Below are 56716 nucleotides of genomic sequence, written 5' to 3'. Positions count from 1 at the left end.
CACCGGCGACGGCGGCAGGATGCTCAAGGGCCAGATCGCCCTCACCGCGACCCGCCCCACCCCTCCGACAGTTGACCATGCGGACAGAACTGCTCCCTCCGCCCCAGCCAATATGAGGAGCGTCGGCGTCACCGGGACCACTGTCGATCTGGCCTGGTCCCCGGCAACCGACAACGTCGGAGTGACCAGCTACCGAATCCGCCGCGTCATCGGGGACTCGGCTACCCCGGTCGGCACGGCCGGCGGCAACGCGACCAACTTCACCGTCAACGGCCTCACTCCCTCGACCGACTACACCTTCGATGTGCAAGCTCTCGACGCCGCGGGCAACGTCTCCGCCCCCTCCAATCGGGTCAACGCCACCACATCAACCTCGACCACCGACAATCTGGCTCTGAACCGGCCGACCACGGAAAGCACTCACACCCAGACCTACGGCTGCGCCAATGCCGTGGACGGCAATGTGAACACGTACTGGGAAAGCGCAAACAACGCGTTCCCTCAGTGGATTCAGGTTGACCTGGGAGCTGCCCGCGGCATCGCCCGCATCGTGTGCACACTGCCGCCGGCCGCGGCCTGGGCCACCCGGAGCCAGACCATCGCTGTGCAAGGCAGCGCCGACGGCGTCACGTTCAGCACCGTGCGCGCCGCGGCAGCATGCACGTTCGATCCGTCCAGTGGGAACACCGCCACGCTGACCATCCCCGCGTCCACGACCGCCCGTCATCTGCGGCTCGTCTTCACAGCCAACAGCGGCTGGCCGGCCGCGCAGCTCTCCGAACTGCGCGTCTATGGCGCCTGACGACTCATTCGCCGGCCGGCCGACACAGTCTGGTGAATCCCAGCCAACACGCTGACCGCCGCGCGTCGCGCCAAAGGCGACCTATAGCCGGCGCCCCACTGATCCTGTGCCAGACACTGTCTCGGCGCTGCTGGGGTTCACTCGCGGACGAAGGCCATGAGCTGATCGGCGCTGCGGGTGAAGCGGACCACCTTCTCGCCCGGCTGGAAGTCGGAACCGGCCGCGATGCACAGCAGGAGCAGCGTCCGGTGCATCTGCGTGAGCAGTTCGGGTGACAGCGGTACCGCGGGGCAGCCCTGGAAGCCATCGCTCTGCCGACGCAGGTCGGCGAGTGCGGTAGCGGCCTCGTTGCAGTCCTTGGTGAGGCCGTACTGCAGCAGGTCCTGTACCTCAGTGAGCATGCGCGTCGGCACGGCGATCAGTTGTGTCATGGCTCATCAGTACTTCCGGAGTCGAGTGGCGGCAATTCCGGAGCGACCACCGTGCCCTGGCCCGCGTGGCCTGCGGCCCGGGCCACCGTCGCCGTGATGCCACCGGCACCATGTCTCGTTCGCCGGCTGAGGGCCCGCCCACCGGGCGGGCCCCGCGCCACCTACCGCGTGGATTTCGGCCCGCGGTCAGGCGAAGTAGTGGATCGTGCCGCGCAGGGCCGGGTCCGCCCCCTCACAGTGCTGTTCGAAGGTGAGGGCGAGGGCGGTGATCTGTCCCGAGGCGTCAGCAGTCAGCTTGTTCACCGTGAACTCGCCGTTGCTGTGGTTGCATCCCCCGCCGCCGACGCAGAGCATCCCGTGTTCGTCGTCACCCAGCTCGCTCGCCTGCTAGGTGCTGCCCACCTGGCAGGACTGGCCGGGGAGGTACGACGAGCGCGTTCCAGGTCTCGCGCAGACCGGAGGCGCCGAACTCGATGCGTCCGTCGACGGTGCCGTCCAGGGCGAACGTGGCGGTGCCGTTGGTGAAGGTACGGCTGCGGCCCCCGCCCGCGTAGCCGCCGGGCTCGCTCGCGCGGCGGGCTGACCCGATCCCCATAGGCGGCGGGCGCGGCCCGCACGGCACAGGCCAGGAAGCAGGCGCTACCAGGACTTCAGCCTCGCCTCGCGGCGCTGGACGTCCTGGCCGGGTGGCTCACCGCGGAGAATCACCGGGGCGGGTGGTGTCATCTGGCGAAACATGGTTACCGAAGGGCGAAAGATCCGCTTTGGCTCGATCATGGGAAGCACCGACCGGCCACGCACGGGCTGGTGAAGGAGGGGCCGACCATGAGGCTGCGTACCAGTCGTCCCGACCGGGCCGGATGGGTCCGACAGGGGGCCGGGAACCGGTTCCGTTACCGCGACGCACGCGGGCAGACCCTCCCGGCCGCCGACCGGACGAGGATCAAGGAACTGGTGATCCCGCCGGCCTGGGAGGACGTCTGGATCTGTCCGTACGCCAACGGTCACATCCAGGCGATGGGGACGGACGCGGCGGGCCGTCGGCAGTACCTCTACCACCCGGATTTTCGCGCGCAGCGCGATCTCGCGAAGCACGCACACGTCCGCCAGGTGTCGGTGACGCTGAAGGAGCTCCGGGAGCAGGTCGGCGCGGATCTGGCCGGTCGTGGTCTCAGCCGGGACCGGGTGCTCGCCTGCCTGGTGAGACTGCTCGACCTCGGATACTTCCGCATCGGCTCGGCCGCCTACGCCCGCGAACACCAGGCATACGGACTGACCACGCTCCTGCGTACGCACGTGGACCTGAGCAAGGGAGCGATGCACTTCGCGTACCCGGCGAAGAGCGGTGTGGACCGCGAGTGGGACCTGGTCGACGCCGCCGCGTTTCCGGTGGTGCGCCGCCTCCAGCGCAGACCGGGCGAGGACCCGCAGCTCTTCGCGTACTTCAAGAGCCGGTTGTGGCAGCCGGTGCAGCCGGGTGAGCTGAACGAACGCCTGCGGGAGTTGTCCGGAGCCGAACTCACGGCCAAGGACTTCCGCACCTGGCACGCCACCGTGCTCGCCGCCGTCGGACTGGCCGTTTCCGAGCGGGCCACCGCGCAGAGCGAGACGGCGCGGCGGCGCGCGGAGTCCCAGGTCGTCAGGGAAGTGGCCCGCTACCTGGGCAACACCCCCGCCGTGTGCCGCGCCTCCTACATCGACCCGAGGCTGTTCGAGCTTTTCGCGGACGGTCGCACCATCGCGCCCGCACTCTCCGAGCTGGGCGCGGTCGACCCCGGACAGCCCGCGACCCATGGCCCCATCGAGGACGCCGTACGGGAGTTCCTGGCGTGATGCCGTCAGACCCGACCACATACCGAGCGTAGGAGCAGACAGTGACGAAGAAGAAAGACCTCGCCCAGGGCGACAAAGTCACCTGGCGCAGTCACGGGCAGAGCGTGACCGGCAAGGTGAAACGGAAGATCACCGAGCGGACCGAGGCGGCCGGACGGACGGTCGAAGCGTCCAAGGACGAGCCGCAGTACGAGGTCGAGAGCGACGAGACCGGCAACACGGCCGTCCACAAGCCGAGCGCCCTGCGCAGAAGAAAGTCACGATGAGGCGGAGCGCCATCACATCAAGGCAGCTGACTTCCTGAGGATGTGCCAGACCTTGACTGGCCGCGCGCGGGCCCCGATCCGGCCTCCCCCGCGCGTCGCAGTCGGTTCATCAGAGCTGGTGGCGCACTCCTGCCTCCTGCTGGGCGGCGGTCAACTGCTCACGAAGGTCGCCCTCAATGGACCTGCGGGCGGCGCCGCGGCGGAAGAGCGGCAGGACGGTGCGCTGCTCGCCGTCCTCCACCAGCAGAGCCAGCCCGCCGTAGAGCGCGAACGCCCCGATCACCAGGCCCGTCCAGCCCGCGGTGGACTGCCACGCCTGACCCGCGCCCGCTTCGTACAGGCCGGTCATGCAGAACCGCACCGCGGTGAGGGTGAGCAGCACGGCGAAGAGCGGTTTCGACTTGAGCGCGGCCCCCGCGAGCGCCAGCACGAAGGGCACCAGCGCGAGGAGGAAGACCGCATGCGCGGCGACCGGTGCACCGACCGGGGAGTCGAGCGAAGTGACGCTGGTTCCCGCCCAGGACGCGCCGAGCAGGAGCAGCGCCGTTCCCGCCCCGGCGTCCCGGGCGAGGAACGCGAAGACCCCGGCGACCAGTTGGAGGGGGACCACGAAGATCAGGATGAGGAGGAGCAGTACCTCGCTCTGTTCGGCGGGCACCCAGCCAAGTTGGAGGGTTGCCAAGACGGTGCTGCCCATACCGAGAGCGAAGAACCCCAAGGGCAACGGGCTTGCGACAGGTCGCAGCACGATGCGGGTGATGGCGTCGGTGGCGGGCGGGCGGCCGGTACTGGAGGTATCGGAGGCTTCAGATTCAGACACGTCCGCAGCGTACGGGGCGTGCGGCATGTAGCTGCTCACCGGCACCGGCAGCAGGGCTCTCACGGAAGGGGGGGGCTGGTGGACGGCGAACATCACTGCCCGGGTCCGGTCCGCTTCGATGAACTCCGGGTCCCGGCCGAACAACTGCCGGTACTTCTCGTAGGCGGACAGGCTGGAAAAGCTGAAAAGGGCCGGCGCTTCGTCGCTCGCCCCCGCCGGAGTCATTTCGCACCAGACCCTCGTGAGGCCCGGCTGCCCACCGTCGGCGAGGCCGTCAGGAGACCCATGTCCCGGTCAGCGCCTGCAAGGCCGAACCGTCGAGGTCCTTGAGCTTCACCGCCACGAACGCGCGCGCCCGTTCCGAGGTCTGCACACGGAAGGCGGGCCGCTCGCAGGTCAGCAGGTCCACCAGGTGCCCGGCGACGTCATGCGGGCTCTGCGCGTCGGCGAAGGCGCCCCGGGTCCGTTCGAGGTAGGCCGCCAGAGCCGTGCTGTAGGGCCCTGCCGCGTCCGCCGCGCTGTCGTCGATCCCCACGTTCTTCACGAACTCGCTGGCCACGGCTCCGGGCTCGACGACGCTCACGGACACACCGGTGGCGGCCGCGACGGGTGCCAGGGACTCCATGAAGCCCTCGACGGCGAACTTGGCCGCGCAGTACGCCTCGTTGAAGGGCTGCCCGACCACTCCGCCGACACTGGTCACCGTCACCACGCGTCCGCCGCTCGCCCGCAGCAGCGGCAGGGCCGCCCGGGTGACGTGCAGCACGCCGAAGAAGTTGACCTCCATCACCGTGCGAACACTCTCGACGCTCTCCAGTTCCAGGGTTCCGACGTGCCCGGACCCCGCGTTGTTGATCAGAGCGTCGAGCCGGTCGCATCCCGCCAGGCACTCCTCCACGGAGGCGGGGTCCGTCACGTCCAGAGCACGCACGTCCAGGTCGACCCCCGCCTCGCGGGCGGCCGTCCGCACAGGGCCCGCCTTGGTGGTGTCGCGCATCGTGGCGATCACCCGCCATCCGGCGCGCGCGGCGGCGACCGCGGTGGCCAGACCGATGCCCGAGGACGTTCCGGTGATCAGAACTGTTTTGACGCTCATCGCGGTGACACCCGTTCTCAGAAGTACTGGATCCTGGTCGTCAGTATGCCGTCGGCGCAGGTCAGGGGACGCATGCTGATCGACCGACGGTACCTCCGTGTCCGGCCGACATGGGCGCACCCCCATCGGGCCGCTCCGCGGACAGCGTCCCGATGAGGGTGACTTCAGGTGGGGCCGGCCGGTCTACGGCTCGGTGCCCCACACGAGGGTGCCTGCGACGTAGACGGTCACCTTCGGTGCGTCGGCGTACGAGGTGCCGGTGCCGCGGCTGTAGTCGTCGGTCTCGTTGAAATTGGACCAGTCGGACTTGGCCAGCCTCAGCTGGATATCACCGGTGTCCGCGCCCACCGCCAGCGATCCGCTGCCGAAGCCGACCTCCATATAGCGGTCGGCGCCCGTCCTGGCCGGCGAGACCGCGCGCGTCGACAGATTCACCGTGGAGCAGCCGACCTGTGCCCAGTCGCAGAACGTCTGGTAACCGGCCGACGAGGACTCGCCGGTGAACCAGTAACGGACCGTGACCTTGGACAGGTCGACAGCCGCCGTACCGCCGTTGACCAGGCGCAGTCCCGGCTTGATCTGATTGTCCGCCGCCGAGGAATCGTTGTTCTTGTACTGCGCCCTGAGGCCCGAGGAGCCACCGCCTCCACCCGACGGCTTGGTCACCGCGGTCACCGCCGCGGACGCCGCCGAAACGTTCCCCGCAGCGTCCTTCGCCCGGACCGTGTACGCGTAACCGGTCGACGCGGAAAGCCCCTTGTCGGTGTACGACGTACCGGAGACGCTGCCCACCCTGGTGCCGTCCCGGTAGACGTCGTAGCCGGTGACGGCCGTGTTGTCCGTCGATGCGCTCCACGAAAGGGCCACGCTGTCGCTGGTCGTCGTACCCACCGTGAGACCGCCCGGCACGGTCGGCGCCTGCGTGTCGCCACCACCGCCTCCGGACAGCGGCGGGTAAGCGTTGGCGACCAGTTGGCGGAACCCGGCGGAGAACCAGTGGCCGGCCAGCGGAGAGTCGGGCAGCGCGCCCGTCAGGCTGTTTCCGTTACGGGCGTTGCCGGTGTACGTGGGATCGCACATCCGGTCGAAGCCCTTGCCCTCGTCGTTGTCGAGGGGCTTGCTGGCACCGTCGGACTCGCCCGGCGGCTTCGCCCACACGTACGCGTCGATCCCGGTGTCCGGAGCGGTGGCCGGGCGCTCGCCGATGCCGGCGCCGCTCTGGTTGCACCAGTTGCCCGCGTGGATGCGCCGGTCGACCCGGCCGCCGTCCACGTAGGCGTCGACGCTCGTCGTCGGGCCGGGAGCGGTCGGCCGCGCGGCGCCGCCCCAGCCGTTGCGCGAGGTGTCGATGAGCATGCCGATCCCGCTGTCGAAGCCCTGTGCCACCAGGGCCGAGCGCAGCCCCTGCGCGTACGAGGTCTCGTCGTCGTACTGGTTCCAGTCGATCCACTTGGACTGGCGCACCGTCTGGCCGTTCACGGTGTCCGTGACCTTGACGTACGGCTCTTTGGTCGCGGAGTAGTTGGCGGTGTTGACGATGAACCCCGTCACGTCGCTCAGGCTCGCGCCGTTGGTGGTGGCGGCCTTCTTGAACTCCTGCGCGGTCGGGACGAGGTTGCTGTCCCAGCCGAGCCACGCGTGGTGGCCCGCGTCGATGTAGTTGTAGGCGTTGGGCAGGCCACCCAGTTTGTGCAGGGCGTAGCCCACGCCCTTCTCGTAGTTGCCGTTCGCCTTCATCGTGGCGCACTGGGGCGTGGAGCCCGCTGTGCCGCCGGCGTTGGTGACGAGGTTCGGCAGCGAATCCGGCTCGATGAGGTTGACGATGCGCAGGCTCGCGTACGCGGGATCGGCGAGGATCTCGGCGATCGGGTCGATGTAGTCGGACTGGTATCTGGCCAGTTCGTCGGCGCCCAGTTCACCGTTCGAGGCCAGCGCGGCGCAGTCGCGTCCCGGCAGGTCGTAGATGACCAACTGGACGAGGTTGGCGCCCTGCGCCTTGGCCGTGTCGAGGTGGGCCTTGAGGCCACGGGCCTCGGCGTTGCCCTGGATCGCGGCGATCCGGTCGAGCCACACGAAGGTCGGCTGCTTCGCGACGGTCGCACCGCCGGGCTCGGCCGCCGCCTTGGCGGACCAGTCGGGGTTCACGTAGGCCTTCGCCCCGACGTACGGGTTGTCGAGCTTCGCCGCGGCGGACGCGCTGTGCGTCATGGCGGTCAGTGACAGGGCGCCGATGAGCGCCCCCGACGCGAGAGCGGCGGTCCGTCTTCTCGCAGCGCGGGGACGTGCGGTGGGGGTGGGTCTGCGTAAGCGCATGGTTCTCTCCCGTGGGTGATGGAGAACGACTGGCGAAGCGCGTGCGGTGAACGGCGGTACCGGGAGGTGCCCGGGCCCGAGCGGCAGCCCGGTCGCCCGCAGAGACCGGACGGCATGGCAGCCCGACCTGCGCGGCACGTTCCGCGGTTCCGTGCCATGCAGGAAGGCAGGTCGATGAGGCGGTGGAGCGCGTGGCGTCACGGCAGTCCGGTCATGACTGCCGTGGACGCACGGGCGATGCCGGCCGCGCTGGGGAGGCGGAGGACAGGGCATCCAGTTGGGAGCGCTCCCAAAGAGTGCTGCGCCGGATCGACGCTGTCAACACCCCTGCCGCGGAGGGAAATGTGCGGCGGTCCACGCAGGCCAGACGGACGGACGGTCGGACAGGCCGCGCCCGTAGGCGATTCGGGACCGCGCCCGGGAGAGGAAAGCGCGCCGCGCACGACCCGATCGGTGCGCAAAGTATTGACGCATCCATGCCCAGTGGCTTCCATGAATCCGGTCCCGGCTACGACGGCGGGCCGTACGGGGCGGGACACTCCGGGCGGCCTGAGGAACCCGGTCGCCGCCGGACACCTCCAGCTCTCCGCCATCCGATCCGCATGCACGCGTGCCGCCATTTGGGAGCGCTCCCAATTCGCGCTTTCCCTGCGAGAGGATCCCCCACCATGAGCCCCCCACTCGTTCACCGGCTCAGAAAAACCCTGGTCACCCTGGTCGCCTCCGCCGCGATCGCCCTCGTCCCGTTCGCTGCCCTGCCCGCCCGGGCAGCGCCCGTCAAGGCCGCGGCGGCGCCTGCCGCGGGCGCCGGTTACTGGCACACCAACGGCCGCCAGATCCTGGACGCGGAGAACCGGCCGGTCCGGATGGCCGGCGTCAACTGGTTCGGGTTCGAGACCGCCAACTACGTCACCCACGGCCTCTGGTCCCGCGACTACAAGTCGATGATGGACCAGATGAAGTCGCTCGGGTACAACACGATCCGCATGCCCTACAGCGACGACATCTTCAAGAACACCGTCCCCAACGGCATCACCTACGCGAGTGGCCTCAACACCGACCTCAAGGACCTCACGTCCTTGCAGGTCATGGACAAGATCGTGGACTACGCCGGCTCGATCGGACTCAAGATCGTCCTCGACCGGCACCGGCCCGACTCCTCGTCCCAGTCCGCCCTCTGGTACACCGCGTCGGTCCCCGAATCCACCTGGATCACAAACCTCAAAGCGCTGGCGGCTCGCTACCAGGGCAACACGGCCGTGGTCGGCATCGACCTGCACAACGAGCCGCACGACCCGGCCTGTTGGGGATGCGGGGACACGAGCATCGACTGGCGGCTCGCCGCCGAGCGGGCCGGCAACGCCGTCCTCTCGGTCAACCCGCAGCTGCTCATCCTCGTCGAGGGCGTACAGACGGTCGACGGCCAGTCGAACTGGTGGGGCGGCAACCTGTCCGGGGCGGCCAAGGCGCCCGTCCGGCTCAGCGTGGCGAACCGTCTCGTGTACTCGGCCCACGACTACGCCACCAGCGTCGCGCAGCAACCGTGGTTCAGCGACCCGTCGTTCCCCGCGAACATGCCCGCCATCTGGGACAAGAACTGGGGCTACCTCTTCAAGCAGAACATCGCGCCCGTGTGGCTCGGCGAGTTCGGAACCACCCTCCAGTCGTCCGTGGACCAGAAGTGGCTCGCGGCCCTCGTGGACTATCTGCGGCCCACCGGCGTCCACGGCGCGGACAGCTTCCAGTGGACCTTCTGGTCGTGGAATCCCGACTCCGGTGACACCGGCGGCATTCTCAAGGACGACTGGCAGACCGTGGACACCGCGAAGGACGGCTACCTGGCCTCCATCAAGGCACCGGCCTTCGGAGGAGGAGGCGGCGGAGGCGACACCACCGCGCCGTCCACCCCCTCCGGTCTCAAGGTCACGGGCACGACATCGTCCAGCGTCTCCCTGTCCTGGTCGGCATCCACCGACGACACCGCTGTCACCGGCTACGACATCTACCGGGGTACCGCCAAGGTCGGTACGTCGACCGGTCCTTCCTTCACCGACACAGGCCTCACCGCCGGGACGCGCTACGACTACACCGTCCGGGCGCGCGACGCCGCGGGCAACGTCTCACCGGCCTCGGCATCGGTCGCCGCGACCACGTCGGGTTCGGGCGGCGGGTCCTCCGGGTGCTCCGCCTCGTACAAGGTCAGCAGCGACTGGGGCAGCGGATTCAACGCCGATGTCACCGTCACCAACACCGGTTCCACGGCGACCAAGTCGTGGGAGGTGACCTGGTCCTGGCCCGGCGACCAGGCCGTCAACGGCATGTGGAACGCCTCCTTCACTCAGGTGGGCAAGGCGGTCACGGCACGCAACGCCGATCACAACGGCGCGATCGCGGCCGGGAGTTCCACCTCGTTCGGCTTCGGCGCGGCACCCGGCGGGGCGGGCACGCCCGCGCTGGTCTGCCGTACCAGCTGAACCCCGCGACGCCCATGCCCGCCTCCGTCCCCGAAAGGAGACGTCCCTCATGACGCCTTCTTCCTTTCCCACCTCGCCACCAGCCGCGTTACGCCGACCGACACTGATCGGCGCGCTCTGCGCCCTGCTGCTCGCCGCCTTCGTGTCGCTGGCTCCCGCGCCCCGGGCGCACGCCGACTCGCAGCTGTGCGACAAGTTCGGCAGTACATCCATCGCCGGCGGAAAGTACATCGTCCAGAACAACGAATGGGGCGACGACACCCCCCAGTGCCTCACAGTGACCAACAGCGGTTTCACCATCAGCACGGCGAGCCACAACGTCCCCACGAACGGTGCCCCTGCCGCCTACCCGTCCGTCTACGCGGGCTGCCACTACGGGAACTGCTCCGCCAACAGTGGCCTTCCGCTCCAGGTCAGCGCGTTCCGCGACCCGCGCAGCACCGTCACCTACCGCACCGCGGGAGGCTCCTGGGACGCGGCGTACGACATCTGGCTCGACTCGTCGCCGAACCCCGTGGGGCAGAACAACGGCGCCGAGATCATGATCTGGGGCGCACACGCCGGGCCGCCGCAGCCTGCCGGGTCCAAGGTCGCCACGGCCCAGATCGGCGGCGCGGGCTATGACGTGTGGCAGGGGCGCCTCTCCAACGGCGGGATCTCCTGGAACGTCGTGTCCTACGTCCGTCAGCAGAACACCACCTCACTCGATGTCCATATCAAGGACTTCACCGACGACGCGGGCAGCCGCGGTCTCGTCGACCGGTCCTGGTATCTCACCAGCGTCCAGTTCGGGTTCGAACCGTGGGTCGGCGGACAGGGGCTCGCGGTGGACACCTTCTCCTTCACCACCGACGGGGGCGGCAGCACGCCGCCCCCCGCCGGCGGCACAATCGTCGGCCAGGCCAGCAGCCGCTGCCTCGACGTGAAGAACGGGGACTCCGCCGACGGCACGATCGTGCAACTGTGGGACTGCAACGGCGCAGGAGCACAGCGCTGGGTACGCCAGGGCGAGGCGCTGGTCAATCCCGCGACGGGAAAGTGCCTCGACGTGTCCGGAGGCCGCACCGCGAACGGCACTGTCGTACAACTCTGGTCCTGCAACGGCCTGGGCGCCCAGAAGTGGCAGTTCAACGCCGACGGCACGATCGTCAACACCAACTCCGGAGCCTGCCTGGATGCCGTGGAACGCGGCACCGCCGCGGGCACCAGGATCCAGATCTGGAGCTGTTACGGCGGTGGCGGCACCCAGCCCAACCAGGTGTGGCATCTGACCTGATCGGGATACCGCACCACGACGCGCCGTGGTCGCGCCCGCCCGAAGGGGGTGTGGCCACGGTGCACTGCGGGTTTCCGCGGCCCCGCTCTCAGCCTCGCCAAAGGCGAGCGTTCTCATCAGCGACCGCACTGCACTCCCCTGTCCGGTGCGGACTGCGTCGTGTGCCGCTGGCGCCCGGCCGGAAGACCTGGGTCGCGTCCCGCGTCCCGGCCCTCGACGGGGCTCCGGCACAACTCCGCGCACATCCTTGACACCCTCTCGGCGCCGCGGAGCCGGGCGTCAAGGTCCCGTCAGATTCCCGTGGTTCCGCGCGAAGAAGGCGCAAGGGCAGGGCGGTGGCGCCCGGAAACGGACAGACCCTGGGCGGAGTCCCGGGCCACCGCCCGGACCGTACCGAGGAGCCCCGTATGACCACGTCACTGATAGCCGAACCCGGGGCGAATCCTGGTGACGAAGAACCTCCGGACCTCCGAGACACGGCAGGCGAGAAGCACCGCCTCACCGCAGTGACGGGCCTGGCCGCCCTCTCGCTCGACGCGATGGCGTCCGTCGCGTACGGCCCGGAAGCGATCGTCCTGGTGCTGGCGGCGGCAGGTGCGCACGGCCTGGGCTTCACCCTCCCGGTCACGCTCGCGATCGCCGGCCTGCTGGCCGTACTCGTCGCTTCCTACCGGCAGGTCATCGCCGCGTTCCCGGACGGTGGCGGCTCGTACGCGGTGGCCAAGACGCACCTCGGCCCCTGCATCAGCCTGGTCGCGGCCGCGTCCCTCGTCCTGGACTACGTCCTGAACGTCGCCGTTGCCGTCACCGCGGGCGTCGCCGCTCTCACCTCCGCCTTCCCGGGGCTCTACGGCGACCGGCTCTGGATCTGCCTCGCCGTCCTGGTCCTGATCACGGCCGTGAACCTGCGCGGCATCGTCGACTCGGCCCGCGCCTTCATCGTCCCGACGGTCATCTTCGTCGGCTCGATCATGGTCCTGATCGCGGTCGGCCTCTTCCGCTCGGCGCCCGTCTCGACCGAGGCCGCCACGGGCCATGCCTCCGTCCTCGCGGACAACGCCACCGCGGTCGGCGCGCTGCTCCTGTTGAAGGCGTTCGCCTCCGGCTGCTCCGCCCTCACCGGTGTGGAGGCCATCGCCAACGCGGTGCCCTCCTTCCGCGCTCCGCGCGCTCGCCGTGCCCAGCACGCCGAGATCGCCCTCGGTGCCGTACTCGGCGTCATGCTCATCGGCCTGAGCGTGCTGATCGCCCGCTTCCACCTCCAGCCCGTCGAAGGCGTCACCGTCCTCGCACAGCTCGCGGACGCCTCACTCGGCCACAACTGGTCCTTCTACGTGGTGCAGTGCGCGACGACGATCCTGCTGGCCCTGTCCGCGAACACCTCGTTCGGCGGGCTGCCCGTCCTGCTGAAGCTGCTGGCCCGGGACAACTACCTGCCGCATGTCTTCGCCCTCAAGGCCGACCGCCAGGTTCACCGGCACGGTGTGCTCACCCTCGCCGCCGTCTCCGCGGCCCTGCTGGTCTTCTCCGGCGGCGACACCAACACCCTGGTGCCGCTCTTCGCGATCGGTGTCTTCGTCGGCTTCACGATCGCCCAGGTCGGCATGGTGATCCACTGGCGCGGAGTGCCCGGGTCACTGGGCAAGACACTGCTGAACGGACTCGGTACCCTGCTCACCGGTGTGTCCGCGATCGTCGTCACCGCGACCAAGTTCTCCGACGGGGCGTGGCTCATCGTCGTGGCACTGCCCCTGCTCGTCCTCGCGTTCCAGGCCGTGCACCGCACCTACACCCGGATCGGCGAGCGCCTCGGGCTCGGCCGCATTCCGCAGTGCCCGGCCCACGCCCGGTCCCTCGTCATCGTCCCCGTGTCCGGCATCTCGCGGCTCACCAGCGAGGCGCTGACCGCCGCGAACTCCCTCGGAGACGAGGTGCGCGCCGTCACCGTCTGCCATACCGACCCGGAGGACCGCGCCGCCACCGAGGCACTGACCCGCGACTGGGCGCTGTGGAACCCGGGTGTCGCTCTGATCCGCATCCCTTCCGAGCGCCGCACCCTGGGCAAGCCCGTCGCCGACTACGTCCGCGAGGTCTCCGCCGTGGACCCGAGCACCCGCGTCACGGTTCTGGTTCCGGAGGCCGAGCCGGAGCACGTCTGGCAGCGGATCCTGCAGAACCAGCGAGGCGCGATCGTCGCGCACGCGGTACGCAGGGACACCGACGCTGTCATCTGCCGGCTCCGCTTCCGGCTGTCCTGAAAGGACGGTCGCGGCGCGCGGCACACCGCCCGACGCGTAAGGGCCCTGTGCCCGCCGTTGCGCTTCACGCTCGGCGCATCGCGCTGCGGGCGACTGAGGACAGCAGGGTCCCGATGGCTACGCCGATGAGCAGATAGACCGCCGCGGTACCGCACTTCGCCGAAAGTGAGGCGGTAGTCGTGAACGGCAGCAGCACCATCACCGCGGTGGCGAGCGTCAGAATCCAGCTGAAGAACCGGTCCGGCCGTGGCGTGGCCGCCATGAGCAGGTGCAGCAGGCCCGTAGCAGCGAGCGCAGCGAGTGCGGCACTGCCTGCCAGGGCCCCTGTCGTGGCGTTGCCCATGGCGCCGTCACCCTCGGGTGCGAAGACCGCGATCCCGAGCACTCCTCGTACGAGGAGCAGCGCGACGATCGCGGTGAGCGCGGCCACGACTGCCGTCATCACGCCGCCCGCCCACAGGCGGCCTGCGTCCAGGCGAGGCTGGGTGGGCGGAACCTGCTCTGTAGCGGGCTGCGGGACTCGGTACGACGAGTTCGAGGGTCCGTAGGGGCCGTAGGGGCCGTTCGGGGAATCCACGTGGGGCTGCCCTTCGGAGATCAGGTGAGCAATTTGGTCTTGGCCTGGGCGAACTCTTCGTCGGTGAGCTTGCCTGAGTCGTGCAGCTCGGCGAGGCGGGCGAGGTCGCCGGTGCCGCCGGACGATCTGCCCGATCCGGTGGTGGTCTCATCCTCGGCGGCCGTCTTGCGGATGTAGTCCTTGAACGCGGCTTCGGCGTCCCTGGCCTGCTTGACGTCCCGCTGCCCCATGCCGCGTCCACGGGCGATGACATAGACGAGTACGCCGATGTAGGGCAGCACGATGCAGAAGATCAGCCAGCCGGCTTTCCCCCAGCCGCTGAGGTCGCCGTCCCGGAAGATGTCCATGACGACGCGGAAGAGCAGGAACAGCCACATGACCCAGAGGAAGAAGAACAGCATCGTCAGGAAGAGGTCGAGCAACGGGTAGTCGTCCATGTCGCGTTTCTCCTCCGCAGAGTCCGGTGGTCCGGCGAGTATCACCCCTTTAGTGCTGTATGCGCATTTCGGAGGCAGGGCAGGTGCCTGGTTGAGGAATGACGTGGAAGGTCCCAGCACGCCTACAGTCCGGGCGGTGATCGAGGCGAGGGCGTTGACAGCCCAGCAAGAAGGGCGTCGAGCAGGTGTGCCTCAGGGTACGACGGCGAGGATTTCTGCCGCGTTCCACATCAGCGCACCCAGCGGAGACCGGACGGTCCGCTGAGGCAGGTCGTGCCGATTCGAGGCCGACTGCGGTGGGGTCGACTTCGCCTGCGCTTCGGCTCACGGGAACCTCTCGCCTGGGTTCGCGCTCCAAATGTTCAAGACCTTATGCTCGCAATTGTCCATATTCGCTTGTCAGGGAAGGTGGCCCCGCTCGTGCCTGCTGGCCTGAACGCTGATCGTGTCGGACCCGTCGACGTCGCCGTGATCACCTTTGAGGGCAATCGCTTCAACGGCGACGTCGCCCCCGCTCTGCGGCAACTACAGCAGGACGGCGCCGTACGCATTCTCGATCTGAGCTTCATCCGCAAGGCCGAGGACGGCTCCGTCGCCATCGTGGAGCTGGGCGACGCGGAAGTGGCGCAGGAGTTCGACCAGGTCACCGATGTGCAGTTCGATCTGCTCAGCGACGAGGACCTGCGCTCGGTCGCGACCAGCCTGCCGGCAGCCTCCTCGGCTCTGGTCGTGGCCTGGGAGAACAGTTGGGCTGCGCGGCTCGCGGCGGCAATTGACGCTTCCAACGGTGAACTGGTGGCCCTGGAGCACATTCCGCGAGACGTCGTCATGCGGGCCGTGGCGGCGCTCGACGCCCCATGATGCCCAGCCGATCAACAGACATCCGAGTTCAGGGAGAATCGACATGCCCCAGCGCTTCGGCCGGCCCGGCCTCTTGGGCACGATCGCCCGCACGGCGGTGATCTCCGGCACCGCTTCGGCCGTGTCCAATCGCGTCAACCGCGGCATGGCCGAGCGCGATTACCGCCACGCCGCGGACGCACAGGCCCAGCAACAGGCGTGGATGGACCAAGGGGCGGCGCAGGCCCAGGCGGCCGGGCCCGCACCTGCACCGGACGCAGCCGCCCCCGCCGTGGACCGGGTTTCCCAGCTCACCGCGCTGGCGGACCTGAAGGCGCAAGGACTTTTGACGGACGAGGAGTTCACTGCCGAAAAGCGCCGAATTCTCGGCAGCTGACGCGCGACGCACCGTCAGTTCACGGTGGAGTCGCGCACGGTGCAGGTGTCCGTGTCCGCCGGGCACCAGTGCGTGCGGCCGCCCACGAGGTGGAGTTCGAGGTCGGCGTCGCGCATGCCGTTCGTGTCGAGCGCGGCGCGCAGCGCGGTCGGGGCGGGCTGGGGCGGCAGGCCGAGTACGCCGATGACGACGACGCCGCTGCGGGCCTCGACCGAGGCGATCTGCCACTTGCCGGCCGAGGCCCACTTCTCGGCGACCGGGCGGGCGTTTGCGGCCAGGGCGCGGTCCCGCGCTACGGAGATCGTTCCGGTGGTGAGCGGCACGGCGATCAGCAGCACGACCACGGCGACGGCCACCAGCGTGCGCCCGTGGAACTCCCCCACAGTGTGTCCGGACTCCTGGGCCGCAGCCCGGATGCCGTAGACCAGGAACACGATGGTGCCCGTGGCCACGATGGCGGCCACGTTGGTCGCGAACAGCAGCGCCGACTCACTCGCGTCGTGGTACCGGCCCACTGTGATGAGCAGTCCGGTGACGGCGAGCGGAGGCACCAGCGAGATGGCGATGGCCACGCCCGGCAGGGTGTCCGAGATATCGGCGCGGACCAGCGCGAACGCGCCCACCGTGCCCGTCGCCAAGGCTGCGAGCAGGTCGATCAGGCGGGGGCTGATGCGGGCGGAGACCTGGCTGTTGGACGCGAAGGCGTCCGGTGGCGCGGCGATCCAGCCGAGCAGCATGCCGATCGCCACCACCGCCAGCGCACCGCCGAGCACGAGCAGCGCGCACCGCATCACCTGCGCGCGATCGGCGAGCACGAGAGCCAGCGCACTACCCAGGATCGGTGTCATCAGCGGGGCGACGATCATGGCCCCGATGACGGTCGCTGTGGAGTCGCCCACCACACCGGCTCCCGCGATCACGGCGGCCAGGACGAGCAACCCCCAAAAGCGAGTGGAACTCGGGCTTCGGAAGTCCCGTTCGATGAACAGCGTCTCGGTCATCCGGTGGACCGTGCGTGCATCGACAGATGCCATGAGTCTCTACCTACTTAAGCGTTGTGCGGCCACGAAGCCGATCCGGGCTGCATGAACAGTTGACTGAAAGAGCGCTGACGCTGGATGTATGGATGCCGAGACACCGAAGGCGATATGTCCGCGATACGCCGTACGGGGGCATGGAGATCCTGAGCGGCGTCGGGCAGGAGGCGCTCCCACCAGCCGATTTCTTCCATCAGCGGCAACGGCCGAGGCAGCAACGCGGCGCTGAGGCGGGAGCAGGCGAGACCTCGCCGGCGATGGGCTGCTCCCCCAATGCCAGTACGGCTCTCCGACTTAGACCTGCAAGGCCAGACGTCAGCGGCCGGTCACCCTGATCCGCCGGAAGACGCCCAGGATGTCCGAGCGGCTCGTCTACGACGTCTTCACCTACGAGCAGCGGTGCCTCGTGACGAGTTCTCGATGAGGCGACTCGTACTGTGATCGCGCAATGATTGGTCGTGGCGACTGACCCGCGAGGGCGATCTGCCATCGGGGGGGCTGTGCAGCCCCCATGCGATACGCCTCCGAATTCCGGACCGAGACGCATTTGCGTGAGAGCGCACTCGAACTCCTAGGTTCGGCGGCATGCGATACATCAAACTCGGAACGACCGGGCTGGAAGTCTCCGCCATCGCCCTCGGCTGTATGAGCTTCGGCGAACCGGACCGGGGGGGCGAGCCATGGTCGCTGGGCGCGGACGCCAGCCGGGACATCATCAAGCAGGCCCTCGAGTGCGGCGTCAACTTCCTCGACACGGCCAATGGGTACAGCGCCGGAAGCAGCGAGGAGATCGTCGGCCAGGCGGTCAAGGACTTCACCCGGCGCGAGGAGGTCGTTCTCTCCACCAAGGTCTGGATGCGGATGCGACCCGGCCCGAACGGAGCCGGGCTGTCCCGCAAGGCGATCTTCGCCGAGCTCGACGCCTCCCTGAAGCGGCTGGGAACCGATTACATCGACCTGTACCAAATCCACCGCTGGGACTACGACACCCCGATCGAGGAAACCCTCGAGGCGCTGCACGACGCGGTCAGGTCCGGGAAGGTCCGCTACATCGGGGCCTCTTCCATGTACGCCTGGCAGTTCGCCAAAGCCCTGTACCTCGCCGACCTGAACGGCTGGACCCGGTTCGTGTCGATGCAGGACCACTACAACCTCATCCACCGGGAAGCAGAACGGGAGATGCTCCCGCTCTGCGCCGACCAGGGCATCGGCGTGATCCCGTGGAGCCCGCTGGCGCGGGGCAGGCTGACGCGGGCCCGGGGCACCGCCACGGCGCGCGCCGAGACCGACGCGGGCGGCAAGATCCTTTATCGCGACGAGGACCATGCGGTGGCCGAGCGCGTCCATGAAATCGCGGGCAAGCGGGGTCTGTACCCGGCCCAGGTCGCCCTGGCCTGGGTCATGCGTCACCCGATGGTGACCTCGCCCATCGTGGGGGTCACCAAGCCGGCCCAGCTCACCGACGCCGTCGCCGCGGTGGACGTCGAACTCGACGAGGACGAGGCCACCTACCTGGAGGAGCCCTACAAGCCGCACGAGACCGCCTACCTGGAGGAGCCCTACAAGCCGCAGCCTGTGGCGGGCTCCCGGTAGTCCGGACCACCGCCGGGCCTCGTTCTCGCGCAGGGGCCAATTGACGTGCTTCAGAAGCGCACCGGGGATGCCCTAGCGGCCGACGGAGGTCCAGTCGGTGGGGGCGGGCGGTACCGAGCGCCCTGCGGCGTGTTCACGGAGGCGCCGAGTCAGTTCCGGCAGATCATAGGCCGGGAAACAAACCTGGAGCAGTTGGAGATGAAACCGCGATGGCAACTCCTCCTTGAACATCGCCACGTCCATCGGCTTGATCTTCACGTCCCACGCGTCGGGAGCCGCCCAGTGCGTCATCCGGACGTAGAACGCGTCCCGCGGGCCGGCATTGGCCACGGCCGAGAGGAAGGCGAGGCCGCTGTCGGCCGGGAAATCGATGAGTATCCAGCCTCGCCTGGACTCCACCCACTCCGCCATGTGCGGCAGCTTCTCCGGCCAGCTCGCGTTGCTCTCACCCACGTCCTGACAGCAGGTGAAGGTGTCGAACCCGTATTCCCAGATCGCCTGGATCGTGGGTGCGAGCTGCTCATCGATCTGCGCATGCTGGTCACCGACCCGGACGAGAACGGTGGGGTGGGTGCCTTCGTAAGAGGTCATCGAGCGAGCATACGAGCGGGATACGACACCTGTCCGGGCAGGTGTCGCACCGTCGCGCGACGTCCGAGATCCCGCACTGCGGCTTACGGGCGAACCCACTCGCCGCGCTCACTGTAATCAAGTAGGTGCTCAGCTAAGCGGTTTCCGCGAGGCACCCACCACGGAGCTCCCTGTCGGCTCGTCCGCCGTCACTACGTCTCGCGCGTGCTGGGGTGGAGCACAGCCGTAGCGATCTCCCGCACGCGGTCCAGGGTGATCCCTGTGCGCTGCTCGACGGCGAGGGGGTGGTCGGTGGGCTCCAACTCGACGAAGGGACGCTCACCGACCGGACGGGTGTGCACGTGCGTCTTCAGATTGAGAGTGGTCGGATAGAGGGACAGGTCAGTGGTGAGCCAGCCGAAGTACGGCTGCTCAGCCTCACGGCCGGGGGTGTCCCACAGGTCAGCAGCCCTGGAGAAGCTCTCGCGGCTGAGCGAGACCCAAACGCCCCAGGAGAACACCCCCTCGCTGTCGATGACCGGTATCTCGATCATGCCCTTGACGAAGTAGTGCCGTCCGCGGACCACGCACTGGTCCGCGGACAGCAGGCAGTCGTCGGCATCGGCGAAGGCCTGATCCCACACGACTGGAGCGTCGGACGTGTAGTTCATCGGCAGCTCCGGGTGGTGGGCTCCGCAGCACGAGCAGGTGAAACCGAAATCGCTGGTCATGGCGCTGGAGCCTAATGGCGACGTCCGCGAGCGGCCCCGGAGGGCTCCCCCAGCCGCCCCTGAGGCCAACTTCCATGAGCAGTTCAAGGCTTGAGTGAGAGCGGGTCTGCTGTGTCGGTTCGCCAGAGCGCTCCCTGCCGGCAGCGCCGGCCGGGCGCTGAAGTTGGTCGGCGACACCGTCGGGAGTTCGTCCGCCGGACATCCATCAATTTCGATACGGCCGTTGCGTAAAGGGGTGTCGCTCTCTACTGTCAATAACGACACCGTCGTATCGAAAATGCGGGCGACCGACGGACCGGCATCAGGAGAGGATGAGTGACGCCCGTGACAGCTCCCATGCGCCGAGGCCGTCCCCGCAGCGAGGACGCCGACGGGCGGATCCTCAAAGCAGCTCACGAACTGCTGGTGGAACGCGGCTACGACCGGTTCGCCATCGACGAGGTGGCAGCCCGCGCCGCGGTGGCCAAGACCACGATCTACCGGCGGTGGCCCACCAAGGACCATCTGCTCGTCGCTCTCGTCGCCAAGATCCAGGACGAGGTGGCGGTCGCCGACACCGGCGACATCAGGTGTGACCTGAGCGTCTATCTCACCGCCATCGCGACTGGACTCGACCGGATGCGCCGGGTCGGCAGGGACGCCACGGGTAAGGAGGACCGATCGGCCGGAGTCGTCGCCGAACTGGTCGCGGCCGCCGCCCGGCACCCCGATGTGGGCGACGCCGTACGCAATCTCTTCGCCCGGCGCAACACCCTGCCGCTGGCACTGCTCGACCGTGCCCGTGAGCGCGGGGCTCTGGCCCCGGACACGTCGTCCGAAGTGCTCTTCGATCAACTGGCCGGTGCCCTCTACTACCGGCTCCTGATCACCGGTGCGCCGATCGGCTCCGACTATGTCGAGGAGCTGGTCGGCCACGTACTCGCCGGATCCGGCGTCACCCGTCGCCCAGAGAGGAACTGATCATGTCCTGCCCTGCTGTTGCGTCTTCGGTGCCGGCCGCGTTACTCGGGGCGCCGGCGCAATCCGTCCCCCGGGAGATCGGACAGAGGACCAGGAGTGCGACCGAAGCGCCACAAGTGGGGGCGGCCCGGTGAACCATCCACTGGCGCTCGCCGACAACGGCGCCCTGCTCGCCGTCCGCTTCTTACTGGAAGTGACCTCGGTGGTCAGCGTGGGCATCTGGTCCTGGCGCAGGACCCCCACCCCGTGGCGCTGGCTGCTGGTCGTCGCGCTGCCCGTCCTCGTGGGCTGGGCATGGGGCACGTTCACCGTGCCGAACGACCCGTCCCGAGGTGAGAACGGCGACGTCCGCACACCGGGGCCGCTGCGCCTGCTGCTCGAGGTCACGGTGTTCTTCGGCGCGGTGGTCGCACTTCACCTTGCGGGCCTGTGCCGCGCGGCCCGCTGGCTCTTTGTGGTCATGGTCGCCTATCAGCTCCTCGCCTACGACCGCATCGGCTGGCTGCTCAGCCACTGAACACCTGGCACCGCCTCGTGCAACGGACTTTCCCGTACACAGGTGAGCGCCCATGCATCGCCACACGGAGCGCCTGCTTCGCTCGTACCTCACACGGAGAAACCGCGCGTCGAGCCGCGCAGCTTTCAGGCGGCCCAGCACTCGCGTAACCACGGTCAAGGGACAGCCTGTTCGTGATGATCCCGACGCTACCCTGCGGGCCAACAATCAGGCTCAGTGGTCAAAAAGCCTGCTCACGGGCGATGACTCCGGCGACTACGGCACGGCGTTCCGGGACAGGCGCGCCTCAGCCCTGGCCCTCCTGGAGAGGGGCTGTGATGGCCAGGTCCTCGTCGAGCTTTGCGACCAAAGCGTCGGCGAGGGATGGCGCGTAGCGAGTGGCCCTCTGATCGACCGCGGCCAGGAAAGCGACGAGCTGAGCCTGCACGGAGCCCAGGAGTTCGGGCAGCTGGACCAGCGGCAGTTCGATGCGTAGACCGTCGGGGTGCTCCACGTCCGGCCATAGCCGGACGGTCGCCCCTATGCACTCGGCGCGCGGCGTCGGGTCGTGGCCGAGCCAGGGCTCTTCTCCGTTCATACAGTCCAGCCAGTCTCGCCAGTTCTCCAGGCCGAAGCAGCAGCCGGGAGGTGCAGTCACTCCGGTCGACGTGTCCCGGATCCGGATTCCGCCGGGAGCGATGACCTGGTCAGCGGTCAGCAGCTCGCTTACCAGCTCCGTGCTGTCTCTGGGGCCGCGGGTCCCGACCTCACCGTCACCCTTGTTGTAGTTGGTCAGGACTTCCATGGCGGTGCCGAGTTCTCGCACGGACAGCCGGCCGGACAGAGCCAGGAGGTGGCCTGCCGGCGAGTCGGCTACGGGCCACAGTGCGAAGTCGCGGACTTCGGAGGTCTCCAGCACGGCATTCATGATCAGCACGGCGTCAGTTTCGCTCTTCGAACGGTGTGGACGCCTCGCTATTTTTGATCGGCAACGTGTCCTCATGTCTGCCGAGTTACACGTGGATGAGACATCTCGAGTGCCTGGAGAACCGTCTGGTGGGCCCGTACCAGCAGCACCCGCTTTGGAGCAGAACCGCGACCTGCCCGGCCGACGAGACCTCGACCGGATACTCCCCCGCCCCACCGTCCGCCTGCCCGCGTACCGCTCCGCCCCGGCCACCCCCGCAGTGACGGCCCGAACAGCGGGTGCCGCTTTGCCAGCGTCACGGCCTCTCGTGGCTGCCCTCGACAAGCCCGGGGTGGATCGCTCGACCCGGCTGCGTGTGTGGCCGACTCACGCCTCGGGGTCGGCCCAGGTCGCCACAAGTGCCGCCGTGTCCGGAAAGCGGGGGCCGCCGATCGCCTCGTCGATGGTTTCGCCGTTCAGCCAGCACACCTGCTCGGGGGCGCCGTCGCCGGTGTCGAGCAGACAACACACTCCGCCGCTGGCGGCGGTGAGGTCCGTGAACACCCTTCTGACGCTGGCGGAGCGGGCGAACAAGCGGCTCATCCCCGAGGTCGCGGCCCAGCACTCGATGGACACATAGCCGGGGTGCAGGAAGGTCCGGAACCGGACCGTGACGTAGATGTACCCGATGCGGATGCGCCCATCTCCCTCAAGGACAGGGCCGTCCGTTCGCGAGTACTCGCGCAGTGTCTCATCGGCCTCGAACATGAGGGCCGTGTCGAACTCACACGTGTCGCTCGTGGAGCAATCGACAGGATCGCTCTTGAAGCCGGACGTGAACGGCAGGACCACGTGATCACCGCCTGGCAGGTTGACCTTGAGCGGCGGCACGGTACGGTTCGGCGGCGCCAGCGTGGCCAAAGTGGTCAGTGCCCTGGCGACATGACGCGGACGCAGATAGATGTCGTAGCTGTATACGAGACCCACGTATCCCCCTCCTCAAGATCGGATCGAACACTCTCACGCTCCACCCCCCTGACGCCCACACGTTAAGGCCGTCGCCCCCAGGCCACCGGAGCCGGAGGAGCCCGGAGCCGACGTGTACGCCGCGACCACACACGCTGACGGGACCGAGGCGGATGCTCTGATTCATGCGCCGGGACACCACAGTTGGAACCGGATGCGAACATCCGACTCCCGTACACGGAGATGATGGTCACCATGGATACGACACCACCGGGCCAGGCCCTGGTCGACGCGGGCTGGCAGAAGGTTCGCGACGACGGGCGGGTCCGGCCAGAACTGCTCGAAGTTGCCTACGCCGAACCCCGCCTGCGCCAGTTGTTCCCCTGGACGGGGATGGGAGAGTTGCACTTCAGCCGCTGCACCGAGTGGCCGTGGGCATGGGACATTCCCTACATCCAGCCTGCAGCAGAAGGCGGATACTGGGTCTCCGGTCCCCTGCGCAGCGAGTCCGTGGGTCCAGCCGCGACAGCACAGCAGGCCGTCACGATGGTCGTGGACCGTCTCCCTCCCAACTGCGGACCTGCCTTCGTCGGAACCCGAGAGGAACTCGCTGCCCACGACGCCGCGATCCTGCCCGCGACCTCCGAGACCAAAGGCACCAACCGTTCCACGAGCTGATCTTGGTTCCAACCGTCGTGCCCCAGCTCCAACTATCGCCGAACAGCTCATTTCAGGCGCCAGATAGAGCGCTCAGCGACGACAAGTGGAAAACTCATCCGCCAGCAAGATTCGTGGTCCGGGGTCAACTACAGGGACGGCAAGGTCTGCGTGCACTTCAGCGGGATCTGCCGCACTGCCTGGATGAGCGCGCCGATCTGGGGCCCGTCTGGCGGATCTCCATGAGCTGGCGCGAGGGCGCCCAGCGCGGACGTGTCGTCGAGCTTGCAGGACGCGCCCGTTGCTGCCCGAAGATCCTGCCTCAAAGCCGAGTTGCCCCATGTTGGACCGAAACAGTCACGTCAAGGACGGCCATCGGTCAGCAGCCCACTCTCTCCAGTTCGCCCAGCCGGGCGGCGGGTCTTCGGCCCTGCGTCTTACCAGCTCCGCCGCATCAGGTTCCTCGAAGTGCGCCCGCCCGTGCACGATATCGGCCTCGGTCATCGGGAGCGTCTCCTCGGGGAACGCGGCCCAGCGATGGGCGATCCGGGCGCGTTGTGTCTCACCGTTCACCGGCAGGTAGACCATGCAGAAGCGCGCACCCTCGGCCTCCACCAACCAGCGGATCGCGGACCGTTCGCCCCGGGACCAACAACCGTAGTCCAAGACGTTGGTACCCAGCCCCTGGCAGGCCAACCATCAGGAACAACGTGGTCACACCCAGATCGTGGCAGGCCAGCTGGACGGATGACCACCGCTCTAGGGCGCGTATCGGGTCGCGATCAATGAGCACCGAAGCTTCCGGGGCGGGTGCTCCGTCGGGGATACGGGGCCCGGTGACCTGCGCAGCGCCGTGTGGAGGCGAGTGACCGGAAGTGACGCCGTAGGCAGGTAGCCGGGGCCCGAGGACCCCGGCTACCTGCCTACCGTGACGGTGCGTCAAAGCATGGCGAGACGGTCCACCAGGAGTTCTACCCTCTGCTCGACGTACTCCGGCGGCAGCCGTCCGGCCCGGGTCAGGGTCACGATCCCGTGCAGGGCCGCCCAGAACAGCTCGGTGAACAGCCCCGGGTGGACACCGTCCCCGGCGACCTCGCTGAGGCTTTCCAGCAGGGCGGCGAAGGCGTCCTTCAGTGGCTCCGGGGTGTCCTCCTGCGCGAAGGCCAGGCCTCCGTCGAGCTGGAACATGGCGTCGTAGAGCGCCGGGTTGCGTTCGGCGAAGTCGAGGTAGGCGCGGGCGAGGGCCGTGACCCGGCCACGCGGACCGGCCGCGGCGGAGGTCGCGGCCCGCACCGCCGCGGCCATCTCGGCGGCGCCCTCGAGGGCGACGGCGCCGATGATCTCCCGTTTGCCGCGGAAGTGGCTGTAGAGGACGGGCTGGCTGTACTCGATGCGCTCGGCCAGCCGGCGGGTGGTGACCGCCTCCCAACCCTGCTGCTCGGCGAGTTCTCGGGCTGTCGCCACGATGAGGCGCTCGCGCTCCGCCCGTTCGCGCTCCTTGCGTTCCTGTACCGACATGATTCGACCCTAGCACCGCTAGGCAATCGAGCGGCAGCAGTGCTAGCGTTGTCACATCACCTAGCGCCGCTAGATTTCTGGAGGGGTCATCATGCTCAACGCACTCGAGGTCGTCACCACCGTGGTAGTCGGCGTGATGGTGGGGGTGGAGTTCTCCGTCCCCTTCTTCAGCAACCCGATCCTCAACGCACTGCCAGGCGATTACGGCCTGCGCGCCCGCACCCACGGGGCCCGACTGGGCGGCGCCGTGATGCCGTTCTGGTACATCGGCTCGCTCGTCCTCGTCGTGGCCTGGGCCATCGGCGGATGGGACAACCCCGGCACCGGCCTCGTCGTCACTGCCGGCGCGCTGCTGATCCTCAGTGTCATCATGTCGCTCACGCTGCTCGTCCCGATCAACAACCGGGTCAAGGCGTGGACCGCCGACAACCGGCCTGAGGACTGGAAGGAGCAGCTGAATCGCTGGGACCGCTGGCACTACGTCCGCGTCGCCGTCATCGTCGCCGCCTTCGCCTGCCTGGCGGCCGCCCTTGCCTGAACCCGCGGGCCGACACGGCGCTGGTGGCGCACGAGCCACACCCCGGGCGGCAGCGGGCCACCGGAATCCGAACATCCGGGAAGGGTGTAGCTCGCCTGGATGGAAGGAAAGGTACTGATCCCGGGCCCCCACAGGCGACCGGTAGTGTCGGCCGATGATCACCAATCCGAAACTCCAGCTGACCATCGACTGTGCCGAGCCGGAGCGACTCGCGGTGTTCTGGGCTGCAGCGCTGGGCCACGAAGTCGAGCCGCCACCAGCGCCCTTCGCCAACTGGCGCGCGCACTGGTTGGACCAGGGCTTGTCAGAGGAGGAGCTGGGCACGGGTGACTGCAGTGACTCCGTCGTCGATCCACAGGGTGTCGGACCGTTGGTGTAGGCGTTGTCGTCGATTCCTGGCTGTGTGCGGCCGGGTGGGACGTCGTGGAACTCGTCGGGCCCCATGAGGCGGGTGAGGCGGTGGCGGCCGGCTGCGGGGTCGCAGTGGCTCAGCGGCGACAAGGCCCAAAGTTTCCGCCGCAACCCCCGCTGCCTGCGAAGACGCCACATCCGACACACGATCCCGGCGCCGAAGTACCCGCGTGCCAACCGTCAACGACGAGGCATCCATGGCGGCAGGTCCACCGGCTTCGACCACGACCACTACCGTCGCCGCCACAAGGTAGAGCGGACGATCAACCGGCTCGCGAACTCTCCTGCAGCCACAACGCGTTACGACATACGGGCCTACGTCTTCCACAGCACCATCACCGCAGCAGCCATCCGCCTGTGGCTTCACATGTGATGCGGAGGACGGGATCGGCATCCTAATCAGACCGGAAACACTCAGCGCGCGTCGAACGCCGCCTGCAACGCGTTCTCCGTAGGAGCGATGACAACCGCACTTCCCTGAAGCTCCGCAGGAAGATGAGGACGATCGTTCTCGTGGAAGATCAGCGCCGCACCGTCCTGAGGAACGATTGAGGCTCCGAGGGCTCTCGCCAGCCGGGCGAGCACGCCGAGCATGGCGCCACGGGCAAAGTGCGTCGCCGTCACGCCAGACATCTCGCCCTTGTCGTCGGACCCGTGGTAAAGATCCGCTTCACCCCCATCTTCCGCGCGGAGTTGGGAGAAGCCCTCACCCGGACCGCCCGCCACCACGTACGGCTCCGTCACCTGCCGGAAACGTTCGGCGTCCAGCGCGACAACCTCACTGTCGACAAACCGGAGCAGGAAGATGCTGTAACTCACGAACACAGCCTGCCATCGTCGTGATCCGCCGGACAGGCCCATGACTATGGGCGGGCGCCGAAATGGGATGCGCACCGCGCAGACGCGATGGTGTCTCCTCGCAGCTTTCACCTCGAGCCCGATTTGCGGATCCGCCGTGATGGACGCTCTGCGACGAGCCGTTCTTTCCGGGGACGACGGCCCTGCTACGGGTCGGAGCGCTGCTCACGAGGTCTCGTGGTTCAGGTGGATGAGCCCTTCGATGGAGCCCAGTCGGGTCTGCATGACAGGGTCTGCTACCGGTGTGGTCGTGAGCAGCAGTACCTTGGCCGACGGGTGTTCCGGAGCGTATAGGTCGTCTTCGCCGTCGTCGCCGGGGATGGGGTTGGGCTGGATCTCGACCCGCCGGTTCGGACTGCCGGCGAGGTGGTAGATGCCCCGGTAGTAACTGTCGCGCTCGGTGAAAACCAGCCCGAGACAATCACTGACGAGCCGGACCAGGTCGTCGGAGGTAAGGGTGCGGGTGCCGTAGGTGTGATGGTCGGTCATGGTGCATCAGACCCTATGCCGCAACGGCGGTGGAGGCTCGACCAGTTGGCCGCGTTCGAAGCGGGCCTCGGCTCGGACGAGGACAACGAGGTGGGAGACGGCTGCCACCATGGGATCTTCGGCGCACTACCATGCGCCGGTGTCGGACTTCATAAAGCAACTTCCAGCCCTGCTCGGGGTGATGATCGGAGCCTTCGGCTCGTACGTCGTGGTCATGCGCGGCGATCGGGCAAGGTTCCGTCGGGAACACGCGGCCCGATGGCAGGAGAGGCAGCTCGCCGCCTACACCGACTACGCGCTCACACTGAAGAAAACACTCACTCTTCATCGCCGCGTCGCAGCGCATCTCGGCCACGATGCCTATCCACACCCGCTGCCGCTCGCAGAAGTCACTCCCCTCCTGGTCGAAGCCGCCGACACCAGGTCCGCGGCCGGCGAAGGGCTGCTGATGCTCGGCTCTCCGGAGGTCGTAGAGGCTGCACACAGCTGGGCTCTCACGGTGACGGAGGTCGAACGCCTTTTGCACACTCCCGGCTGCACCGCAGACACATGGTCGGAGCAGATCGAGAAGCAGCAAGCGGCTCGGGCGGGTTACTACACGGCCATCAGGCGCGACATGGAGCTGCCGCCCGGTCATTCAGGGCGGTGGCAACCACCGCCGGCTCAACCCGCCTGAGTCACGACAGAACGCAGCCAGCGTCGTCGGACCGTCGCCGGTGGGGCGTGTCTGGTGAACGGGGAAGCGCAGGGCACGGATCACAGCGGCGGAGTCGCCGGGCTTGAGATCAGCGAGATCGAGACAAGATCGAGAAGCGTGAGCATCTGACGCGTAACGGGTCCTGGTGGAAGCTGGGAGCCGTCCGGGTTCAAGGACGGTCGCTCGCGATCCCTGGCGCCTTCGCCAACCGGCGGCAGGATGCAGAGTTCGAGCAGCAGCTGATCACCATCCAGGAGCTTTGGTCTCACGCGGTCGGCGACTGACCGGGTTCACGCCGCGGGTTTCCTCGTCGCGGGCAGGCGGAGACCACGGCGGACGGCTTCAGCGTGGATCAGGTCGAGTTCGTGACGGGCACCGTCGACGAGCATGATCCAGTCCCCCAGATGCTGCGGGTCACGAGCCTGGGCCGGGTGAATGCGCCGGCGATCATCTGCTTCGGTTGGCCGATCAGTGAGGCTGTGCACCACTCTCCGGACCGCTCAGGCCCGGTCCGGTGCCAGTGCGGTGGAGCTCCGGAGGCGGAGTTCGGGGTCGATGAGGACCTCGTCCGCGCTGACGTCGCGGTTCGCGATGAGGGACGTCACGATGCGGCCGACGTTCTCGGCGATGCGCTCGATGGGCTGCCGGACCGTGGTGAGGGGCGGCCAGATGAAGTCCAGCATCGGGGAATCGTCGTAGCCGATGACGGACACGTCGTGGGGGACGCGCAGATCGGCGCGGTCCACGGCGCGGTAGGCGCCGAGCGCCATCTCGTCGCTCGACGCGACGATCCCGGTGACGCCCCGCTTGAGCAGGGTGGTCGCCGCCAACTGGCCGCCCTCCACATTGAAGTGCTGGCGGGAGACGAGTTCCGCCGAGTCGTCGAGCCCGCGGCGGCGCAGCGCGCGCAGGAACCCCTCGACGCGCCGGTCGGCCGGGATGTTGCCGGTGGGGCCCGCGAGCAGACCGATGCGCCGGTGGCCGAGGTCGTGCAGGTGACCGACCGCCAACTCGGAGACCCGCCAGTCGTCGGTGGAGACGACCGGGGCCTCGAACTCGGGGAAGCCGCCGTTGATGCTGACGTACGGGATGCCCCGTGACTCGATGAACTGCACCACGCGGTGGTCCTCGTCGCGCAGCGTGTTGCTGGAGGACAGGAAGACGACGGCCGCGATGCCCGCGTCGACCAGCGACTCGACGTAGTCCCGCTCGCGCGGTGTGCCGGGGTAGACCGGGCAGATGATGGGTGTCAGCCCGTGCGGACTCAGCTCGTTCTCGATCCGCTCCGCCTGGTGGGCGAAGATCGGGTTCTTCAGGTTCGGGGTGAGCATGAGGACGAGCCGCTTGTCCAGCGGCCGTTCGTACCCGACCTTCCGCAGGGCCTCCTCGACGGCCTGCCGGGTGGCCGCGGAGACGCCGTACTTCCTGTTGATCACCCGGCTGACGGTCGCCTCGCTCACCTCCGCGGCCTTCGCGATCTCAGCGAGGGTCGTGGTGCCGATGGGCATACGGCTTCCTCCCCGCCGCTTCGCGGGGTCCGGGCCCTTCGCTGTCGTCATGTCAAACCTTCCGGTCGCACGCTGAGTTGTCCGGCGTGCCGAGCGCCGACTGTCCGGGAGTCATTGTTTCACCGAGCCGGCGAGCAGCCCGGCGACGAAGTACCGCTGGAGGAACAGGAACAGCACCAGGACCGGCAGGACCGAGATCAGCGTACCTGTGAGCAACTGTCCGTAGTCGGTGGACTGGACTCCGTGCAGGGTCGCCAGCGAGACGGGCAGCGTGTAGGCCTCCGGGGTGCGCTGGACGATGAGCGGATAGACGAAGTCGTTCCACTGGGCGAGGAACAGGAAGATCGAGAGCGCGGCGAGTGCCGGACGCATCGTCGGCAGGACGATCTGGAGGAACGTGCGCAGTTCCCCGGCACCGTCCATGCGCGCCGCCTGGATCAGTTCGTCGGGCACGGACTGCATCGACTGCCGCATGAGGAAGATCCCGAACGGCAGGGCCAGGTTCGGGAGGATCAGCCCCTGGTAGGAGTTGAGCCAGCCGAGTTCGACCATCAACTTGAACAGCGGTACGAGCGTCACCTGGCCCGGCAGTGCCAAGGACGCGATGATCACGGTGAACAGGACGCCCCGGCCGCGGAAGGTGAACTTCGCGAAGGCGTAGCCGGCCGCGCTGCACACGACGAGGCCGAGACCCGTGTAGACGAGGGACACCACGACGGAGTTGCGCAACGCGGAGCCGAACTGCAACAAGGTGAAGAGACCGCTGAAGTTCTCCCAGAAGTGACTGCCCGGCAGCAGCGCGGGCGGCGAGGAGAAGATCTCGCTCGTGGAGTGGGTCGTCGCCACGACCAGCCAGGCGAACGGCGCGAGCATCAGGACGGCGCCCAGGCCGATGAACGTGGTGAGCACGGCGCTCAGCGACCTTGTCGATCCGGCCGCGCCGCGCCGTCGTGGTGCCTTGAGCGGGGCCTTGAGCTGTGTGGCGGTCACTGGGCGCGCCTCCTCAGGACGAGCGACTGGATGACGGAGATGGCGGTCACGATGATCGCGAGGACGTACCCGAGCGCGGACGCGTAGCCGAAGTCGAAGTTCTTGAAGGCGGTGTTGTAGAGGTACATGCCGATGGTGAGCGTCGCGTTGTCAGGACCGCCGTTGGTCAGCACGTAGGGCTCGTCGAACAGTTGCAGGGTGCCGATGGTCGACAGGACGACCGTCAGCAGGATCGTCGGCCGCAGCCCGGGGATGGTGACGTGCCAGAACTGCTGGCGCCGGGTGGCGCCGTCCACCTGGGCCGCCTCGTACAGCTCGGCCGGGATCGCCTGGAGCTGGGCGAGGTACATGACGGCGCTCTGCCCGGTGTAGTGCCAGGTCATCGCCATGATGATCGAGGCCTTGGCCCAGAACGGGTCGGTGAGCCAGGGGACGCGCGGAAGGCCGACCGAGGTGAGCAGGTAGTTGATGAAGCCGTTCTGGTAGTTGAGCAGCGCGGAGAAGAGGATTCCGTACGCGACGAGCCCCATGACGATCGGCACGAAGTAGGCCACGCGGAAGAACGAACGCCATTTGAGCAGCTTGGAGTTGAGCGCGACGGCCAGCAGGATCGCGAGGCCGAGCATGAGCGGTACCTGGACCACCAGGATCTCGAACGTGTTGCGCAGGGCCGTCCAGAACAGTGGATCGCCGAAGATCCGCTGGTAGTTGGCGCCCCCGACGAACGTGATGACGCCGCCGACGTTCTGCGTGAAGCTGAGGTAGAGGGCGTACAGGACCGGATAGACCTTGAAGCCGACGAACAGCACGATCACGGGTGCGAGGAACGCGTACGGCGTCGCCCGGGTACGGAGCTTCGACCGCGCTCCCGGGCGTCGTGGCGGGACCCGGACCGGGGCGGCGGGTGGGAGGGACGAGGGCGCGGGGCCGGATTTCAGGATGTTCGACATGGTGGTTCGCCCGTCAGTCCTTTCCGATCTTCCGGCCGGTCTGCTGCGAGAGCAGCTTCGCGGCGCTGTCGAGAGCCTTCTTCGGGTCGGCGCCCTTCACGAGCACCTGGGTCTGTGCGTCGTCGAAGGCCTTGAGCGCCCTCGGGAAGTCCCGCGTGTAGTAGTCGGGCGGTGTCTTCTGGCCGAGGGCCTTGACGACGAGCCGGTTCGTGTCGATCCCGAAGTAGGGGTTCGACTGCTTGAACTCGGCGGCGTCCCACATGGGGCGGTAGCTCGGGAAGAGCCCCGCGGCCCGGGTCAGCGCCCGCTGGCCGGAGAGCGTCGCCATGCTGAACCGCACGTACTCGTAGGCCAGCTTCTGCTTCTCGCTCGACTGCGCGACCGTGAGGTACGTGGCGCCCGCTGACGACGCGGTGAACCCACCGGGGTGCATGGCGGGAGACATCCGCACGCCCCACTTCCCCTTCATCTCGGGGGCCGTGGTCGGGAAGCTGCCGACCATCCACGAGGCGCCGGGCATGATCGCGACGGGTGACTGTCCCTTCATCTGCGACGTGGTGCCCTGGCTCTGGGGGATGTCCGTGACGAGCCCCTTGTCGTTGGCCCGCTTCAGGAAGTCCAGTGCGGAGACGCTGCCGCGGTCGGTCAGCGAGATGTTGCCGCCCTTGTCGAAGAAGAACGTGCCTTCCAGACGGGCCAGCATCTCGAAGAGGTTCGCCGCGTCCGCCTGCGACGCGGCCTTGTCGAGGGCGAAGAGGTCGGCGCCGGTCGCCTTTTTGATCTTTACTCCGGCGTCGAGCATCTGGTCCCATGTGTGGATGCCACCGATGTCGACGCCCGCCTTACGGAACAGGTCCTTGCGGTAGTACACGAGATTCGTGTTCACCTCGAAGGGGATGCCGTACTGCTCGCCCCTGGCGTTCTGACCGCCCTTCCACAGGCCGCTGGGGAAGTCTTTCGCGAGGGCGTCGGCCCCCATGTCGCTGAGGTCGGCGAAGCTGTCGGGGAAGGTCTCCAGGTAGTTGCTGACGTAGTCGCCGCCGATGTCCATGACGTCGGGGAGGCCGAAGCCGCCGGCCGCCATCCCTGACGTGATCTTGTCCCAGATCGCCGGGTTGCCGACGTCCTGGACCTTCACGGTGTAGCCGGGGTGGGCCTTCTCGAACAGCTTGGCGGTGGCCTTCATGCCGGTCGCCGGCGCTCCCCAGGCCCAGGCGGTGAGGGTGTGCGGACCGGATTCGTCGGACGGCGCCATCGAGCAGCCGGTCAGCGCACCGGCCAGGAGCGTCCCCACCGCGGCGAGTGTGCCGACCCTGGCGCTCCAGCGATGACGCCGCAACGCGGTCGTGGACATCGATCCTCCTTGATCGAGATACGACAGACGGGCTGATGGGCGCCATCATGACTCTGCTTACCTCGCCCTTGCAAGATGTAGTTGCAAGTTTGCATACTGCTTTTCGAAGTCACGCGGACCCGGGTCACCGGACGCGGCGTCCGCGCAGCCGAACCCACTCGTAGCCATCGCCGTTGAGCGCCACCCCCGCTGCACGAAGGAAGCCACGACACCGATGTCACCCCTCGCCCCAGCCAGCGCACTGCCAACCGACGGGACCGCCACCCGTGTCGACGATCGCACCTGGTCGGTGTCGGCCGCGCCCGGCCCGGGCCCCGGGATCCGTTTCGACGCGCCCGCCGGGCCTTCCGTGCTGCTCGACCTGCGCGCCGACGAGCGGCACCTCCTGCCGGACGACGGCCACTCCCCCGTCGACCTCACCGGATCGGGTGCCTGCTGGCTCCTGCCCGCCGATCCCCGCTCGACCGAACCCGCCTGGCACATCGTCGGCGACGGCACCGTCGAACTGAGCGGTGACGGCCACCGCCGTACCGTCACGGTCCACGCCGACACCGCGACCGTCACCGCCCACCACGCCCGCCCGCACGCCGACGTCGACGGCGGGACGTTCAGCCTGGACCTGCCGGGAGCGGAGCCGCTGGCCGACGCCCTCGCGGGGTTCTACTGGGGCACCGTGCTGCCCTGCGTCGTCGAGCGGACCACCGCCGCCGGCTACCCCGACGCGAGCGGATACGTGATCAGCACCCTCGCCGACAAGTACGTCGGCACGTATCCGGACGTCGACCACGAGTTCCAGATCAAGGGACGGATGGCGTGGGGCAGCGGCACCGACCTCGACGTCGTCCGGCGGATGATCGACCTCCAACTGCGCATGATGCGCGAGGACCCCCAGCAGATGTGGCGCGATCCCTGCGCCGTGCAGCCGGACGGCGACCGCGAGTACCACGTGCGCCGCAACAGCGCCGACGGCACCGAGAACGCCGTCATGTTCCTCGTCACCGGCAACGTCGAGGTCCTGGAGTCCGCGTGGCTCTACTACGCCCGCACCAAGGACACCGGCTGGCTGCGCGAGCGCATCGAGGACCTGGAGGGCGCGGCGTCCTGCGTCGTCGACTGCATGGACCCCCTCGGGCGCCTGTGGTCGGACGTGTACTACGAGGACCAGGTGATCAAGGACGGACGGGAGACGATGGCGGCGTCCCTCGCCGCCCACTCCTTCCGTCTCCTGGCCGACCTGGAGGAACTGCTGGGCCGCGAGGAGCGGGCACGCGGCTACCGGGACCTCGCCGCACGGCTCGCCGCCAGCCTGCGCACCCCGCTGCCGACGGGTTACTGGGACGAGGAGGCGCAGCGCTTCACCGACTGGGTGGACCGTTCCGGGCGGGTGCACGACCACATCCACCTGCTGGCCAACGTCCTCCCGGCGATGTTCGGGCACGCCGACGCCGCGCAGACCGAGCACGTCCTCGCGCTCGTGGACCGCGAACTCGACGAGTTCCAGCGCTTCCCGACGTTCCTCGCAGCCCGCGTGCAGGACTACACCGACGCCGAGATCGGCGACGGCGGCCCGTACGACCTGTGCGCCGCGGGCCGCTACTGGTGCTGGGACGCCGCGTTCTGGTCGTGGCGCGGCGACGGACCGATGCTCCGCCACCAGCTCGACACCGTCGCCGCGCAGGGCGCCCGCGACGACTACGTGATGGGCGAGCGCTACGACATGGACCACGTCTACTACGTGGACGGATCCGACTGGCACGGCGCGGCCCATTACTACGAATACCCGTGCGTGTACGCCTGGGTGCTCTTCGCCGAGTACCTGGGGGTGCGGGCCACGCTCACCGCCGACCTGCGCATCGCCCCGCGGGTGACGGGCACCGGGTCCGTGACGCTCGGCCAGCGGGCCTATCAGCTCACGTACCGCATCGACGACGACGGCTTCGAGCTCGTGAACGACGCCGACCACGCGCGGTCGTTCGAGATCGAACTCGCCGCGCTCGGCGCCGCCGGCCTGCGCACGGCCGACCTCGGGCCAGGAGAGTCGATCCGGATCGCCGTCCCCGGCCCGTCCGCCGACACCGAGGAGGCCCCCGCATGAGCACCGCCACCGCTCTCCAGGTCGATCTCGCGGTCACCCCGTTCAGCCGCCGCGGCTCCTACTTCGCCGTCTCGCACACCGTCGACCAGCACGAACCGGGCTTCTACCTCCGCACCGTCCGGGGCGACGCCCGACACCGCGAGATCCTCCGGCTGCTGCTGGACGACGCCCCCGACGCCCGCTCGCTGACCACGGCGGGCCGGCTGACCCTCAGCCGCGGCGCCACCCGCGTCGACGTGCTCCTCGACGGGCCGGACCGCGCGGTGCTCCAGGTCGAGGGAGGCTCCCTCACCCTCGACTTCCGTGCCACCTCGCAGTACGACTCCGTGCTCCAGGAGAACGAGAACACCTGGCGCTTCGTCGACAGCGGCGCGAACCGCAACTACCGCGTCCGCGTCCTCGACGGCGCCGCCCGCCTCGACGCCCGCTGGGACGGAACCCGCAACACCGAGGCACGGCTGCGCACCACCGCGCAGGAGGACGCCGCGACGATCGTCATCGACGAGTACGGCAGCGCCGCGCCCACCCGGCCGCTCAACCCGCCGACAGCCGTCGCCCTCGCCGCCCAGGCCGACTTCGACGCGTGGTGCCGCACCCACGGCGGGGCCGCCTGCGACGACCCGGCCGTCTCCGACAGCGTCCGGCTCGCCGCATACGTCACCTGGGCCGCACTCGCACCGGCCGGCGGCCTGCTGCGCCGCGAGTCGATGCTCATGTCCAAGAACTGGATGACGAACATCTGGAGCTGGGACCACTGCTTCAACGCGATGGCCCTGTGGCGGGACCCGCACGCGGCCGCCGACCAGCTCTTCGCCGTCTTCGACCACCAGGACGAGCACGGCTGCCTGCCCGACTACGTCAACGACGCGGGAATCCAGCGGAACTTCGTGAAACCGCCGATCCACGGCTGGGCCGTCGCCCATCTCATGGACCGCGACGGCCTGGACGAGACCACGATCGCCGCCCTCTACGAGCCGCTGCGCCGGTGGACCGAATGGTGGTTCGAGCACCGCGTGTACGGGGACGACGGCATCCCCTCCTACAACCACGGCAACGACTCGGGCTGGGACAACGCGACCACGTTCGGCGCGGGCGTGCCCGTGCAGAGCCCCGACCTGCTCGCCTTCCTCGCCCTCCAGATGCTCACCCTCGCCCGGATCGCCGCACGCACCGGCCGCGGCGAGGAGAGCGCCGCGTGGCGCCGGCGGGCCGAGCGGACCGTGCGCACGATGTGCGAACGGTTCTGGTCCGACGGCCGGTTCGTCGCCCGCCACACCCTCACCGGCCGTGTCGTCGCGGCCGACAGCCTGCTCACCCTCATGCCGCTGGTCCTGGGGGACCTCCTCCCCCACGACGTGCGCGACACGACCGTGCGCCGCCTCCTCGACGGCGGCTACCTGACTCCGTACGGACCGGCCACGGAACCGGTCGACAGCCCCTTCTACGAGGCGGACGGTTACTGGCGCGGACCCATCTGGGCCCCCTCGACGATGCTGCTCGTCGACGGGCTGCGCCGGTCGGGCAGGACCGACGTCGCCGACGACATCGCCGCCCGCTTCACGGCGACCTGCGCCGCCGCGGGCATGGCCGAGAACTTCGACGCCCTGACCGGCGCCGGGCTGCGCGACCGCAGCATGACCTGGACGGCGTCGGTGTACCTCACGCTGGTGTCCGAGCGCGCCGGGCGTCCGACCCCCACCACCGACCGAGCGAGGGAGCACGCCTCATGAGCCGCTTCGAGATCGACGACCGCGACTTCCTGCTCGACGGCGAGCCGTTCCGCGTGCTGTCCGGCGCCCTCCACTACTTCCGTGTGCACCCCGACCACTGGCACGACCGCATCCGCAAGGCGCGGCTGATGGGCCTCAACACCATCGAGACGTACGTGCCGTGGGGGCTGCACGCGCCGGAACCCGACGCCTGGATCAGCGCGGGGAACCTCGACCTCGACCGGTTCCTCACGGCCGTCGCCGACGAAGGCATGCACGCCATCGTCCGGCCGGGCCCCTACATCTGCGCCGAGTTCACCAACGGCGGCCTGCCCACCTGGCTGTTCACCGATCCCACCGTGGGCGTGCGGCGCGGCGAACCGCGCTTCATGCGGGCCATCGAGACCTACCTGGACCGGGTCCTGCGCACGGTCGTACCGCGACAGATCGACGCCGGCGGCCCGGTGATCCTCGTACAGGTCGAGAACGAGTACGGGGCCTACGGCGACGACGCGCAGTACCTCGACGCCCTGACGGCGATGATGCGCGACGCCGGCGTCACCGTCCCGCTCACCACGGTCGACCAGCCGCAGCCGCACATGCTGGAGAACGGTTCGCGGCCGGGACTGCTGCGGACCGCCTCGTTCGGATCGCGCTCCACGGAACGCCTGCGCACGCTGCGCGAACACCAGCCGACGGGTCCGCTCATGTCGTCCGAGTACTGGGACGGCTGGTTCGACTCCTGGGGCATGTACCACCACACGACGTCGGCCGAGGAATCCGCCGCCGACCTCGCCGACCTGCTCGACCTCGGCGCCTCCGTCAATCTGTACATGTTCCACGGCGGCACCAACTTCGGCCTGACCAACGGCGCGAACGACCGCGGCGTCTACCAGCCCATCGCCACGACCTACGACTACGACGCGCCGCTCGACGAGGCGGGCCGCCCCACCGCGAAGTACTGGGCCTACCGCGAAGTCCTCGGCCGCCACACGAAGTTGCCCGAGGAGGTGCCGTCAACGGTCGGGCCCGCACCGACCGGCGAGGTCCGGCTCGGCACCGTCGCGCGCTTCCCCGACGCGGCCTTCGCCGCGCTGCCCGTGACGGCCTCGGCCACCGTGCCGACCTTCGCGGAGCTGCGCAGCGACGCTGCCTACCTCCTGCACAGGACCCCGCTCGCACGGCCCACCCCGTCCGTCCTCACGGTCGGCGAGGTGCGGGACCGCGTGCACGTCGTCGTCGACGGGAACTGCGTCGGCGTACTCCAGCGCGAGGACCGTGCCCGTGCGCTCACCCTGCCGCCCGTCGAACGGGAACTCCTCCTCGTCGTCGAGGACCAGGGCCGCGTCAACTACGGCCCCCGGCTCGGCGAGGACAAGGGCGTCATCGGTGACGTCCTCCTCGACGGCGCGCCGGTGACCGGCTGGGAGAGCGTCGCGCTGGGAGCCGACGACGTGCTCGCGCTCGCCCGCCCCGGATCGCCCGGCAGCACGGCCTCGTCGATCCCGGCGCTGAGCCTCGCGTCGGGCACGTTCGACGCCGACGACGCACGCGACCGGTTCCTCGACACCTCGACCCTCTGCAAGGGCGTCGCCTGGATCAACGGGTTCTGCCTCGGCCGCTACTGGTCGCGCGGACCGCAGCGCACCCTGTACGTGCCGGGCCCGGTCCTGCGCCCGGGCGAGGAGAACACCCTGGTGGTGCTCGAACTCGACACGGCACCCGCCGCCGTGGCGCACTTCGTCGCGGACCTCGACCTCGGTCCCGTGGAGGACTGACCGGCAGGATCGGCCGGCGCCATTGTTTTGTCGCGGGGCCCGTGACCTGCGACGGAGCAGTGGCGCGCCATGACAGGCGTTGAGGACTTCGCCGGTAGCCTGTCCGGACACCCTGCGCGGTCCGGCGAGCGAAAGGCGCGCGGCCCCGCAGCCGAGTTGGGCGACGAGGCCCCGGGGAGGCTGGCGACGGGGCGGTGGCTTGCCGGCCGGGGCAGGGCGGGCTGCTGCCGCGCCGAGCTCACGTCGTTTGAAGCCGGTGCATCTGACCGCCATGCACGAGCGGAGCCACTGGCGAGTCCCCAACGCCCCCACCGGCAAAGGCCAGGCAGCAGCAACGCTGATATCCGGACAACCGTCGCCATTCCCCGACGCCGGTCCTGCGGCGCCCGTAGGTTGTCATGCGTTTGCCGACGCAGCGAGAGGGCTGACTTGGACCTGGTCTACGACAGTTGCCTGCTCCCGGCCAAGGAGCAGGGCACGTGGTGGAGCGACGTCGCCCTGGCCTCCCTGCTCCCGACACACGTCAGGCCGGAGCAGTCCTCCGCTTTCCCCGTCCGCGTCACCGCTCTCTCACTCGGCGAGGTACTGGTCAACGCCGTCTCCCGCCCGCCGGAGACAGCCGTGCGCACCGCTGCGCTGATCAACCGCTCCGACCCAGAGACGTACCAGCTCGAACTGATCACCTCAGGACGCAAACTCCTCGCCCAGGCGCAGCACACCTGCGAGCTCGAACCAGGTCATCTCGTCCTGTACAGCAGCTCACATCCGCTGCGATCCCGCTCCGGACCTGCACAGTCCTCGGGCGGGCACGCGACATCGATCATCGCGCACGTACCCCGACAGATGCTTTCCCTTCCGTCGCGGCATGCCACGGATCTCCTCGCCACGCGGCTGCAGTCCGCGCGCGGCCCTGGGCTGCTCCTGGCGCAGATGCTGCGCGGGCTGGCCCAAGGGGGCGGCGCCACCACCACGCCGGACCGCGCCCGGCTCGGCGGCGTCCTGATCGACCTCGTGGGCGTGGTCCTGGCCCACCAACTGGACCAGGACACGTCACAAGCGGCCTCTCAAGAGCGGATCCTGTCACTGCGTGTCCACACCTACATCCGGCGCAACCTCTCCCGCCCGGACCTCACACCGACCGACATCGCGGCAGCCCACCAGATCTCGGTCCGCTCCCTGCAGCGGCTCCTGCGAGCCGAGGGCACGACAGTGACGAGGCTGGTCCGCGGGCAGCGGCTGGAGCGAGCCGCCCAGGCACTCGCCGATCCCCGCCTGGCCAGGATCCCCGTGCACGCGGTGGGAGCCCGGTGGGGCTTCCCCCGGGCCGCCGACTTCTCCCGCGCCTTCCGCTGCGCGTACGGAGTGCCGCCCGGTGAGTACCGGCTCAGGGCACGCACTGGCGCCGATTCCCAACTGCCGGGCGCCGATGGCTAACGTCTGATGTGAGGCGAGTGACTAGCGTCCCCGTTGACCACAGAGTTTCTGTTGCAACGAGGGGAATCAGCTGTGCGCACACGTTCACGAGTCGCCCCGTTCGCCCTGGCCGCCGTCGTCCTCGGCAGTGGGCTCGGGTGGGCCACCACGGCCGCCGCGGACCCCGGATCGGCGGCACCCGCCGTCGCCCTGAGCTGCTACGGCAGCGCGAAGAGCTACACGACCGACAGCGTCGGCTTCTGGCCGACCGGGTCCGGGTTCGCCTACACCACGAGCAACTGCGCCGACATCAACGTCAAGCCGACCACGACCCGCCGGGTCAGAGTCTGCTGGAAGACAAGCGGCACCTGCAACGCCTACCGCAACGCGCCGGCCGGCCAGTGGACCGTCGCCGCGTCAGACGTTCTCGACGGCAGCGGGTACTGGCTCGACTTCGAAGGGTCCGGCGTCAGCCGTGGCCAGGTGGCCGCCTGACCTGAACGCGTGACAGACCGGCGGTGCACAGTCCGTGCGCCGCCGTTCTGTCGTCGGTCGGCAGGCACACACACGCGTCACGAAGACGGCCGGCAATAGTCCAGGGCAATCCCGGTCTCCTCCGAGAAGGTAAATCTGCTGATGAGGACGCTTTGCCCAACCCATAACTAGCCTCTTGTGGATCACGGATCGGAAAGGTAGATCAATGGGGAGCAGGAGCAGACGTTCCCGCTGATCGCACCAGGGGGCGGGATGGTCAACAGTGGTGGGCGCACAGACTCGCCACGTGAGGGCGAGCCGGTCGGCACGTCCCTCATCAGGAAGATGGGGCGCTGGGACAAGCGCGCTGGTTGGCTGGTCGTGACGATACTCATCGCGTCACTGATCACCGAGGAAAGCAAGATCTCACGCGCGCTCACCGCGCTCGCCCTTGTCTCATGGTCCTGGCGGATCGCCCGCCTGCCTGACACCTCCGGTCAGCCGAAGCGCCGGCGAGGTCAAGCCGCCCCGTAGTCGTGCGCGCCCGCGACCTCGAGAAGGGATCGGTCATGACATCGCGCCGCATCAGCCGTGATCACCCCACCATCCTCCTGATCCACGGAGGGCTGTGGCAGGGCGACATGAACGCCGACCGCTTCTGGGGAGTGACGGGGATCGTGGCAGGCATCGAACGCGCAGGGTTCACGGTGCTGGCCCCGAACCGTCTCCCCGGGCCATCGAGCTGGATCGCCGAGGTGGAGCACCTGGCCCCTTGCCTCCCCGGGCACTCAGTCGCCCTCGTCGCCGGGTCCAACGGATGCTCGGTGGCCGTAGGTCTGGCCCTGGCCTTCCCGAATCGGATCGAGCGGATGCTGCTGGCCTGGCCCGCCACCGGCGGGGATCCTTTGGTGGACGCCCGCACCCGCGCAGGACTGGCCGCCCGGGGCGCCTCGGAGCAGAGCATCCGGGCTCTCCTGGACGGGCAGACCATCCGTGGCGTCGCGGACAGCGAGCTGTCGGCACTGACCATGCCGGTCGGCCTGCTTCCCGCGGTTCCGGAGAACTCCTCCCATCAAAGACGCACCATCGATACCCTCCGACGGCTTCTGCCCCACAGCGAGGAGCTCGAGGGTTGTCCGGAGCCACCCCTGCCAGGATTCGCTGCCCACCTGGACCGATTCCTGACCTCCGTCGTCACGTTCGCCAGCCGATAGACCCCGGCTCATTCCGACAGTTCCCATACCCGACTCCCCCGTTACGTCGTCGCAGCGTGCACGCCTCGCCGTCGGCCCAGGGCGTAGCGGAGCGGCGGGTGCCATCGGGGCCGGGAAGGCCAGAACTCGATCAGCCGCTGCGCCTCAAGACCGTCGCAGACTCTGAACTGCCCGAGCCACAGCCTTGTGCAGCATCCTTCAGGCGGTGTCGGTCGAGCGGAACCGGGCCCGGTATTCCGTCGGTGCCACCTTGAGCACCTGCTGGAACGTCCGTCGCACGCTCTCCGCCGAACCGAAGCCTGCCTCTCGTGCTACGTGTTCCACCGATGCGCCGCCGCCCTCCAGCAGTGCCCGGGCCGCTTCGAGGCGCACCGACTCGACGTACTGGCCGGGTGTCATCCCCGTATCGGCACGAAACAGGCGCGTCAGGTGGCGGGGACTCACGCCCGCCGCGTCCGCCAGGACGGAGAGATCGGAGGCGGCGTGTGGGTCCGCTCCGGCGGCGTCCATCGCCGCCCGCACCGCCGGATGCTGCCCGGTGGCCGGGCGCAGCCTCGCGCTGAACTGTGACTGCCCGCCCGGCCGCGCCATGAACACCACCAATTCCCGGGCCACTTCACGGGCCGTGGCGGCCCCGTGGTCCTCCTCGACCAGGGCGAGCGACAGGTCGATCCCCGCACTGATCCCGGCCGACATGATGACGTGACCGTCCCGTACGAAGATGGGGTCGTCGGCGACGGTCACCGCCGGGTACGCGGTGGCCAGTTCCCCGGTGAGCCGCCAGTGGGTGGCGGCGCGACGGCCGTCGAGCACTCCGGCCTCGGCGAGCAGGAAGGCGCCCGCGCAGACAGATGCCACTCGCCGGGCGCGACGGGCCAGTTGCGTCGTGAAGCCGACGAGGTCCCGGTCTCGTACGGCGGCCCGCCAGTCTCTGCGGCCGGGCACCAGGACCGTGTCGACGCGGTGCGGCAGGGCGTCCAGCGAGCCGTGCACTCCGATCCGCACCCCCGACGACGTGACGACGTCGGCCCCGTCCGGCGATACGATCCGCACGTCGTACGCGCAGCCCGCCCCCGGTCCGGATCCCGGGCCTGAGACACGCGCGGTGGTGAACACCTCGGCCGGCCCGGTCACGTCGAGCAGCTGTACGCCCTCGAAGGCCACGATCGCGATGGCGGGTGCCTCGGGCTGGCGCGGGCTTACTGCTCCCACGGCGAGTCGAGGATCGTCCGCACGAAGTCGCCGCGCTCGAACCCCGGCACGTAATGGGCGAGGACGTCGGCCTTGACGTTGCCGAACGTGGTCTCCGGCTTGGGGGCGACCCCCTCCGTGAAAGCCGCTAGGATACGCCGCTTGAAGTCGGGCCGCGGATGCAACGTGACGATGTCCGCCCGGTCGGCTTCGGAGAGGTCGCCGTAACCGATGCCGAGCACGTCGTACTCGACTCCCGCCGTCACCAGGGCAATCTCCGGCTCCATGAACTCGGGCACCCCGGGAGTTGTGTGCAGTGCGATCGCCGTCCATACGCGCCGCGCGCCGTCCTCCGGGACGCCACGCGCGGCCAGGAACCGCCGCGCCTCGTTCGCGCTGTCGACCTCGAAGCGATGCCCACTGTCGTGGAACCGCTCGGACAACCCCAGGTCGTGGAAGAGCGCGCCGACGTAGAGGAGTTCGGGATCGTAGGAGAGGTCCCGGTGCCGGCCCTGGAGCGCCCCGAAGAAGAACACGCGACGCGAGTGGTGGTAGATCAGCTCGCTCGTCGTGTCCCGCACCAACTCGTCCGCCTCGCGCGCAACCTTCGAATCGGGCACCCGCACGCCCGCCACCGTCACCATCGAACTCATCGGAACCTCCCGTGGACCTTGTCGTCCTCCCCAGCATCACTCGCCCGCGCGAGGCTCGCCATGTCTGCACAGACAGGTGTCCCACAGATACGGACATGGGCGTGACATCGAGGCGGAGCGTCACACGGTCCTCCTGCAGCAGGCCCGCCAGGACTTGGAATTCCTGGCCTGCGCGCGTACGAGCGTGCCCTGACCGGCGCGGGCAGCGTGCCGCTGACGAAGCGGTGCTTCCCGACGAGCACCCGTTTCATGGGCTGAGGGGACGGTGAGCCCAACAATCTCGGTCGAGTTCGCGCGCGCCCATCGCTGTGCGTCCGGGAGCCGACCGGTGCCGTGCCGCCCTCCGCCGCCCCCGCCCCAAGGCACGTTCGCCCCTCAGGCTCGTGCGGGAAGCGTGACGGCCCCGCGGACACACTCGCGCAGCAGGGCGCGGCGCCGCTCGTGCACGGCGTCCGGCTCCTCGGCGGTGGCCGCGTAGACGTTGCTGACCGGGGACCACGCCATGGACATCGCGATCACCATGGCCATGATGTCGAACGGGTCGCCCGCCCGGATCCTCCCGACCGCCTGCGCCTCGGCGATGGCCGCCAGCTTGTGGACGTCGTAGTGCGCATGCCCGTCGACCAAATGCCCTTCGGGTCGCCGCTCCAGCCGTGCCCAGGTCGCCAACCGGATCAGATCAGGGCGCCGTAGATACTCGTCGTAGAGACGCACGGCCCAGTCCGCGAGGTCGTCGGCGTCGATGGGCACGACGTTGGTGATGCGCTCCAGGGAGCCGAGGAAGATCGCGTCGAAGAGCCGTTCCTTGTCGCCGAAATAGGCGTAGAGCTGGGCCTTGTTGGTCCGCGCGGCCTTGACGATGCGCTCCACGCGCGCCCCCGCGATTCCGTGCGTGGCAAATTCTTCCGCTGCGGCGTCCAGGATGCGTTCGTACGTCGCCGCACCTCGTGCGGTCTGGGGCTGTTCCGGCATGCACCGATCCTACGTCACCGGACAGACAGAACAGTTGGTTTGTCTTTGCGTCGTCACGGGGCTACCGTGCAATAGACCGAACAGTCTGTTTGAAAGGATCCGCGATGCGAACGACGACGGGATGGCGCGCGACCGGACCGGACACCGTGGGGCGCACGCAGCTGACCCGGCGGGACCTGCGACCGGACGACATCGCCGTGCGCGTGGACTTCTGCGGTGTCTGCCACAGCGATGTGCACGCCTTGCGCGCCCACGACGACCATGCCGAGTCCGCCCTGGTGCCGGGCCACGAGTTCACCGGTGTGGTGACCGAGACGGGGCATGACGTGACCGCCTTCGCGGTCGGAGACGCTGTCGCCGTCGGCAACATCGTCGATTCCTGCGGCACGTGCGCCATGTGCGAGGCCGGTCAGGAGAACTACTGCCGCTCCTTCCCGACCTTGACCTACGGCGGCGTCGACCGCGTCGACGGGTCGACCACGCTGGGCGCCTACTCCCGCGAGTACGTCGTGCGCGAGGGGTTCGCCTACGCCCTTCCCGCCGGCCTGGACCCGGCCGCCGCCGCCCCGCTGATGTGCGCCGGAGTCACCGTCTGGGAGCCCCTGCGTGCCCTCCGTGTGGGCCCGGACAGCCGGGTCGCCGTGGTCGGCCTCGGCGGTCTCGGGCACCTCGCGGTCAAGATCGCCGTGGCCCTGGGCGCCACGACCACCGTCATCAGCCGCAGCGACGACAAGCGCGAAGACGCGCTGCGTCTCGGCGCCCACGCGTTCGTCGACTCCACGGACGATCAGCGGATGGCTGCGGCCAGGGACACCTTCGACGTCGTCATCGACACCGTCTCCGCACCCCACGACCTCGCCCCGTACCTGAAGACGGTCGCGATCGACGGCACCCTCAGCCTCGTGGGATATCTCGGGCAGGTGGCGATCGAGACGACCGACCTGCTCCTGGGCCGCAAGAAGCTCAGCTCGTCCGGCAGCGGCGGCCGTACCGGGACCGCCGAGATGCTCCGCTTCTGCGCCGACCACGGAATCGTCGCGGACATCGAGGTCCTCGCCTCGTCCGAGGTCAACACTGCACTTGAGCGCCTCCGTCGCAATGATGTGCGCTATCGCTTCGTGCTGGACCTGTCCGACCTGGGGTGAGCAGCGCGCGCCCACGGCGCCGCGGTGCCGTCGAGTACATCGACGGCCCGGGCGGGAGCGTGCCCCTGCCAGAGGCGACACACGGAGCCTCCGCCTGCAGGGGCATCCTTGCCAAGTCACCAGGGATCTGGGCTACGGGCCGAGGGCGTCCGTCGGGCCGCCCGCCCGCCCGGAAAATGGATCACGCGGCGGACGGCCCCGCCCTAGAGTGCGGGGATGAGCAACTCGGACGCGGCTGCCGTCCTCACCACTTCCGACCTGTCCGAAGCGATAAGCGCGGTGCGCACTCTGCTGAGCGTGGCGGACCTCGATCCGGGCGAGGTCGACTTCGAGGCCGTGATCAGGTCGCCGGACGTCCTGGCACGCGTACGGCAGGTGCTGCCCGGTCTCGAGTGGTGGGCATCGAGCGGCAAGGAGAACGGTTCGTCGGACGCCGGCGACGACCCCGCGGGCTGCCTGCCGGTGCAAGTCTTGGACTGGGGGCGCCCGTTGGACCGCGCGGAGCCCTTCATCGCCGCCATGGGGCCGGACCCCGCGGCCGTCCGATGGGATCTGGACGGATGGCCTGCGGTTCCCGAAGCGGGACTGGAGGCCATCTCGCAGAAGTACGCGTACCTCACGCTCACCGTGAACTCGCGGGACCTCTACCAGAACGAGCCGTCGCGGGACCACACCGTCCACGTGCACGTGCACAACTGCGACAGCGACGACATCGCACGCGTGCACTGGCTCGCCGACCGGGTGGGCGGCCGGTTCACGGGCCGGGTGGAGTCGGCACCGCTGTGACCCCCGGCCGACCGCTTCCGGCGCCAAGGCCCGCGAGCAGCCGCAGTCGGACCTCGAAGAAATCGTGGCTGCCAACTCCACCTCCCGGAGACGACGCAGAGGCCTTGGACTTCCGCCTGCCGTCGCAGAGAGCCACGCCGTCAGATGCGTCGCTGCTATGCGGCTCACGCCGCGGTTGCCGGTGGTTGTCCGCTTCTCTGCGTGAGGCTGATTTTGCGCTCGCGCGCCGAGGCCAGCGCCCTGTGGCCTTTTGACCTCGGTTAACCGCTTTTCCGCGGATGAACTCCCCTGCCTGGCCCCGGTATGAGCTTGATCAGCGGCAGGTGACACCTTTGCAGGATGCTGATCGAGGGATACGACGAAGGCCCGTTGGCTGCCGGGGAGTCTCAGTTGACTCGCCCTGGTTTCTGGTCGAACTACCTGCTGGAGATTTGCGCAGGTGGGACAGGTACTGAGCGTCACGTCCGGAGTGGTTCGGCGATGACGACGCTGATACCGAAGCCATGTCCGAGATCCTCCTGGACCCCACATGGTGGCCTGTGTTCCGGGTCCCTGCTGCGAACGGCCCCGGAATCACCGTGATCTACCGCAACTTGGAGGTGACTACGGCACCGACTTCCTGCTCGTCCCCGAAGGCCGAAGCGTCGCGACGCTAATCGCCGGATGGGAGGGGGAAGCGTCGGGGACCGGGCTGACCTGGCGGGACTTGGTCCGGGTTGCGGACAATCCAGCGGCCGAGACCGCCGGGGTCAGCGATACTGACGTCCGCCTCTTGTTGATCCTCCCTCTCCTCGGCGATCCGGATGTTGCGGAGGGTGCCTCTCTGAGGGTCAGTGCCGCCCTCACCGCGGTCGGGGCTCCGCAGGGCACCGCTTCCAGCACGGCGAACTATCTACTCGCTCGCTTGACAGACAGAGCGTGGCACGATCCCACATGGGGCTCACCGCTGAGCAACTTTTGAACCTGCTGGCCGGCAACCTCAGATGTTCTGCACGTGGCTGGTGTGATCACAGCGTCGGAGACGTCCTCATCCGAAGGTAACGGCAGCCCTGAGGAACGTACGCCTGGGCTTTGGCAGCATGTCGGTCGCGCCGCCGGTCACGTGCATGTCGGGCTGACGCCCTTGAGTCTCCCGGCACTTGATCCTTGCTCAGACGGCAAGCTCCAAGGTCGCTGAGAAGATGTGATCGGTGTCGTCGTGCGTGCGGCGCCGTGGGCTCGAACCTACCCGTCAACGGCAAGCACACCTCCAGCGTGAAGAAGGTCGTCCTGGACAGGGAATCAACCGTCATCACAGCCCTGGCAAACGAAGGGGACCGCCCGCAGTCGTCCGCGATCCGGCCAACGTAACCCGACCGTTGCCCCGAGTGTGACGCCCGCCACAGCGCCTTGGTCCGGACCTTGCTGAGGTGTGCCCATGCGCACTCTTCGAAGATTCTTCATCACGGTCGTGATCCTCGCGGCCATCCTGACCGGCATCGATCGCCTCGCCGTCTACTTCGCCGAAGGCCGGGCCGAGAACCAACTGCGTGCCTCGGCCGGATTTGGCGAGTCCACCTCGGTATCCATTGCAGGCTTCCCCTTCCTGACCCAGATCGCAGCCAACGACCTCGACGAACTCGACGCGCACGTCGACCACTACGAATCGGCTCTGCCCGGCGGGGGCACCGGACGTGTCGAGGACCTACAACTACATCTGCACGGAGTGCAGTTCAGCAACAGCTTCAGCACCGCCGTGGCCCGCGACGCGACCGGCACCGCGCTCGTCCCCTATGCCGAACTGCTGCACGCCGCCCCGGAAAACGACCAGGTCAAGGTCGCCTCGCTCTCCGACGGCGGCAAGCACCGCGTCAAGATCGACCTCCAGACCGCCGACGGCGACCGACACACCCTTTACAGCACGGTCTCCGTCGAAGGCGACACACTGCGCCTGCGCGCCCAGGGACTTCCCCGGATCCCCGGCGTCTCCGAGGACCAGATCCGCTCAGCGACGAACATCCAGCAGACTCTCACCCGGCTGCCCGGCGGCATCAGCCTGAAGAACGCCGAGCCGCTCGGCTCCGGCCTGCAGCTGACAGTAGGCGGCTCGCACGTCTCCCTGACGGGCTGACGGTCCCTCCGCACAACGCCTCTGACTGACAATCATGCGATGGAGCACCACGGCCGGACTGCTTTCAGCAACGATCCCTTGGTCCTCGGTGCCCTCGAAGGTGCAGTCGGACTGGGCCGGAGACGAGCTTCGGCCTCCGCGTCGTGGGCCACGCACCTGAACAGACATGTGCTGCGGGTCCGTTACGCACCGACAGCGAACCGACCTGCACCTCGCCAAACGGCCCGTCCGACCACTCAGGAGCTGAAGGAGCGCGTGGAGGTGGCCGCGTGCCTGTCCCACCGTCTCCGACACCTCGTCGACGAGCCCAGTGCCTCGGTGGTCGTTTCGGTGACGCCCGTCGAGCGCCGGTGGCCGGGGCTGGCCGGTCTTCGTCGGCATCCACGTTGCAGTGGCCCTCGCGTGACGGCCAGCCTCCCGAAACCCTGCCGATCCCCCACCCATCGGATGAACCGTCCGATCCCGACCCAGGCGGCTGGTAGGCCGAAGTACGGGAGGCGTCGCCCGCAGAGCTGAGCGAGCCGGTGTAAGAGACCGTTCGAAGCAGCCTGATTGTCATCAGTGAGGCATGCGGCTTGTCACAGATCCTTCGATCACAACCACAGTGACCGATCGAAAAAGGCCTCTCAATATCCCCAACTGGCGTACAAGGTGACATTCTTCCCGTTGTCCCTGGCTCCGACGCACACATCACGCCAGTCGAGCAACCAGCCACTGGGGCGGCAGCTTTCCCGCTCGAGACCCAGTACACGGATGATCTCCGGACGGGACAAGCCGTCCACGCTGGTAACCGTCGCGATACGCGAACAGCCGCCGGAACCGCAGCCGATGCCCTCGTCAACGATACTGACGCCTGGCGGCAATGAGGGGAGAGTCCTGGACGATGGGGCGTCCGATCCCTCGCTGATCAGCAGCGCGTACAGGAGACCGGCCACGAGAGTCAGGGCGAACTGCATCCCCAGGAAGCCGATCGCTCCGTTGCGCCGGGGAATCCACCCCGGAGGAGGGGAACTCTCGTGCCGGCCCTCCAATCCCGCACCGCAGGCGATGAGCACAGGTGCGAGGACAGTGAACAGCAGGTGAGCGTCGGGCCCGGGGGCGCGGATCCAGCCCTGCTGGACGCTGATCAGCAGACCGGCTGCGACGAGCAACAGGCCACCGACCGCGAAGCCAACAGGGCGGGTGCGCGCGATCGTCATCCAGACGACGGCGGGCGCGACGGCGAAGAGTATCCCCAGGACGATCAGCATGTACGGGAGACGTCCGGCTCCGAGCGCCCGGTTCCACACAGCCAGGTCCCGCCTCACGACCCCTGACAGCTATCGCGCTTCGACTCGGCCGGCCAACCGCGCCCGACGTGTCTTCCCCACATTCAGTAGTCCAGGTCGAGGAAGTCGATGTCGTTTTCACACCAGGACCGACAGTCTCGGGCGGCGTGGTGGTCGTGGACGGAGTGGAGCGTGAGATCAGCGGGCACAGCGTCCTCGGCTTCCCTCCGGCCCGCACATGCATGTACGTCGCCGGGTCGCCGGGGACGTTGTCACGGGCCGGACATGCCCGACGCCTGCGCCGCGAGGGCGTCTCGGTGACGGCGATACACGATGACGTTGATCGCTGCCAGCGCGCCCATGCCCAGCACGCCCAGGGCGTCCAGCCACATCTCCTCGCCGCCCGGCTCACGTATGACCATCACCACGAACAACACCAGGTCCATCGCGGCCAAGGCGGCGAACACCCAGCGCATCACCCCCATGAGGCGGGCCTACCCAGTCGGCAAGGGATAGGTCGTGTGCCACTTCCACCGCGCAGGCGTCATGGCAACCGCCTACCCGTCGACGGCGCGTTGACGACGGTACGGCCTCGATAGCGAGGACTCGCCCAGGAGTTACTGCCTGATCTGCTGGGCGAGTCATCAACTACGTGGCTGACACCGTGACCGGAGCACGAGAGGGTGCCCGCCTCTGTCCGCGAACACCCCCTCACGCGCCCCCAGCGCTCGCGTGACGACGCCGCAGATCCTGCCCTGCGGCTCTCTCCGACCGCCGGACCGTCCGCTGACGCGCGCGTGGCTCGGCGAGCGATCAGGCCGTCTAGGCCTTCTCAGGGTTCTGCTGGATGAGCTTGTCCGTCAGGTCAGCCGTATCGGAGGCCGCGGGCTTGTCTACGTTGACGCCGGTGCCGAAATCGCTGAACTCCATGACCGACTTCACCTTGCTCGTGCCCCCGGTCTTCTGAGACGAGGAGCCGGGATCAGGGGCCTTGACCGTCATCTGCACCTGCTGACGACGCATCAAGCCTTTGCCGTCGACCCACAGGTCGACCGGCACACTCTCACCGAGCTGCCGGCGCAGCTTCTTCGCCTTCTGCTCGTCGCCCTGGGCGAGCTTCTCGATGTCGAGCATGACCCGGTAGTGGGTGGTGTCGACCCCGCCGACGCTCTCCTGGCCGACCTTCTTGATGTCCTTACGGGCGAGGGACTTGGAGTAGGCAAAGGAGTCGGCCGGGTCGCTGGCCTGATCGCTGCCTGCGGTCCCCGAAGCGGCCAGCTTCTTCAGGTCGATCTTCATCCAGGTCTTGCCGCCGGGCAGGCTGCCCTCGCCCTTCGGGGGCTTCTGATAAAGAATCTTGTCGATGACGCGCTGTTCCAGTCGCTTGCCCGCCTGGCCGAAGGTGAGCTGACTGGTGCCGTGGGCAAAGTCCATCACCCCCGCGCCGGTGACGGTTTTACTCTTGCCGTCCGCAACGACGGTGGAAGACAGCTTGACCTTCGCCGAACCGGCCCGGGTGGTCTTCTCGTTGGTGGCCTGCACGACCTGATCCGACGAGTGCTGGGCCGAAGTCGATGTGTTGTCCTGTGTCTTGGACGTGTCCTTGTCGTCACCCGAACCGCAACCCGCCGCGCCCGCCACAGTCAGCAGCCCGGCCAGCCCGTACCCGGTCGCCCTGAACACACGCTTCTTCGCAATTGCCGTCATGCGGCCCTCCCCGACGTAAATGACCAATGTCAGACAGGCACCGAATCCCCCGGCTCCGTTCCCTTATGCCAAGAAGTGATCTTTCTACGGTTCCTGCTGTAGCAAACGTCCACCGGGCTCAGGACGCAGAGGACTGCGGTTCGACCGGGGCCGTGGCGCCAACCGGACGGGATGCTCCGGGGCGCCGGTCGTGACGGCGGGGTCGCCCTGCTGTTCGGCCGCGCTGACCTCACCGTCGAATCCCGCGGGCCCGGGAGAAAGGGGCCTTGGCCAGAGCGAGTTGGTTCGGCCGGGGATTCCGCGCTCAAAGGTGAAGCCCCCTCCAGAACTCACCGAAAGGGAGCCGGAGAGGGCAGTCGGTACGACGTCACCCACCCATGAAGTTGTGCGCGACCACGACGGATTCGCTGTCGGAAGGCTGCGTATCGACGGATCCGTGCAAGACCGAGTCCGCACCCTTGGCGACCGTCTGGGCAGCCGCCACCAGCGGCCCCCCGGCAGCCGATCCCAACAGAGCCGCGGCAGCAGCCGCGACGATCAAGCAATTCCGAGCCGTACGGTGCATCAACACTCCCCGGAGTTGTTCACCGAACAGACACTCCGCCCTCGACTGCCCTCCGTCTGGGCACCGACCCCACAGCAGATGTCCGGCCACGGATCCTACGAGCCCCGATCTGCTCGATCAACGGATAGACCACCGGAAGCTGCCCCTCACCCGTATCTGATCGTCACAGCCCAGACCTGCCGACACCGGGCACGAAGCCCGCGAGACCGTAGACCCGAGCCGTCTCGTCCGAGGCCGCCGTGAGGTACGTGGATACGGCGCATCCGGACAAGACAGTGCCGCGGATCCGGTGATCGACCGGGGCCTTGCAGCCGTCTGGCCGGTTGGGCGGTGTGAACGCGCACGACCGCGCGCCCCGGTGCTGCGCTCGAGAAGGCTGCGATGATGGACCCATGTCTGGTGAACGGTCCAGTCCGGGCGCTGCCTCCGGCGGGTACGCGAAGGGGCGTGCGCGTCGGGAGGAGATCGTGGCGATGGCCGCCGAGGTGTATGGCGACGTGGGCTATCACGCGGCCTCGCTGCGGGAGATCGCCAAGCGCGCAGGCATCAGCCACGTCGGCCTGCTGCACCACTTCCCCAACCGTGAGGCCCTGCTGGCGGCGGTGCTGGAGCGCCGGGACGAGCAGGACAACGCCCGGATGGCGCCGCAGGTGTTCTCGGCCGAGGCCGCGGTGCGGCACCTGTTGGACCTCGCCGCGTACAACGCCCGGCACGCGCGGGTGGTCGAACTGTACGTCCGGCTGTCCGCCGAGGCGATCGGTGAGGATCATCCGGCCCATGACTACTTCAAGGAGCACTACGCCACGACGCGGGCGTACGTACAGCGCGCGCTGGAGGAACTGGTCGCGCGGGGGGCGCTGCGGCAGGGCATCGATCCCCGGACCGCGGCGGTGGGTTTCGTGGCATTGATGGACGGGCTGCAAGTGCACTGGCTGGCCGGCCCCGATGAAGTGGACATGGGTCTGATCCTGCGTCAGTTCGTGGAGCAGCTCCTCAAGGATCCGCTGGAGTAGGAGAGCGCAGGCGCCGCAGCAGGACCAGCGCGACAGCGGCGCTGGCCAGTTCGCCGGCGGCCAGCGCCGCCCAGACACCGCCGCTGCCCAGTCGGCCCAGGGCCACGACCAGGGGGACCTTGAGCAGCACCAGGCTGCCGACGGAGAGCAGGTATGCGGGCTTCGGCCGGCCCAGGGACTGGGCGTAGGCCGCCACCAGGGGGCCTATCCCGGCGACGGTCAGGCCCAGGGCGATGATCCGCAGTGCCTGGGCGGCGGTGCCGATGGTGGCCGGATCGTTCAGGAACACCCCGGCGAGCGGCTGAGCCAGTAGGGCCAGGACCGCGGCGGTGAGCAGTCCGTACAGCAGCGAGGCGATGAGGGAGAGGTTACGGGCGCGCAGTGCGCGTTCGGGCAGGCCGCGGCCGCTGTTGTAGCCGACGATGGGCTGCAGGCCCTGGCTGATGCCCGTGTGGGGCATCAGCACGAAGGTCTGCAGACGGGCGCAGACGGCGTACGCGGCGAGCGCGGTGGCCGATCCGGTTGCGGCGAGGGTGGAGTTGACCAGCACGGCGAGCAGCGTGACGCCCGTCCCGGCCAGGAACGAGGGCAGTCCGATGCCCAGCAGGGCCCGCAGGGTCGGCGCGTGAGGGAGCAGGTCCTTGGGCGTGACGCGGTAGGGGCGGCGGCGCCGGCCGAAGAAGAACCACAGGCTCATCGCCGCGGAGACGGCCTGGCCGCCGACTGTGCCCAGGGCCGCACCGCGTACTCCCATGCCGAAGACGAAGATCAGCAGCGGGTCGAGAGTGATCTGGACAGCGACGGGCACCAGCCACAGCAGCGTCGAGAAGCCCATCCTGCCCTCGGCGCGCACCAGGCTGGAGAAGCCGGTGGACACCAGCGCACCGCACAGCAGCACTACCGCGTAGGCGCGGGCGCTGCCGCGCAGTTCGCCGTGAGCGCCCAGCAGGTTCAGCAGCGGATCGAGGAAAGTCAGGCCGAGCACCGTGGCGGCCAGTGCACAGCTCCAGAACAGAAAGAAGGCGTTGCCCGCTGCCCGGGCGGCGCCCTGCCGCTCTCCCGCGCCCAGGGCGCGGGAGACGAGTGAGGCGCCGCCCGCGCCGACGGTGGTGGACACCGCGCCGAGCAGGAGCAGCAGTGGCGCCGCCAGGTTGACCGCGGCCATCGCCGTGTCGCCCACGCCGTGCCCGACGAACCAGGCGTTGGTCAGGGCGTAGATGCCGTAGACGCCGACCGCGGCGGTGGTCTGGGCGCAGGCGCGCCAGAGCAAGCGCCCCACCGGCTCGGTGCCGAGCCGGATGGTGTGGTCTGCGTGGGCGGCGCGTAGGGCGGTCACTGGCGGGTGCGGCCGAGCAGCGCCATTGCCTCGTCGAGGCGGGGGCGGGCCCAGTCGTACTGCTTGGTGTCGGTGTGGCCGCGGTACACGGTCTCGATGATCATGACGAGGGCCAGGTGCAGACAGTAAAGGCGGCGGCGCACCTGCTCGTTCTCGGTCAACTGCTCATGGCCGTAGCCGCGCATGAAGGGGGCCGCGTCGCCGAACGCGGGCATCTGGCTGCCGGTGAAGCCCGCCTCGAACAGCGGGTCGCCGTACAGGGCGCGCTCGTGGTCGATGATGCAAGCGATCTTGCCGTCACGGACCATGGCATTGCTGTCCCACAGGTCCCACTCCACCAGGCACGGCTCGGTGACCTCGTCCAGGCTCGCGGCGTGCTCTTCCACCGCCGTACGAACGGCGTCATAGGGCCAGCCGATATCGACACCGCGAGCCTCTCCGTCGGCCAGGACGTCCTCGACGATGTCTGTGAACACGTGACGCCAGCTGGCGTCGTGGGGCCCGGCAAGGGGACCGAAACCGGGACCCCGCACGGAGTTGATCTCGCGGTTGGCCGCGCCGAGGTGTTCCATGTACGCGTCGCGCTCGGCGGCGGGGAGGTGTTCGGAGATGATGCCGAGGTTGTCGGCGTCGATGTACGGCATGAAGAAGTAGTCGGCGTCGCACACTTCGTGGCTGCTGTCGGCGTAGTCGACGGCGGGCACCGGCACCGAGGTGCGGGCGCGCAGCAGTTCCAGCGTGGCCAACTCGATTCCCATGGCGCCGCGTTCGTAGGTCATCACCTCCACGTGCGGCGGCGGTGCGATCTTCAGGACCACCTCCCGCCCGCTGCGCAGACACACGCGATAGGCGACGTTGAACCAGCCGTGCCCCAGCTCGCTCGCCCAGCCGTCTCCCTCCGGGACTTCACCCGCGCCGTACGCGCGGGCGACCATGGCCCGCAGCACGTCGGGGGACTGCCGGTTCTTGGTGATGCTCTCCACGCTCTGCCCTTTCCGTGATGGCGTGCGGCGCCTGTGGCGCGGGAGGCCCCGGCGCCCCACCGGATTCCAGCACCCGTCCCGGACCCCCGGCCAGATATTTACCACGTGGTAGGTATGTGAGCCAGGGGGTCCACGAAGGGCAGGCCGCGGTCGGCCCGTCTCCCGGATCAGTTTGTGGAAATACTCGCGCTCGCCTGCGTGGTCGCCTCAAGCGGGCGGGCCGCCCGTCACACCGCCATAACGGAAGACATCGCCTTCATGCCACCCATCGCGATCTCCGATCTGCTCGGCATTCAGCGGAAGACCGCGGAACGATGGGGGCCCGCGCCGGACGGGCTTGGTCGGAGTACCTGGCCCGAGTCGTGACCACGAGATCCGAATGTGGCCTGCCTGGTGTGACCGGCGCTTGAGGGCAGATGGGTGTCTGCCCCAGTCCGACAACACGGCCTGCTGTGGCGCACCCCGCCCGACAGCAGCGGCCGCCTCGCCGCCCCCGACACCCTGTGCCTCGCACGCGACCACGAACGGCAAAGCGCCGGAGTGGCGTCCCGCACCATCGCACCGATGAACACGAACCATCAGCCCTGCGTGCGCGTGCCGCCTCAGTCGATCCCTCTCCCTACGCTGGGAGTCCGCCTGATCAGTCTGGAGAGCCGCGTGCCACCGTCCTTCACCCACCAGATAACCAAGTTCGACCCCGCGGACCGTGACGAGCATGGGTCCTACACGGGTGCCGAGGACACGGTGAGCGATCATGGACCGGTCGAGTCGGCTTATTTGGAGGCCGTCAGTGCCTTCTCACGGGAGGCGGGAATCGACACACTCGTCATCCGTGAACCCGCGGTCACCGGCTTCGCCAACTTCGGCCTGGAGGCGCCGCTAGACGGCCACGGCCTCGCCGGCCTGTTCCCGCCGGACCTGACCGGCTACTACGACGGAGCCGAAGTATCACTACTCACGGCGCTGGAGCTGGTACGGGCCATGCTCCGCGACGAGGGCGCCTGGTGCCGGCTGGAGCGCGAGGACACGTTCACCATCCACGTCGGATGGGACCAGTATGTGTACGTCGGCACAGACCAGCCGTGCAACGCAGCCGTAGCGCAGACTCATGAACTCGGCCTGTGTGCGCAACCGATCACCGCCTCCCCTTGTGCAGCTCCTTAGACGTCATCTCAATTGGTTGGGTCGGTAGGCTGTCGGTCGTGGCAGGGATCGTTGAGCGGCTGGTGCCGGACGAGTTGTGGGAGTTGTTCC

54 protein-coding genes and 3 pseudogenes (1 of these 57 cut by a window edge) are annotated in these 56716 nt (G+C 68.6%); 27 read left to right on the top strand and 30 right to left on the bottom strand.

Going from position 1 to position 56716, the window contains the following annotated elements; translation table 11 throughout:
• Positions 1 to 802 carry the 3' portion of a discoidin domain-containing protein gene (locus K377_RS36295; RefSeq protein WP_111667896.1) on the top strand. The gene continues 1172 nt to the left of window position 1, outside the view, so 802 of the gene's 1974 nt are visible here — the last part of the coding sequence; its start codon lies off the left edge, out of view; it ends in the stop codon at positions 800 to 802.
• Between the two features lie 137 nt (positions 803 to 939).
• Here the strand turns inward: K377_RS36295 and K377_RS36290 are convergent, their stop codons facing one another.
• The 3 genes from K377_RS36290 to K377_RS41465 form a co-directional block, all read right to left on the bottom strand.
• Complete coding sequence (locus tag K377_RS36290) at positions 940 to 1233, bottom strand: hypothetical protein (RefSeq protein WP_111667895.1); 294 nt, start codon at positions 1231 to 1233, stop codon at positions 940 to 942.
• Positions 1234 to 1419: 186 nt separating this feature from the next.
• Positions 1420 to 1587, bottom strand: coding sequence for a hypothetical protein (locus K377_RS42085; protein WP_161194965.1), 168 nt, complete (start codon positions 1585 to 1587; stop codon positions 1420 to 1422).
• A gap of 13 nt (positions 1588 to 1600) precedes the next feature.
• The gene (locus tag K377_RS41465; RefSeq protein WP_146614821.1) at positions 1601 to 1828 is read right to left on the bottom strand and encodes a hypothetical protein; all 228 of its coding nucleotides are present in this window, start codon (positions 1826 to 1828) and stop codon (positions 1601 to 1603) included.
• Between the two features lie 230 nt (positions 1829 to 2058).
• Between K377_RS41465 and K377_RS36285 the strand changes: the two genes are divergently transcribed.
• Together K377_RS36285 and K377_RS36280 are read left to right on the top strand one after the other, a co-directional pair.
• Entirely contained in the window at positions 2059 to 3066 is a 1008-nt protein-coding gene (locus K377_RS36285) for a DNA topoisomerase IB (RefSeq protein WP_111667894.1), read from the top strand.
• 41 nt (positions 3067 to 3107) lie between these two features.
• Entirely contained in the window at positions 3108 to 3332 is a 225-nt protein-coding gene (locus tag K377_RS36280) for a DUF2945 domain-containing protein (protein WP_111667893.1), read from the top strand.
• A gap of 109 nt (positions 3333 to 3441) precedes the next feature.
• Here the strand turns inward: K377_RS36280 and K377_RS36275 are convergent, their stop codons facing one another.
• From K377_RS36275 to K377_RS36260, 3 genes are all read right to left on the bottom strand, one after another.
• On the bottom strand, positions 3442 to 4092 hold the full coding sequence (locus K377_RS36275) for a GPR1/FUN34/YaaH family transporter (protein WP_309252263.1): 651 nt from the start codon (positions 4090 to 4092) through the stop codon (positions 3442 to 3444).
• A 334-nt stretch (positions 4093 to 4426) separates the two neighbouring features.
• Positions 4427 to 5248, bottom strand: a complete 822-nt coding sequence (locus K377_RS36265) for an SDR family NAD(P)-dependent oxidoreductase (RefSeq protein WP_111667892.1) — start codon at positions 5246 to 5248, stop codon at positions 4427 to 4429.
• 183 nt (positions 5249 to 5431) lie between these two features.
• Complete coding sequence (locus K377_RS36260; protein ID WP_111667891.1) at positions 5432 to 7561, bottom strand: glycoside hydrolase family 6 protein; 2130 nt, start codon at positions 7559 to 7561, stop codon at positions 5432 to 5434.
• A 668-nt stretch (positions 7562 to 8229) separates the two neighbouring features.
• Between K377_RS36260 and K377_RS36255 the strand changes: the two genes are divergently transcribed.
• The 3 genes from K377_RS36255 (at position 8230) to K377_RS36245 (ending at position 13569) form a co-directional block, all read left to right on the top strand.
• A complete protein-coding gene (locus K377_RS36255; RefSeq protein WP_111667890.1) occupies positions 8230 to 10035 on the top strand; it encodes a cellulase family glycosylhydrolase in 1806 nt (601 codons plus the stop codon).
• 49 nt (positions 10036 to 10084) lie between these two features.
• Positions 10085 to 11311, top strand: a complete 1227-nt coding sequence (locus K377_RS36250; protein WP_111667889.1) for a ricin-type beta-trefoil lectin domain protein — start codon at positions 10085 to 10087, stop codon at positions 11309 to 11311.
• Positions 11312 to 11718: 407 nt separating this feature from the next.
• A complete protein-coding gene (locus K377_RS36245; protein WP_111667888.1) occupies positions 11719 to 13569 on the top strand; it encodes an APC family permease in 1851 nt (616 codons plus the stop codon).
• A gap of 64 nt (positions 13570 to 13633) precedes the next feature.
• Here K377_RS36245 and K377_RS36240 read toward each other — a convergent pair whose 3' ends face one another.
• Positions 13634 to 14146 (bottom strand): DUF6069 family protein, encoded by a 513-nt coding sequence (locus K377_RS36240; RefSeq protein ID WP_111667887.1) that lies wholly within the window; start codon positions 14144 to 14146, stop codon positions 13634 to 13636.
• Between the two features lie 20 nt (positions 14147 to 14166).
• Positions 14167 to 14583 (bottom strand): SHOCT domain-containing protein, encoded by a 417-nt coding sequence (locus K377_RS36235; protein ID WP_111667886.1) that lies wholly within the window; start codon positions 14581 to 14583, stop codon positions 14167 to 14169.
• A 420-nt stretch (positions 14584 to 15003) separates the two neighbouring features.
• Between K377_RS36235 and K377_RS36230 the strand changes: the two genes are divergently transcribed.
• On the top strand, positions 15004 to 15444 hold the full coding sequence (locus tag K377_RS36230; RefSeq protein WP_258395252.1) for a DUF6325 family protein: 441 nt from the start codon (positions 15004 to 15006) through the stop codon (positions 15442 to 15444).
• Positions 15445 to 15487: 43 nt separating this feature from the next.
• A complete protein-coding gene (locus K377_RS36225; protein WP_111667884.1) occupies positions 15488 to 15820 on the top strand; it encodes an SHOCT domain-containing protein in 333 nt (110 codons plus the stop codon).
• A 14-nt stretch (positions 15821 to 15834) separates the two neighbouring features.
• Here K377_RS36225 and K377_RS36220 read toward each other — a convergent pair whose 3' ends face one another.
• Complete coding sequence (locus tag K377_RS36220) at positions 15835 to 16854, bottom strand: DUF389 domain-containing protein (protein ID WP_111667883.1); 1020 nt, start codon at positions 16852 to 16854, stop codon at positions 15835 to 15837.
• Between the two features lie 588 nt (positions 16855 to 17442).
• Here K377_RS36220 and K377_RS36215 point away from each other — a divergent pair.
• Positions 17443 to 18450, top strand: coding sequence for an aldo/keto reductase (locus K377_RS36215; protein ID WP_111667882.1), 1008 nt, complete (start codon positions 17443 to 17445; stop codon positions 18448 to 18450).
• Positions 18451 to 18522: 72 nt separating this feature from the next.
• Here the strand turns inward: K377_RS36215 and K377_RS36210 are convergent, their stop codons facing one another.
• Both K377_RS36210 and K377_RS36205 read right to left on the bottom strand, forming a co-directional pair.
• Entirely contained in the window at positions 18523 to 19041 is a 519-nt protein-coding gene (locus K377_RS36210; protein ID WP_111667881.1) for a hypothetical protein, read from the bottom strand.
• 191 nt (positions 19042 to 19232) lie between these two features.
• A complete protein-coding gene (locus K377_RS36205) occupies positions 19233 to 19691 on the bottom strand; it encodes a DUF2199 domain-containing protein (RefSeq protein WP_237551283.1) in 459 nt (152 codons plus the stop codon).
• Between the two features lie 384 nt (positions 19692 to 20075).
• On the opposite strand from K377_RS36205, the gene K377_RS36200 reads away from it, so the two are divergent.
• Both K377_RS36200 and K377_RS36195 read left to right on the top strand, forming a co-directional pair.
• A complete protein-coding gene (locus tag K377_RS36200; RefSeq protein ID WP_146614820.1) occupies positions 20076 to 20711 on the top strand; it encodes a TetR/AcrR family transcriptional regulator in 636 nt (211 codons plus the stop codon).
• A 130-nt stretch (positions 20712 to 20841) separates the two neighbouring features.
• Positions 20842 to 21228, top strand: coding sequence for a YrdB family protein (locus tag K377_RS36195; RefSeq protein WP_111667878.1), 387 nt, complete (start codon positions 20842 to 20844; stop codon positions 21226 to 21228).
• Positions 21229 to 21514: 286 nt separating this feature from the next.
• On the opposite strand, the gene K377_RS36190 is transcribed toward K377_RS36195, so the two are convergent.
• The gene (locus K377_RS36190) at positions 21515 to 22135 is read right to left on the bottom strand and encodes a hypothetical protein (RefSeq protein WP_202454580.1); all 621 of its coding nucleotides are present in this window, start codon (positions 22133 to 22135) and stop codon (positions 21515 to 21517) included.
• A 366-nt stretch (positions 22136 to 22501) separates the two neighbouring features.
• The gene (locus tag K377_RS36185; RefSeq protein ID WP_111667876.1) at positions 22502 to 23101 is read right to left on the bottom strand and encodes a hypothetical protein; all 600 of its coding nucleotides are present in this window, start codon (positions 23099 to 23101) and stop codon (positions 22502 to 22504) included.
• A gap of 234 nt (positions 23102 to 23335) precedes the next feature.
• Here K377_RS36185 and K377_RS36180 point away from each other — a divergent pair, with 234 nt between their 5' ends.
• A complete protein-coding gene (locus K377_RS36180; RefSeq protein WP_220093191.1) occupies positions 23336 to 23758 on the top strand; it encodes a DUF6193 family natural product biosynthesis protein in 423 nt (140 codons plus the stop codon).
• A gap of 336 nt (positions 23759 to 24094) precedes the next feature.
• Here the strand turns inward: K377_RS36180 and K377_RS36175 are convergent.
• A pseudogene (locus K377_RS36175) lies at positions 24095 to 24436 on the bottom strand (ATP-binding protein); the annotation flags it as partial.
• Positions 24437 to 24676: 240 nt separating this feature from the next.
• Positions 24677 to 25255 (bottom strand): TetR/AcrR family transcriptional regulator, encoded by a 579-nt coding sequence (locus tag K377_RS36170; protein ID WP_111667875.1) that lies wholly within the window; start codon positions 25253 to 25255, stop codon positions 24677 to 24679.
• Positions 25256 to 25346: 91 nt separating this feature from the next.
• Between K377_RS36170 and K377_RS36165 the strand changes: the two genes are divergently transcribed.
• The 3 genes and pseudogenes from K377_RS36165 to K377_RS36155 form a co-directional block, all read left to right on the top strand.
• Positions 25347 to 25793: a DUF1772 domain-containing protein gene (locus K377_RS36165; protein ID WP_111667874.1), complete on the top strand. Its 447-nt coding sequence runs from the start codon at positions 25347 to 25349 to the stop codon at positions 25791 to 25793.
• A gap of 154 nt (positions 25794 to 25947) precedes the next feature.
• The gene (locus K377_RS36160; protein WP_161194964.1) at positions 25948 to 26172 is read left to right on the top strand and encodes a VOC family protein; all 225 of its coding nucleotides are present in this window, start codon (positions 25948 to 25950) and stop codon (positions 26170 to 26172) included.
• A gap of 108 nt (positions 26173 to 26280) precedes the next feature.
• Positions 26281 to 26577: pseudogene (locus K377_RS36155) on the top strand (IS5/IS1182 family transposase); the annotation flags it as partial.
• 41 nt (positions 26578 to 26618) lie between these two features.
• On the opposite strand, the gene K377_RS36150 reads toward K377_RS36155, so the two are convergent.
• Both K377_RS36150 and K377_RS36145 read right to left on the bottom strand, forming a co-directional pair.
• Complete coding sequence (locus K377_RS36150) at positions 26619 to 27023, bottom strand: hypothetical protein (protein WP_146614819.1); 405 nt, start codon at positions 27021 to 27023, stop codon at positions 26619 to 26621.
• 204 nt (positions 27024 to 27227) lie between these two features.
• Entirely contained in the window at positions 27228 to 27551 is a 324-nt protein-coding gene (locus tag K377_RS36145) for a hypothetical protein (protein ID WP_111667872.1), read from the bottom strand.
• A 139-nt stretch (positions 27552 to 27690) separates the two neighbouring features.
• Here K377_RS36145 and K377_RS36140 point away from each other — a divergent pair, with 139 nt between their 5' ends.
• Complete coding sequence (locus tag K377_RS36140; RefSeq protein ID WP_111667964.1) at positions 27691 to 28227, top strand: hypothetical protein; 537 nt, start codon at positions 27691 to 27693, stop codon at positions 28225 to 28227.
• Positions 28228 to 28568: 341 nt separating this feature from the next.
• Here K377_RS36140 and K377_RS42535 read toward each other — a convergent pair.
• From K377_RS42535 to K377_RS36120, 5 genes and pseudogenes are all read right to left on the bottom strand, one after another.
• Positions 28569 to 28798, bottom strand: a pseudogene (locus K377_RS42535) (ISKra4 family transposase); the annotation flags it as partial.
• Positions 28749 to 29756, bottom strand: coding sequence for a LacI family DNA-binding transcriptional regulator (locus K377_RS36135; RefSeq protein WP_111667871.1), 1008 nt, complete (start codon positions 29754 to 29756; stop codon positions 28749 to 28751). The gene K377_RS36135 and the pseudogene K377_RS42535, both read right to left, overlap by 50 nt.
• 111 nt (positions 29757 to 29867) lie before the next feature.
• Complete coding sequence (locus K377_RS36130) at positions 29868 to 30746, bottom strand: carbohydrate ABC transporter permease (protein WP_258395251.1); 879 nt, start codon at positions 30744 to 30746, stop codon at positions 29868 to 29870.
• The gene (locus tag K377_RS36125) at positions 30743 to 31696 is read right to left on the bottom strand and encodes a carbohydrate ABC transporter permease (RefSeq protein WP_111667870.1); all 954 of its coding nucleotides are present in this window, start codon (positions 31694 to 31696) and stop codon (positions 30743 to 30745) included. The genes K377_RS36130 and K377_RS36125 overlap by 4 nt, the downstream gene beginning before the upstream one ends.
• A gap of 13 nt (positions 31697 to 31709) precedes the next feature.
• On the bottom strand, positions 31710 to 33050 hold the full coding sequence (locus K377_RS36120; RefSeq protein ID WP_111667869.1) for a sugar ABC transporter substrate-binding protein: 1341 nt from the start codon (positions 33048 to 33050) through the stop codon (positions 31710 to 31712).
• Positions 33051 to 33264: 214 nt separating this feature from the next.
• Here K377_RS36120 and K377_RS36115 point away from each other — a divergent pair, with 214 nt between their 5' ends.
• From K377_RS36115 to K377_RS36085, 6 genes are all read left to right on the top strand, one after another.
• Positions 33265 to 35145, top strand: a complete 1881-nt coding sequence (locus K377_RS36115; protein ID WP_111667868.1) for a hypothetical protein — start codon at positions 33265 to 33267, stop codon at positions 35143 to 35145.
• Entirely contained in the window at positions 35142 to 36875 is a 1734-nt protein-coding gene (locus K377_RS36110) for an amylo-alpha-1,6-glucosidase (protein ID WP_111667867.1), read from the top strand. The genes K377_RS36115 and K377_RS36110 overlap by 4 nt, the downstream gene beginning before the upstream one ends.
• On the top strand, positions 36872 to 38632 hold the full coding sequence (locus K377_RS36105; protein WP_111667866.1) for a beta-galactosidase: 1761 nt from the start codon (positions 36872 to 36874) through the stop codon (positions 38630 to 38632). The genes K377_RS36110 and K377_RS36105 overlap by 4 nt, the downstream gene beginning before the upstream one ends.
• Positions 38633 to 39061: 429 nt before the next feature.
• Entirely contained in the window at positions 39062 to 40066 is a 1005-nt protein-coding gene (locus tag K377_RS36100) for a helix-turn-helix domain-containing protein (RefSeq protein WP_161194963.1), read from the top strand.
• A 72-nt stretch (positions 40067 to 40138) separates the two neighbouring features.
• Positions 40139 to 40540, top strand: a complete 402-nt coding sequence (locus tag K377_RS36095; protein ID WP_181512736.1) for a hypothetical protein — start codon at positions 40139 to 40141, stop codon at positions 40538 to 40540.
• Positions 40541 to 41088: 548 nt separating this feature from the next.
• Positions 41089 to 41733, top strand: coding sequence for an alpha/beta fold hydrolase (locus tag K377_RS36085; RefSeq protein WP_111667962.1), 645 nt, complete (start codon positions 41089 to 41091; stop codon positions 41731 to 41733).
• Between the two features lie 198 nt (positions 41734 to 41931).
• Here K377_RS36085 and K377_RS36080 read toward each other — a convergent pair whose 3' ends face one another.
• The 3 genes from K377_RS36080 to K377_RS36070 form a co-directional block, all read right to left on the bottom strand.
• Positions 41932 to 42945: a GlxA family transcriptional regulator gene (locus K377_RS36080; RefSeq protein ID WP_258395250.1), complete on the bottom strand. Its 1014-nt coding sequence runs from the start codon at positions 42943 to 42945 to the stop codon at positions 41932 to 41934.
• Positions 42933 to 43577, bottom strand: a complete 645-nt coding sequence (locus tag K377_RS36075) for an HD domain-containing protein (RefSeq protein WP_111667863.1) — start codon at positions 43575 to 43577, stop codon at positions 42933 to 42935. Before K377_RS36075 ends, K377_RS36080 begins: the two co-directional genes overlap by 13 nt.
• Before the next feature lie 375 nt (positions 43578 to 43952).
• Positions 43953 to 44549 carry a TetR family transcriptional regulator gene (locus tag K377_RS36070; RefSeq protein ID WP_111667862.1) on the bottom strand — a complete coding sequence of 199 codons (597 nt, stop codon included), beginning with the start codon at positions 44547 to 44549 and terminating at the stop codon, positions 43953 to 43955.
• Positions 44550 to 44653: 104 nt separating this feature from the next.
• Between K377_RS36070 and K377_RS36065 the strand changes: the two genes are divergently transcribed.
• The 3 genes from K377_RS36065 to K377_RS36050 all read left to right on the top strand — a co-directional run bounded on the left by K377_RS36065 (position 44654) and on the right by K377_RS36050 (position 48590).
• Positions 44654 to 45694 carry an NAD(P)-dependent alcohol dehydrogenase gene (locus K377_RS36065; RefSeq protein ID WP_111667861.1) on the top strand — a complete coding sequence of 347 codons (1041 nt, stop codon included), beginning with the start codon at positions 44654 to 44656 and terminating at the stop codon, positions 45692 to 45694.
• Positions 45695 to 45910: 216 nt separating this feature from the next.
• Positions 45911 to 46480 (top strand): hypothetical protein, encoded by a 570-nt coding sequence (locus K377_RS36060; protein WP_111667860.1) that lies wholly within the window; start codon positions 45911 to 45913, stop codon positions 46478 to 46480.
• Positions 46481 to 47897: 1417 nt separating this feature from the next.
• Positions 47898 to 48590: a DUF2993 domain-containing protein gene (locus K377_RS36050; protein WP_111667859.1), complete on the top strand. Its 693-nt coding sequence runs from the start codon at positions 47898 to 47900 to the stop codon at positions 48588 to 48590.
• Positions 48591 to 49216: 626 nt separating this feature from the next.
• On the opposite strand, the gene K377_RS36045 is transcribed toward K377_RS36050, so the two are convergent.
• From K377_RS36045 to K377_RS36035, 3 genes are all read right to left on the bottom strand, one after another.
• A complete protein-coding gene (locus tag K377_RS36045; RefSeq protein WP_111667858.1) occupies positions 49217 to 49840 on the bottom strand; it encodes a hypothetical protein in 624 nt (207 codons plus the stop codon).
• Between the two features lie 290 nt (positions 49841 to 50130).
• Positions 50131 to 50343: a hypothetical protein gene (locus K377_RS36040; RefSeq protein ID WP_111667857.1), complete on the bottom strand. Its 213-nt coding sequence runs from the start codon at positions 50341 to 50343 to the stop codon at positions 50131 to 50133.
• Positions 50344 to 50680: 337 nt separating this feature from the next.
• On the bottom strand, positions 50681 to 51565 hold the full coding sequence (locus K377_RS36035) for a hypothetical protein (RefSeq protein ID WP_111667856.1): 885 nt from the start codon (positions 51563 to 51565) through the stop codon (positions 50681 to 50683).
• A 1038-nt stretch (positions 51566 to 52603) separates the two neighbouring features.
• Between K377_RS36035 and K377_RS36025 the strand changes: the two genes are divergently transcribed.
• Positions 52604 to 53143 (top strand): TetR/AcrR family transcriptional regulator, encoded by a 540-nt coding sequence (locus tag K377_RS36025; RefSeq protein WP_237551274.1) that lies wholly within the window; start codon positions 52604 to 52606, stop codon positions 53141 to 53143.
• Here K377_RS36025 and K377_RS36020 read toward each other — a convergent pair.
• The gene (locus tag K377_RS36020) at positions 53124 to 54479 is read right to left on the bottom strand and encodes an MATE family efflux transporter (protein WP_111667853.1); all 1356 of its coding nucleotides are present in this window, start codon (positions 54477 to 54479) and stop codon (positions 53124 to 53126) included. The genes K377_RS36025 and K377_RS36020 overlap by 20 nt on opposite strands.
• On the bottom strand, positions 54476 to 55462 hold the full coding sequence (locus tag K377_RS36015; protein WP_111667852.1) for an aminoglycoside phosphotransferase family protein: 987 nt from the start codon (positions 55460 to 55462) through the stop codon (positions 54476 to 54478). The genes K377_RS36020 and K377_RS36015 overlap by 4 nt, the downstream gene beginning before the upstream one ends.
• Before the next feature lie 564 nt (positions 55463 to 56026).
• On the opposite strand from K377_RS36015, the gene K377_RS36010 reads away from it, so the two are divergent.
• The gene (locus tag K377_RS36010; RefSeq protein ID WP_309252262.1) at positions 56027 to 56626 is read left to right on the top strand and encodes a hypothetical protein; all 600 of its coding nucleotides are present in this window, start codon (positions 56027 to 56029) and stop codon (positions 56624 to 56626) included.
• Positions 56627 to 56716: the final 90 nt, after the last annotated feature.

It is taken from the genome of Streptomyces sp. PsTaAH-137 (genome assembly GCF_003259365.1).
Lineage (GTDB): Bacteria > Actinomycetota > Actinomycetes > Streptomycetales > Streptomycetaceae > Streptomyces.
This window is presented reverse-complemented; position numbering and strand designations above follow the sequence as displayed.

What these genes read in the sequence shown, in the direction of transcription:
- K377_RS36290 (WP_111667895.1), bottom strand. Translation starts at nt 1,233, where the DNA reads ATGACACAACTGATCGCCGTGCCGACGCGCATGCTCACTGAGGTACAG.
- K377_RS42085 (WP_161194965.1), bottom strand. Translation starts at nt 1,587, where the DNA reads ATGCTCTGCGTCGGCGGCGGGGGATGCAACCACAGCAACGGCGAGTTC.
- K377_RS41465 (WP_146614821.1), bottom strand. Translation starts at nt 1,828, where the DNA reads ATGGGGATCGGGTCAGCCCGCCGCGCGAGCGAGCCCGGCGGCTACGCG.
- K377_RS36285 (WP_111667894.1), top strand. Translation starts at nt 2,059, where the DNA reads ATGAGGCTGCGTACCAGTCGTCCCGACCGGGCCGGATGGGTCCGACAG.
- K377_RS36265 (WP_111667892.1), bottom strand. Translation starts at nt 5,248, where the DNA reads ATGAGCGTCAAAACAGTTCTGATCACCGGAACGTCCTCGGGCATCGGT.
- K377_RS36260 (WP_111667891.1), bottom strand. Translation starts at nt 7,561, where the DNA reads ATGCGCTTACGCAGACCCACCCCCACCGCACGTCCCCGCGCTGCGAGA.
- K377_RS36255 (WP_111667890.1), top strand. Translation starts at nt 8,230, where the DNA reads ATGAGCCCCCCACTCGTTCACCGGCTCAGAAAAACCCTGGTCACCCTG.
- K377_RS36250 (WP_111667889.1), top strand. Translation starts at nt 10,085, where the DNA reads ATGACGCCTTCTTCCTTTCCCACCTCGCCACCAGCCGCGTTACGCCGA.
- K377_RS36245 (WP_111667888.1), top strand. Translation starts at nt 11,719, where the DNA reads ATGACCACGTCACTGATAGCCGAACCCGGGGCGAATCCTGGTGACGAA.
- K377_RS36235 (WP_111667886.1), bottom strand. Translation starts at nt 14,583, where the DNA reads ATGGACGACTACCCGTTGCTCGACCTCTTCCTGACGATGCTGTTCTTC.
- K377_RS36225 (WP_111667884.1), top strand. Translation starts at nt 15,488, where the DNA reads ATGCCCCAGCGCTTCGGCCGGCCCGGCCTCTTGGGCACGATCGCCCGC.
- K377_RS36220 (WP_111667883.1), bottom strand. Translation starts at nt 16,854, where the DNA reads ATGGCATCTGTCGATGCACGCACGGTCCACCGGATGACCGAGACGCTG.
- K377_RS36215 (WP_111667882.1), top strand. Translation starts at nt 17,443, where the DNA reads ATGCGATACATCAAACTCGGAACGACCGGGCTGGAAGTCTCCGCCATC.
- K377_RS36210 (WP_111667881.1), bottom strand. Translation starts at nt 19,041, where the DNA reads ATGACCTCTTACGAAGGCACCCACCCCACCGTTCTCGTCCGGGTCGGT.
- K377_RS36205 (WP_237551283.1), bottom strand. Translation starts at nt 19,691, where the DNA reads ATGAACTACACGTCCGACGCTCCAGTCGTGTGGGATCAGGCCTTCGCC.
- K377_RS36190 (WP_202454580.1), bottom strand. Translation starts at nt 22,135, where the DNA reads ATGAATGCCGTGCTGGAGACCTCCGAAGTCCGCGACTTCGCACTGTGG.
- K377_RS36180 (WP_220093191.1), top strand. Translation starts at nt 23,336, where the DNA reads ATGGATACGACACCACCGGGCCAGGCCCTGGTCGACGCGGGCTGGCAG.
- K377_RS36170 (WP_111667875.1), bottom strand. Translation starts at nt 25,255, where the DNA reads ATGTCGGTACAGGAACGCAAGGAGCGCGAACGGGCGGAGCGCGAGCGC.
- K377_RS36165 (WP_111667874.1), top strand. Translation starts at nt 25,347, where the DNA reads ATGCTCAACGCACTCGAGGTCGTCACCACCGTGGTAGTCGGCGTGATG.
- K377_RS36160 (WP_161194964.1), top strand. Translation starts at nt 25,948, where the DNA reads ATGATCACCAATCCGAAACTCCAGCTGACCATCGACTGTGCCGAGCCG.
- K377_RS36145 (WP_111667872.1), bottom strand. Translation starts at nt 27,551, where the DNA reads ATGACCGACCATCACACCTACGGCACCCGCACCCTTACCTCCGACGAC.
- K377_RS36135 (WP_111667871.1), bottom strand. Translation starts at nt 29,756, where the DNA reads ATGCCCATCGGCACCACGACCCTCGCTGAGATCGCGAAGGCCGCGGAG.
- K377_RS36125 (WP_111667870.1), bottom strand. Translation starts at nt 31,696, where the DNA reads ATGTCGAACATCCTGAAATCCGGCCCCGCGCCCTCGTCCCTCCCACCC.
- K377_RS36120 (WP_111667869.1), bottom strand. Translation starts at nt 33,050, where the DNA reads ATGTCCACGACCGCGTTGCGGCGTCATCGCTGGAGCGCCAGGGTCGGC.
- K377_RS36115 (WP_111667868.1), top strand. Translation starts at nt 33,265, where the DNA reads ATGTCACCCCTCGCCCCAGCCAGCGCACTGCCAACCGACGGGACCGCC.
- K377_RS36110 (WP_111667867.1), top strand. Translation starts at nt 35,142, where the DNA reads ATGAGCACCGCCACCGCTCTCCAGGTCGATCTCGCGGTCACCCCGTTC.
- K377_RS36105 (WP_111667866.1), top strand. Translation starts at nt 36,872, where the DNA reads ATGAGCCGCTTCGAGATCGACGACCGCGACTTCCTGCTCGACGGCGAG.
- K377_RS36085 (WP_111667962.1), top strand. Translation starts at nt 41,089, where the DNA reads ATGACATCGCGCCGCATCAGCCGTGATCACCCCACCATCCTCCTGATC.
- K377_RS36075 (WP_111667863.1), bottom strand. Translation starts at nt 43,577, where the DNA reads ATGAGTTCGATGGTGACGGTGGCGGGCGTGCGGGTGCCCGATTCGAAG.
- K377_RS36070 (WP_111667862.1), bottom strand. Translation starts at nt 44,549, where the DNA reads ATGCCGGAACAGCCCCAGACCGCACGAGGTGCGGCGACGTACGAACGC.
- K377_RS36065 (WP_111667861.1), top strand. Translation starts at nt 44,654, where the DNA reads ATGCGAACGACGACGGGATGGCGCGCGACCGGACCGGACACCGTGGGG.
- K377_RS36060 (WP_111667860.1), top strand. Translation starts at nt 45,911, where the DNA reads ATGAGCAACTCGGACGCGGCTGCCGTCCTCACCACTTCCGACCTGTCC.
- K377_RS36050 (WP_111667859.1), top strand. Translation starts at nt 47,898, where the DNA reads ATGCGCACTCTTCGAAGATTCTTCATCACGGTCGTGATCCTCGCGGCC.
- K377_RS36045 (WP_111667858.1), bottom strand. Translation starts at nt 49,840, where the DNA reads ATGCTGATCGTCCTGGGGATACTCTTCGCCGTCGCGCCCGCCGTCGTC.
- K377_RS36040 (WP_111667857.1), bottom strand. Translation starts at nt 50,343, where the DNA reads ATGGGGGTGATGCGCTGGGTGTTCGCCGCCTTGGCCGCGATGGACCTG.
- K377_RS36035 (WP_111667856.1), bottom strand. Translation starts at nt 51,565, where the DNA reads ATGACGGCAATTGCGAAGAAGCGTGTGTTCAGGGCGACCGGGTACGGG.
- K377_RS36025 (WP_237551274.1), top strand. Translation starts at nt 52,604, where the DNA reads ATGGCCGCCGAGGTGTATGGCGACGTGGGCTATCACGCGGCCTCGCTG.
- K377_RS36010 (WP_309252262.1), top strand. Translation starts at nt 56,027, where the DNA reads ATGAACACGAACCATCAGCCCTGCGTGCGCGTGCCGCCTCAGTCGATC.